Genomic DNA, 57,532 nt, shown 5'->3' with positions numbered 1-57,532 from the left:
GACCGTTCCTTTGTCCGTCTCGAAAACGAGTCCGGATACCAAAATCTTTTTTCCGAATCAAACCGTGGAGACGAAAGGCAGGACAAGAACGATCGAACGCATTACGTTCACGCCGGTCTCGACGCAGATCGCCATCCGTACCAGCGAATACAGGGAACACGAAATTTCTTACAGGCTGCGGGACGATCTTCAAACCGATTTTGCAACAAGCGGGGGCCTCGGAGGAGACTATGAAATAATCGGCAATTTCAGCCCGCCCTCCGCCATCAATCCGCATCCCAAATATGTGGAAGTGTTGTTCGACGATCCATCCGAGAAAGCTGAAAATTTCATTCGACGCGAGGAACAAGCGCCTTTGAATGACGCTTTTCCGATCGAGTTGAAGGGCAGAAACGACGGGAAGGTCACCGTTACCCGCGTGGATTATAAGGATGAAGGAACAATCCTTACTTACGAAGCAAGCGATGCCGAAAATCAAAGACCGACATTGATTCTTATCGATTCGAATGAAAAGGAACATCACAGCATTGGCCAGCCGGTAAGAATCTCCAAAGAGAGGTTCGATTTTCAAATGAAATTCCCCAAACTCGAAAGCGGCTCGCTGAAGCAGATCAACATGACTATGTACGACTACAAGCCAGGGTATGAACCGAAACCGCCGACAACGATCCGAGTGCCTCTCGACTGGTCCAAACCGTGATTGCTTTTCAGGCAAAAAAAGGACATGGCAGGCAGCAACAATGCTGGCAAAATGCCATGTCCTTCGTTTGTTATTCTTACGTCCTTTGCTCCTACCCGCTGGGTTATCTCAAGGAATGTTGTATTGCGCCAGCTCCGAGACCGTCACGAAACGGTAACCCCGTTTTTTCAGCTCAGGCAAAATTTCCTTTAACGCGTCCACCGTTTGCGACCTGCCTTCGACGTGGTCATGCATCAGCACGATGTCGCCGTTGCGGGCGTTGCCGAGCACTTTGTTGACGATTTTTTTGACGCCCGGGCGGTTCCAGTCCCACGTATCCTGATGCCAGGACCACATGACCACCAAATACCCGTTTTTTTTGCAGGTTTCGATCATCCGGTCGCTATAGTAACCGCCGGGAGGGCGGAACAGATACGATTTTTTTCCCGTCGCTTTGAAGATGGCCTCCTGCGTGCGGAGCAGTTGGCTTGCGATCGTTTCCGCGGAGCTGCCGCGGTTGAAATAAGCATGGTCGTACGTATGGTTTCCGAGCTCATGCCCTTCGGCCACTTCGCGCCGCACCAGCTCGGGATGTTTCTCCACCTGCTTGCCGACGACAAAAAAAGTGGCTTTGGCATCGTATTGCTTCAGCAAATCGAGAATCTGCCCGGTTTCCTCCGGATCCGGCCCATCGTCAAAGGTAAAGGCGATCACTTTCTCCCTGTTCGGTATTTCCCAGACGACATCCCCGCGTTGTTCGTAATATTCCCGCCCTTTATTTCCGGAAGGGGCCGCGGCCGCCGGAGCGAGAATTCCGGTCGCCAGGACGGCGGCACAAGCCGTCAGCAGCATCCTCCGCATGTAAATTTGCATGGTTTCAACCCCTATATGTAATGGTGTCCATGACCCGTTCCCAAAGTCCGTAGGTAGTATGCGACGGAGAGGAGGCGAACATACATGGCATGGCCCAGAGGGGTCAGGCATTTTTCCCGGCTTCATGCTACAATATGTTGAAAAAGCCTTTTCGGGAGGGCCTTATGTCTTATACGCAAATCAAATGGATGATTTTGATCGTTCCGACGCTGACGGTCGGGCTGTGGGAATATGTGCGCCATACGCTGTTGATGCCGTATTTGTCGATGGAGGCGGGGAATTTTTTGACTCCGGTCATCGTCTTTCTGATCAGCATGACGCTGCTCAGCCAGCTGTTTCACCGGCTGGAGCAGGTTCAGGAGGAGCTGAACAAGGAGCGTGCGGAAAATGCGGCGTTGGCCGCGAGGGATCTTTTGGCACGGGAACTGCATGACGGCATCGCCCAGTCGCTGTTTCTGTTGTCCGTCAAAATGGACCGGGCGGAAGCGCGGCAGCATGGGCTTGCGGCGCAAACCGAGTTCAAGGAAATGCGCAAGCTGGTGCATGAGGTGAACCGTTACGTGAGACAAGCGATCGCGAACTTGCGTTTTCAGGCGAATGCCGACGAACAGGAGATCGAGGATTCCATGAAATCGCGGATCGAGCATACGGCCAAGGAAACGTTCATCCATCCTTCGATCCAATGGGACATCCCCGACCCGGTTTTTACCGCCAAGGAAAAAGTGGAGCTGCTCGCCTGCATCCGCGAAGCGCTGCTCAATGTCCGCAAACATGCCCACGCGGATCTGGTGACGGTGACCGGCAGCGGGGATGCGGAGGCTTGGGTGGTGCGGATCGACGATAACGGCAGGGGAACGATCCTGGACCCTTTTCAAATGAAAGACCGGTACGGGCTGCGGATCATGAAGGAACGGGCGCAGGAGCTGAGATGGCAGGTCGATTTTATCCCGCTTTCCAAGGGGAGCCGGGTCGAGATCAGAAAGGGGGCTGAAACATCATGAGCACGTATCGCGTTTTGATCGCCGACGACTCCGCGCATGCCCGCGAGGCGGTAAACGAGATTTTGTCCGGGGATGCTTCGTTCGAGGTGGTGGGACTGGCCACAAGCGGGGAGGAGGCCGTTGCGATGACCGAATCCCTGATGCCGGATCTCATTCTGATGGACATCCAGATGCAGGGAATCGGAGGGCTTGAAGCGACAAGGCAGATCAAGCTGCGGTATCCGTACGTCAAAATCGTGATCATTACCGTTTCGGACGATGCGTCGCATTTGTTCGAAGCGTTGAAGCAAGGGGCGCAGGGGTATTTGCTTAAAAACTTGTCCCCTTCGACCTGGATCGAATATTTGCACGCGATCATGAGCGACGAGGCGCCGCTTAGCCGGGAATTAGCCACGCAAATTTTGCGCGAATTTCCGTTGGCGGCGAAAAGCCCGGAGCATCATGAGACGCTGACCAACCGGGAGCGCGAAATTTTGAACTGGGTGGCGTCGGGTTTGACCAACAAAGAGATCGCGGCGGAGCTGCATATTTCGGACCAGACGGTAAAAAACCATTTGAAAAACATTTTGCAGAAGCTTCATTTGGAAAACCGGGTTCAACTGACGCGTTATGCGATCGAAAAAGGGCTGGTCGGAAGAAAGCCGGGTTTGTTCACGAAACTGTGGAAGGAATGACGGTTCTGGATGAACCTGGGTCTGCGGCAGCATGAAGCTCAGGAACCGAAATCCGGCACGAACCAGGAAGGCGAAGGACGCGGGCGGCAGGCGCCCAATCGATAGATCCGAAGTTTTAGCGGGAATGCAAAAAGTCCGGCGACCGAATGACGGTTTGCCGGACTTTTTTGCGGTTCGGACGGGGCACAGCCGGTTATCCGATGATGATCTGGCCCTCCGGGTAGTTGTACAAATCCTTTTTGCGCTCGCGGGACAACGCGTAAATCAGCGTCAGCGGACCGAGACGCCCGAAAAACATCAGGCAGATGATCCATACCTTGCCAAGCGGTGACAGGTGGGTCGTCAAACCCATGGACAATCCGGTCGTCCCGAAGGCGGAGGTGGATTCGAACAGGATCGTCAGGAAATCCTGATGTTCCGTCACGGACAGGAGCATGGAGAACAAAATGATGATCAGCAGCGACAGCAGCGTCAGCGTGATCGCTTTATAGACGACGTCCTTGGCGATTCTTTTGCGGAACAAAATCACGTCCGGGCGGCCGCGCATCATGGCATGCACCGCTCCGAGCAAAAGCACGAAGGTCGTGATCTTGATGCCTCCGCCCGTAGAGCCCGGCGCAGCGCCCGCAAACATGAGCAGAATGATCATGAATTGGGTGGACTGGCGCAGCGAACCGATATCGAGCGTGGCAACGCCGCCGGAACGGGTCGTCACCGATTGAAACAGCGATGCCAAAAATTTGCCCCCGGCATGCAGCGGTTTCAGGGTGTTCGGATTGCTGAATTCCATCACGAAAATGACCAGCGTGCCGATGACGACCAGGCAAAGCGTCGCGGTAAGGACCACCTTGCTGTGCAGCGACAGCTTGCGCGCCGTCGGAAATTCGATCAGATCCGAAAGAACGATGAAGCCGATGCCTCCAAGGAAAATCAACGCCATCATCACGATGTTGATAAAGGGATCGGTCACGAACGGCACCATGCCGCTAAACGGCCCGTTGACCGTTCCCATCAGGTCGAACCCGGCATTGTTGAACATGGAGACGCTGTGGAAAATGCCGAAGTAAGCGGCTTGTCCCACAGGCAGACGGAGCGAAAAGAAAAAATGAAGCCCCAGCAGCAGCGCCCCCGCCAGTTCGACAAGCACCGAATACAACGTGACCTTTTTGACCAGGCGGACGACGCCGTTGATGGTGCCGTGGTTCAAAGCCTCCTGCAAAATGAGCCTTTCGCGCAGGGAAATGCGCTTGTTGAGCGCAAGGGCGATGATCGTCGCCATCGTCATGAACCCGATGCCGCCGATTTGCACCAAAACGATCATGACGATTTGGCCGAAGACCGATAGGGCGGTTCCGGAGTCCAGGACGGTGAGACCCGTCACGCACGTGGCCGAAGTCGCCGTAAACAACGCGTTCAGGAACGGGATCCGCACGCCGGTTGCCGACGATATGGGCAAAGACAGCAGGAAGGTTCCGAGCGTGATGATCAGCAGGAAGCCGACGACGAGAATTTTCGGCGGCGTCAGCATGTTTTTCGTTATCTTTTTGGTTCGAATGGATGGAATGGTACGTCACCTACTTTAAAGCATTGCGTTCTTCCTATTGTACCCTATTCCGTCGCGAAAATCTTGGCCGAAGAACGTATCACAAGCTCCGAAGGCAAAATAAGCTTCCTCGGTTCCGGCACCGCGCTGCCTTGAATGCGTTCGACGAGCAGCTGGATGCCCATCGCCCCGAACTGGTACGCCGGCTGGGCGGCGACGGTCAGGAACGGGTCAAGCGCCGAAGACAGGTCGAGGTCGTCGAAGCAGACGACGGACATATCCTCCGGTACGCGGATTCCCCGCTTCCGCAAGGCGTTGATGACGCCGACGGCCAGAAAATTGTTCGCCGCGAATATCGCGGTCGGCGGGGCTGGATGCTTCAGCAAACGCTCCAGCTGATCTTCGCCTTTGTATTCGCGATAGCTTTTGTGGACGACCAGTTCGTCGTCGAGCGAAATGCCGTGAAGCTGAAGCGCTTCGGCATATCCTTCGTACCGGAGCCGCGCGGTGGAAACGTCCAGCGAGCCGTTGACGAGCGCGATCCGGCGATGGCCGAGGCCGATGAGGTATTCCACGAGGTTGCGCGCGCCCTGTTTGCTGTCCCCCAGGACGATGTCGGATTCGATGCCGGGCACGGCCCGGTCCAGGATGACGAACGGAATATTATGGGCGCGCAGCTTCTCCAGATGCTTGAGCGAATGGTCTCCGGCGGGGGCGAACAGGACGCCGTCCACGCGGGTGGACAAAATCATGTCCACGTAATCCTGCTCTTTGTCGTAGTCTTCGTCGCTGTTGCCGAAAAGAAGCCGGTATCCAAGCTTTTTGGCGCTGTCTTCCGCCCCGCGCGCAAGGCTGGTATAAAACGGATTCGTGATGTCCGTGATCAGGAGCGACAGGATCTGCGTCTGCTGGAGAACAAGGCTCCTCGCATTGGAGTTCGGCACGTAGTTGAGTTCTTCCATGACCTTTTTGACCCTTTTGCGCGTCTGCTCGCTGATCCTCCCCGTATTGTTGATCACCTTCGACACCGTCATCGCGGAGACGTTGGCTTTTTGCGCGATATCATAAATCGTAACCATGAGTGACCCCTTCTTATGTTTGTTTTGAAGCGTTCCGGAAATCGAAAATATGGATTGACAGCAACCGTTTTCATTGCTATTTTAAAGTTATCGATAACCTTATTATACACGCGGAATGACAAAATAGGCTATAACTTATCTGCAGCTATCATTTGTTAAGATCCATCTAGTTTTTATTTTTAGTGGTCATGGTAAAAAGCAAAGCGAAAGCTGCCTTATTTTTAAGTTTAGGGTTATCGATAACCCTATGTTGTGCAAAGGCATTTCCCATCATATTTTTCATGAGGAGGAAGTAATGGTTATGACGAAGGACGCAAGATGGAAGCAGGAATTTCCCAAGATCGGCATCCGTCCCACCATCGACGGCAGAAGAAAGGGCGTGCGCGAATCCCTCGAAGATATGACGATGAATCTGGCCAAGTCGGTATCCGCTTTGTTGAGCGAAAATCTCCGTTATCCCGACGGTTCGCCGGTGGAATGCGTCATTGCCGACACCTGCATCGGCGGGGTCGCAGAAGCGGCTGCTTGCGCCGATAAATTCGCCAAGGCGGGCGTGGGCGTTTCGATCACCGTGACGCCGTGCTGGTGTTACGGCACCGAAACGATGGACATGGATCCGGCCATCCCGAAGGCGGTGTGGGGCTTTAACGGGACGGAAAGACCGGGTGCGGTTTATTTGGCCGCGGTATTGTCGGCCCACGCGCAGAAAGGGCTTCCGGCTTTCGGGATTTACGGCAGGGACGTGCAGGATTTGAACGATCCTTCCATTCCGGCGGACGTTCAGGAGAAGCTGCTCCGTTTCGCCAGAGCGGGGATGGCCGCGGCGCTCATGAAAGGGAAATCGTATCTTGCGATCGGTTCCGTATCGATGGGGATTGCGGGTTCGATGATCGATCCGGACTTCTTCCAGGAATATCTGGGCATGCGCAACGAATACGTCGACATGTCCGAAATCACCCGGCGGATCGAAGAGGAAATTTACGATCCGGAAGAGTACAAGATGGCGCTGGCTTGGGTGAAGGAAAACTGCAAGGAAGGACCGGACAACAATCCGGAGCATATCCAAACTTCCCGCGAGAAAAAGGACAAGGATTGGGAAATGGTCGTCAAAATGACGCAAATCGTGCGCGACTTGATGGTCGGCAACAAACGCCTGGAAGAACTGGGCTTCGCCGAAGAAGCCATGGGCCATAACGCGATCGTGTCCGGTTTCCAGGGGCAGCGGCAATGGACGGACCATTTCCCGAACGGGGACTTCCATGAAGCGATTTTGAACTCTTCCTTCGACTGGAACGGCATCCGCGCCCCTTACCTGGTCGCCACGGAAAACGACAGCTTGAACGGCGTATCGATGCTGTTCGGTTATTTGCTCACGAACACCGCCCAAATTTTTGCCGACGTCCGTACATATTGGAGCCCGGATGCGGTCAAACGCGTGACCGGCCACGAACTGACCGGGCTGGGGCAAAACGGGCTGCTGCACCTGATCAACTCCGGTCCGGCCGCGCTGGACGGCACGGGCGAACAGATGCGGGACGGCAAACCGGTCATGAAGCCGTTCTGGGAAATCACCGAAGAGGATGTCGACAACTGCCTGAAAGCAACCTCCTGGCGTCCGGCGGCGGTGGAATATTTCCGCGGCGGCGGCTTCTCCTCCGATTTCCTGACGCGCGGCGGCATGCCGGTCACGATGTCCCGCCTGAACCTGGTCAAGGGACTTGGACCGGTGCTGCAGATCGCGGAAGGATATACGGTCGACCTGCCGGAAGAAGTGCATGACAAGCTGGACCGGCGTACGGATCCGACCTGGCCGACGACGTGGTTTGCTCCGAACCTGACGGGGAAAGGCGCCTTCACGGACGTGTACACCGTCATGGACAACTGGGGCGCAAACCATGGAGCGATCAGCTACGGGCATATCGGCGCGGACTTGATCACGCTTGCGTCGATCCTTCGCATTCCCGTCAGCATGCACAACGTCAGCGAAGAGCAAATTTTCCGTCCAAGAGCTTGGGGACTGTTCGGAACCAACGATCCGGAGGGGGCAGACTACCGCGCATGCCAAAATTTCGGCCCGCTTTATAAGTGATTTACGCCTGAAACGATGCCCGCCAACATTCACCACAACACGGATTTGGCGGGTTTTTCGCGGAGAATCGATGAGGTGATTGATATGAGCACGAAATCATTGAAGATGATGGCGGTCGATTTTGGCGCAAGCAGCGGCAGGGCGGTCATCGGACATTTTGACGGCGAAAGGATCTCCGTTCAGGAGGTCCACCGCTTCGACAACGAGCCCGTGCAGCTCGGCGACAGGCTTCATTGGGATTTTCTGCGATTGTTCCATGAGCTGAAGCGGGGGATGACCAAAGCAAAACTGCAGCTTGGACGCACGCCCGCTTCCATCGCCGTGGATACGTGGGGCGTCGATTACGGTCTGGTCGATCCCAAGGGACGTTTGGTAAGCAACCCGTATCATTACCGCGACCTTCGTACCGAGAAGCCTATGAGGGAAGCCTTGAAGCGCATCCCCGAAAAAGAGCTGTACGCCCGAACCGGGATCCAATCCTCCAGCATCAATACCGTGTATCAGCTGTTTGCGGACGAAGAGCTGCGGCTTGCGCAAAACGACCGCGGCTTGCGGATGCTGTTTATGCCCGACTTGTTCCATTACTACCTGTCCGGCACGATGGCAAGCGAATACACCATCGCCAGCACAAGCGGCATGCTTGACGCCGCCCGACGGGACTGGAGCGCGGACGTACTGGACGGCCTTTCGATCCCGTCGTCGCTGCTGAATCCGATCATCATGCCGGGAACGCCCGTCGGAACGGTCCGACAGGACATTGGCGCCGAGCTGTCGCTCGAGGCGATGCCGGTCATTGCGGCCGCGGGCCATGACACGGCCGCAGCCGTTACTTCCGTTCCGGCCGGGGATGCCCCGTATGCTTTTATCAGCAGCGGCACCTGGTCGCTTATGGGAATCGAGCTGGCGGAGCCGATATTGACCGAACGCAGCAGGCAGCTGCTGTTCAGCAATGAAGGCGGTACGGAAGGCAACATCCGCATGCTCAAAAACATCATGGGGTTATGGCTGCTGCAGGAATGCCGCCGGACGTGGGCGCTCGAAGGGACGGAGCTTAGCTTTGCCGAGCTGACGGAAATGGCGCAGCACGCCCCGCGCAACGGCAGTTACGTCGATGCGGGGGACGCCGTTTTCCTGCCGCCGGGGAACATGCCGCAGCGGATTCGGGAATACTGCCGCTCCACGGGGCAGGCCGTGCCGGAGTCACGACCCGAAATCGTGAGATGCATCCTGGAGAGCCTTGCCTTTAAATACAGGCAGACGCTGGACGAAATCGAAGAATTGACCGGCAAACGCATCGAGCAAATCCACATGGTCGGGGGCGGCATCCAGAACAGGCTTCTCTGCCGGCTGACTGCTAACGTTACCGGCAGAACCGTCGTCGCGGGACCGGTGGAAGCCACCTCCATCGGAAACCTCATGATGCAGGCCAAAGCTCACGGAGAAGTCGGCGGCTTGGCGGACATCCGCGAGGTGGTACGCCGGTCCTTCCCGCCGGAAATTTATATGCCTGAAGACGCCGCGGAATGGGAAGAGCGTTACCGTGGATACGAGCAGCGGCTGATGCTTCAAAAAACGGAAGACTCATGAACCGGTCCGCCCCGCGGATCGGTTGAATCATCGGATAGGAGAGTGCATGGAGAGATGACGTTATCACTGGAACAACAAGTACGCGAAGAGCTGTCGCTTTACGCCCGCAAGATCGTCGCCAAAGGGCTGGTCGTAGGGCCCGGAGGCAACATCAGCGCCAAGGCCGGCGATCTGATGCTGCTGTCCCCCAGCGGTTTTGCATTGGAAGATATCGAACCGCATCAATGGATCCGCGTAGAGATCGGGTCCGGCAAGGTGCTCGACACGGAATTCCGGCCCTCGTCGGAAGTGCTGATGCACCTGTATGCTTACCGCGAAAATCCGGATATTCAGGCCATCGTGCATACGCATCCCGCCTACTGCATCGCGCTGACGCTGGTAGCTAAGGAACTGCCGATGCTGTTCCCGGACCAGGCCGCGCTCGTCGGCGAAGTTGCGTTCGTGCCGTACGTGCTGCCGACGACGGATTTATTGGCGGATGCGGTTGCCGCGAAAGTCGGGCAATACAACTCGATTTTGCTGGAAAACCACGGTTTGGTCACGACAGGGAAAAACCTGCGCGAGGCTTACTACCGCACCGAAGTGGTGGAGGAAAGCGCGAAAATCTATCTTGCCGCCAAAGCCGCCGGCACGCCGAAAGTGCTCACGGACGAGGAATACAAGGAAATTCAGTCGCTCGAGAGCGAGGCTTACCGCGTACAGCTGCTGCAGAAGCTGAAATAACGTTTAAAACGGGCTTGACATCATCCGGGCGATCTTGTAATGTATGGAAAAACAAACGCGCGTTTGTTCACATTGCCAAAAGCCGTGACCAAGACCAGCGGTTCATGGAATCCCGCATCGCCCCAGAGAAGAAACCCCAGGCTGAAAGGTTTCGCATGCGTCGTGAACCCCCCATCTTGCGAGCTGCCGGAAGAACGGAATCTGCAGGTTCGGTTCATTCCAGGCCGGGTTAACCCGTTATGTCGACCATAAAGGATAGTCCGCATGCGTCCATCGCATGACTGCTGACGGGCTATTGAATATAGGGTGGTACCACGAGCACATTCGTCCCTTGTCCGGACGGATGTGTTTTTTTTGCATTCCATGATAGGCATCCACACTTGTGAAGGAGATGAAAAAATGAGACAACAGCTCATGCTGCTGCGGACGCTCCGGGAAGCCCCGGCCGAAGCGGAGGCCGCGAGCCATCGACTGCTTCTTCGGGGAGGTTACATCCGGCAAACGGCTGCAGGCATATACAGCTTTTTGCCGCTTGGGCATCGCGTCATTCGGAATATGGAAAGGATCATCCGTGAGGAGATGAACGAAGCCGGTTTCGACGAACTGTTGATGCCGGCGATGCAGCCGTCGGAGTTATGGGAGCAATCGGGGAGGTATTCGGAATACGGACCGGAGTTGATCCGGCTGCAGGACCGGCACGAGCGCGGCTTCGTGTTGGGTCCGACGCACGAGGAAGTCATCGCTTCGTTGGTCGCCGCCGAAGCCGGCAGTTACCGGCAACTGCCGCTCCGGCTGTACCAGATCCAAACGAAGTTCCGGGATGAACGCCGTCCGCGTTACGGCCTCCTCCGGGGACGCGAATTTCTGATGAAGGACGCCTATTCGTTTGATGCGGATTGGGAAGGGCTTGATGAAAATTATCAAGCGATGGTTCGCGCCTATCATCGCATTTTCGATAGATGCGGTTTGCGTTTTCGGGCGGTCGAAGCCGAAGCGGGTTCGATCGGCGGGGAAGGCGAAACGCTTGAGTTTATGGCCCTTGCGGATATCGGGGAAGACACGATCGTGACCTGTTCTTCCTGCGACTATGCCGCCAATCTCGAAAAGGCGGTTTTCCTCGAAGCGGAAACCGGAGTCCGCCTTCGGGATTCCGTTCCCGAACCCGAAGAGGTATATACGCCGGAGACGAGAACGATCGAAGAGGTATGCGCTTTTTTGGGAGCAAGGCCGCAAGCGATTTTGAAAACGATGCTGTATTTGGTTGACGGCAGGCCGGTGGCGGTGGTGGTCAGGGGAGATCATGAGGTCAACGAATTCAAGCTGAAAAATGAGCTTGGCGCATCCCGCGCAGAGTTGGCCGATGCGGAGACCGTAGAGCGGCTGACGGGTGCGCCCCATGGCTTTGCAGGACCGGTTGGCCTCGGTATCCCGATCATGATGGATCGCGCCGCCGCAGCCGTTCACGAAGGGATAGCCGGCGCAAACCGGAAAGATTACCATGTCCGTCATCTCGTTTTGGGGCGGGATTACAAGGCCGACCGGATCGGCGATTTCCGGAACGCGTCAGCCGGCGATCGCTGCTGCCGCTGCGGGCAAGGGCTGATGTTCAGCCGCGGCATCGAAGTCGGACACGTGTTTAAGCTGGGGACCAAATACAGCCGGTCCCTGGGTGCGACTTATACGAATAAAGACGGGAAGGAAGAATGGATGATCATGGGGTGCTACGGCATCGGCGTTTCCCGCCTGATGTCGGCGGTAGCGGAACAGCATGGCGACGACAGCGGCGTCGTCTGGCCGTTGTCGCTCGCTCCGTTCCAGGTTCACGTCATTCCGGTATCGGCCAAAGACGAACAGCAGTATGGGGTGGCGGCCAAACTTTACGATAAGCTCCGCAGCAAAGGAATCGCCGTGTTGTTGGATGACCGCGACGAGCGCCCGGGCGTCAAATTCAAGGATGCGGACCTGATCGGGGCCCCGCTGCGGATCATCGCCGGAAAATCGGCGGCAGAGGGCAATGTGGAATGGCAGAACCGGTTGGAAGGGAATCCAAAGGAACAGATCGGTATCGATGAAGCGGTCCGGCGGATCGGCGCGATTTGTTCCTCCGCCGAAGGGCGGCTATAATGGAAGAGACAAAGGTTTTAATGGAGGAAGTACAAACATGACGATTCGACTTGCGGTACGCGAAGACGCGAAAGAGGCGGCAAGATTGCTGTACGACGCCCTGCATGATGTGGCGCATCAACTGACGGGGGAAGAAAAAGAAGAAGACGCGGTTGCGGTGCTGGAGCAATATTTCGCTTCGGACGAGGGGAGGCTCTCCCATAAACAGGCGATCGTAAAAGAAGCGGAAGGGAAGGTCGCCGGCGTCGTCGTCGCTTACGGCGGGGATGAAATCAAGGAATTGGACCGTCCGATTCTGGAACGGCTGCGCAAGCTGAAAAACGATCCGACGCTCAAGCTCGACAAAGAGTCGGACGAAGACGAATATTACATCGACACGTTGTCCGTATCCCCGCAATTCGGCGGTCAAGGGATCGGCACCAAGCTCATCCAGGCCGCGGAAGAAAAAGCGAGGGAGCGAGGGTACGACAAAATCGCCATGGCCGTGGTGACGGACAATACGCGCGCCTACTCCTTGTACCTTCATCTTGGTTATGAAGTGGACAAAGAAATTACGATCAACGGCCATATCTATTATCACATGGTCAAATCGCTGTAAACCAAGCCGTTAAATAACCCGGGCTCCTTGGAGACGGGTTATTTTGTCGCTTTCCGCTGTAACCGTTTTCCGCCGAATGCCGGATAGATTGCGCAAAACAAGGAACCCTAATCGGGAAAAAGGACTATTAAGAGAGGTCGCCCGATGAAGAAAAAACTTTGCATGCGCATCATGTTGGCCATCTGTTTCACTTTCCTCGTTGCGGGCTGCGGGTCGCACATCCACCCGAAAACGGCGGAATCCAATCCATCTAAGCTTCATACGGCTTCGGCCGGGAAAACGAAACCCGTCATTTTGGTCATCGTCGATTCATTGATGGAAAAGCCGCTGCGGGAAGCGATCCGGCAAAAATCCGCACCTGCGATGGAATTCCTGCTGCAAAAAGGAGAGCTGATTCCGCAGGTGGTCAGTTCGTTTCCCACCATGTCGGTGACGATCGACAGCACCTTGCTGACGGGAACATATGCCGATGGGCATCATGTGCCCGGGCTTGTATGGTATGACGGCAAAGAGCAACGAATGGTTTTTTACGGCAACGGCATCAAAGAAGCGATGAAAATAGATCAGGTTCAAGTGTTCATGGATGCGGTGTACCATTTAAACCAGGAGCATTTGAGCAAGGAAACGAAAACCATCCATGAGGAACTGGCCGACCAAGGCAAAGATACCGCCTCCATTAACGGGGTCATTTACCGGGGCCGAACGGAGCATGTCCTGAAGGTACCCCCATTTTTAAAACTGGCCAAAGACGTGCCGGATCAACTCCGGATCACGGGACCCAAGCTTTTTTCCTATGCGGCATTGGCCCGATTGGACCCGGATAACGCACGCAACACCTATCTTTGGAAGAAATTCGGGATGAACGATCGATTTACCGCGCAGGATCTGGCTTATCTCGTCCGGCAGCACCGTCTCCCGGCGGTTACGGTCGCGTATTTTCCGGAAAACGACAATAGGGTGCATCGAAAAGGCCCTGACGAACGGCAAGGAATCATACGGGCCGATGAAGCGCTTCAGGAAGCGCTAAGCTCTTTCGGTTCGTGGGAGCGGGCCGTCAAGGAAGCGATCTGGATCGTGATGGGGGACAGCGGGCAAAGCCGGGTTTACGGTGACCGTGGGCAGGCAACGATTGAATTGATCCCATTATTAAAAGATTTCCGCATCGCAAGATTGAACCGGCCGGTATCTTCCGGGGACCAAATTTTGATTTCCACGAACGAACGCATGGCTTATGTATACGCGCTTGATCCCCGAGTGAAGGTATCGGAGGTCGCAGCGCGCTTGAGCAGGGAACCAAAGCTCGATATGATCGCCTTTAAAGAGGGGTCCGCCATACGGATCATCTCCGGAAAAAGCGGGGGGACGCTGCGATTCCGGCCGGGCGGATCCTACAAGGACGAATACGGGCAGACATGGACGTTATCCAGCGATCCGCGCATCGCCGATATGAAGATCACAGGCAACCGGATCGTTTACGGGAAATATCCCGATGCGTTGGCAAGGCTGCAAGGGGCGATGTTTTCCCATGAAGGGAGGTACGTTGTCGCAAACGCGGAACCCGGATACGAACTCGTAGGCGAAAGCTCGCTTACGCATGTTGGCGGCGGTTCGCATGGCTCCCTGCACGAAAAGGATTCGCTCGTCCCGGTGATCGTCTCTGGAACCGATATCCGGCCCAAAACGCTGCGCATCGTGGACTTCAAGGACTGGATTATGCAGTTGGCCAATGAACGGCGGTGATCTCGCCCCGGGTGTGTGTTCGAACTCCCCGTTGATGAATGAAGATGCATGTAGAAAGGCTTTAACGCCGGACAAGGCGTTAGGGCCTTTTTTTGTTTGCCAATATTTAGAATCTTACGCCGGAGCTATTTTTTGATAGGATAGAAGAGATGCATATGCTAGGAAACGATGCTATGAAATTATTCTATGAAAACATAAAAAAGCGAGGCAGTCCTGTTGAAAAAACGTAAACCTATTTTAGCCGCCTGGACGGCAGCGGCCATCGTGTTGGGTTCCTGCGCCAACGCTTCGGCAGCAGCCGCTGCTGCTTCTTTGCCGTTTGACGATATTGCCGGCAGTTTTGCCAAAAACGACATTCTGGAGCTGGTCAAGGAGGGGGTCGTCAACGGCACGGGCAACCGGAAATTCGAACCGAAAAAAAACGTTACGCGCGCCGAATTTGCCGCCATGGCCGACCGTTTGCTCAAGCTTGCGCCCGTGGATGCCGCCATGCCGACGTTTGCCGACGTTGCCGCGAAAAGCTGGTATTACGGCTGGGTTGAAGCGGCGGTCCAGCTTGGGATCGTAGAGGGGAAAAGCGCCGGCAAGTTCGAGCCGTCGGCACGCATTACGCGGCAGGAAGCCGCCGTGCTTATCGTCCGGGCCCTCAAGGTCGATCCCGGAAGCGACTCCGGCAGCAGCCTGAATTACGCGGACGCGGATCGGATCGCTCCTTGGGCCGCCCCATACGTGCAAGCCGCCAAAACGCTCGGACTGATGGGCGGAGCAAACGGCAAATTCCGTCCTTCCGACGCCATGACCCGCGAAGAAACGGCCGCCGTGCTGGACAGGGTGCTCAAGGACAAGGTTTGGTCCCGGGCTATCCATGCGACGCCGAACATGGGACTCCAGCTTGGCTGGCAAAACGGATTAACGACCTCCGAATTTAAAGAGCAGGTCAACAACAGCACCGTGAACACGCTGGTGCCCCGGTGGTTTTTTCTCGAATACGGATCGGTCCCGGTTTCCAGCCATGCGGACGGCAGCCTGTCCAGCTGGGCCAAGCAGAACGGCAAAAAGGTGTGGGCCATGCTCGGAAACCATTCGGATTCGGCCCTGACGCATCAGATCCTGTCGGATGAAAACAAACGGGCCGCCGTCATCAAGAAGCTTACGGGCTATGTAAAAACGTACGGATTGTCCGGCATTAACGTCGATTTTGAAAACGTAAGCCCGGAGGACCGTTTGTCGCTTACGGCTTTCGTTTCCAAGCTCGGAACGAGTTTGCGGGCGGCCGGAGCCGTGCTGTCGATCGACGTTTCCCCGGACCTCGGCACCGACTGGACCGAAGCCTTCGATTATGAAGCGCTCGGCAGATATGCGGATTACGTGGTTCTGATGGGGTACGACGAACATTGGTCCTCGGATCCCGTGGCAGGTTCCGTTTCCTCGTTTCCATGGGTGCAAAAAGCTTTGAACCGGATGCTTTCCGTCGTTCCGGCGAAAAAAACCATTCTGGCGCTCCCTTTTTATACGAGGGATTGGACGCTGTTGCCGACCGGGGTTACGTCCGAGGATTTGACGCTGATCCAGCAGGGCTACCGGATTCGTTCCGTGGCCTATAACCGCTTATGGGATGAAGAGATCGGCCAATATGTGGTCAGATATTCAGGGCAGGGAATCGAGCACCGGATTTGGGTGGAAGACGGACGTTCCCTCGGCCTGAAAACGATGATGGCCGCCAAGCGGGGCATAGCGGGTTATGCGTACTGGTACATGGGCGCCGAAACCGACGATATTTGGCCGAGTTTGAGAAATGCCGTCCGTTACGCCTCGTATTAAAAAGAACCATTTTAAACCTATATAAGCTTTGGGCTTCGACCGTTTTCGGTCGGGGCTTTTTTTGTCCTTGCCTGCAGGCAAACGGAAAAGACGTTCCCATGCCGGCGGTTAAAAAAGCGGCCTTATCCGTTAACAAGCAGCAAAGTAAACAAGTGTATACGGGAAGTCAATGATTGTCTCTTTGAATCGCTCCTGAATTTCCCTACAGTAAAGTCATTGAAAGTGCTTTCAAAACGCTTGGCGACGAATGGCGCGAAGGGAGGGGATAGGCTGAGCGTCACCCGAAACAGAAGAGGTTTGTACGATTGCAGCATTTCTGTACTCCAACATAAATAAAGGAGCTGAACATGATGAATTCGAAAAAAAATTGGGGTTCCGCGCTGATCGCCGCCGCATTGCTGACGGCCACGCTTTCCGCGGCGCAGGCAGAGCCGGCTGTTCCGTCCGCAACCATCGCGCAGGCGGGAGACGCAGGCCCAGCGGAAGGCAATGAGGCAGTGAATCCGTCATCCATGCCGGACCAGCCGGCGGATGCCGGGCAGCCGGGAGCGAATCCGGCAACGGTCTCCGATCCACAGGCCACCGACCCGGCGGCTCCGGCCTCGGAGGATCAAACGAAACTCCGCAATCTCGCTGCGGGTCTTACATATGAATGGTCCGAGGCGCCGGACGTTTCCCGTCCCGATGGCGGGAACAAGCTGACGGACGGCAAATACGGCAAGCTGGATATGAACGATCCTGCATGGGTCGGACATGTGCGCGGGAAAACGCGCGAGGTTGTGTTCGATTTGGGCGAAGAAAAGTCGATCGGAAAAATCAAAGCCCACTTTTTACAGGATTATCCGGCAAACTCGATTCTCGTGCCGTTGACCGTATCAATGTACGTATCCGACGATAAGGAGAATTGGGGGCTGCTTTCCCATAACGCGACCCAGCTGCTCTGGGGAGAAGGCCCGCCCAGACAGGAGACCTTTGAATGGGACGGCAGCCGGGACGGGATCAAAGGCGGGGATACGGACGGCAAGCTGGCCTATGCCCGTTACGTAAAGGTTACCTTTACGATGCATCCTACGCATTGGGAATACATTGACGAAATCGAAATTTTGGGAACGGACGGCCAGGTCGACGGGGCGGTAAAGGTTCCTGCCGATCAGCCTCGTTTTTTGGAGCCGGGCGAAGCGACGGCAGGGATCCGGAACCTGAATCTGCTGTATAACGGACAGTATGACGGCGGTTTAGGCGATTGGAACAAGGAACGGATTATCCCGAACATCAGTTACGTGAATACGGACGGCGAACCTGTCGACTGGCTTTTTGACGGAGTTTTGTATCTGGGGCTCGCTTCGCCTGCCGGCCGGGATTTCGGCTTGGGGCAAACGATCCTGGAGGACTGGAAATGGTATTTGGATAAGACGTTTGCGTCCGCGGGGGATATGCAGCAGTTGAATGAAGCTACCAAGGAAGTCGGAGGCAAGCTGAACCAGCCGGACCGCAAAATGAAAGTCGTGCTGATGATTCCGAATCCCGGCGAATACTTGAGCCATTTCGGCGACATTGACGGCGACGGCGTACCGGAGAGCTTCAACGCCTCCGACGTCGGCGAAGCGAAAGCGTTCGAAAACCGGGAAAAAGCGGTGCAATGGTGGCTGGATCAAGTCCGGCAACGATGGCAGGAGGCGAATTATTCCCATCTGGAGCTTGTCGGCATGTACTGGCTTGAAGAGCAAATCAGCACAAGCGCTACGGGGCCGGAATTGGTGAAATCGGTGAGCGGCAAGGTTCACGGCATGAACCTGAAATTTTTCTGGATTCCGCACTCCCTGGCATACAAAAGCTTCATGTGGAAAGACGTAGGATTTGATGCCGCGGCGCTTCAGCCCAACTATTTCTTCGGCGGGATGGACATCGACCGTTTGGAGGATGCAGCGAATATGGCCAAACAGTATGGAATGTCGAACGAGGTCGAATTTGATGACCGGATGCTGACGGACGGCGTCTTCCGCGAACGTTTTATCGATTATTTGAACAGCGGCGCCGAAACCGGCTTGATGCAGAATGGCTTTAGGGCTTATTACCAAGGCAATAATGCCGTTTACAACTTGGCGGTGAGCAAGGATTCAAGCTTGCGTTTGATGTATGATTGGCTGTACCAATACGTGAACGGAACGTACGTCATCAACAATAGCCCGCCGCCGGAGGCAAACGTATTCGTCAACGGGCAGAGGTTAAACGGGGAGACGGTCGTACCGGATACGGAAACGATCCAATTGACCTGGGAAGTCAAGGACGATGACGGCAGCGGATTGACGAAAGTAACGGCCCTGTTCGACGGCAAGCCATACGCTTCGGGAACGCCGATCGACCTGACGGGCAAACCGGGCAAACATCGGCTGGACGTTACCGTAGCCGCGGCCAAATCCAAGACGACGACTTACATCATCAACGCGGCGGCGAATGCCGATACGATGAAAACGCATGTGAACCGGTTCGCGGAGCAGAAACAGTTTACGACCGAAGAAGGTCCGCGGTCGCTGCTCAATTACGCGGATCTGATGAAACGGTATGAAGGGACGGATACGGCCCGGTTCGAAATATACGTCAGAGGCTTTAACGCACGGCTGGATCAATTGGCTGCCGAACGGGCGGTTTCCGATACGGCGTCTTCCGCGCTGAAGGAAGAGGTGTACAACCTTGTCGGGAATTTGGCCGCCGGCAAACCGGCATCGGCTTCTTCCGTCGAAGGCTCAAGTGCGAAGCTTGCCCCGGAAAATGCGGTGGACGGCTTCCCATCTACACGCTGGGCCAGCAATTACGTCAATGACAGCTGGCTCCAGATCGATCTTGGCGAAGCCAAAGCGTTCGATACCGTCCGAATCGACTGGGAATTCGCCCGCGCCAAAACCTACAAGATCTTAGTCAGTGACGACAAACAGAACTGGACCAGCGCAGTCAAGGACAACGGCGGCGTCATCACGGCGCATGACGGCAAGGAGACCGTCCGCTTCGATCCCGTCAAAGCAAGATACGTCAAGTTCCAAGGCGTTGAAAGAAATACCGATTACGGGTACTCCTTCTACGAGTTCGGCGTATACAACCTTGCGGGAGGCAGCGAGGCCCCTCCAATCGACGGCGCCAGAGCCGTGGTGGATCCGGACGCAAAGAAATTGACGATCGACGGCCTCGTCATGAACGGCAGCCGGTCCAAAGTCCAATTGAAAGTGGTCGACTCCAAAGGGAAGGTTCGCTATGAGGGAGAAACCACCAGCACGGCATCGGGAAGTTTTGAGTTTGCGATCAAACTTACCGGCAATTTAAAGGGAACGTGCGATGCTTATCTTTTGATGGAAGGGATGCAGGAACCCGTGAAGATTACGTTCGAGTATAACAAAAAGGGTTAAGCGTACATTTCCCGGGCGAGCGCAGGATTCGATGAGAGGCGGCCCGATTCCGATTTTTTCGACGCCGGTCGCCGGCGCTTCCGCGACAACATCCGTCGCGGCACGTCAAGAGACGAAACTCGCTTCATCGCCTAAAACCATGGACGCATGCGGTTATTTCCGCGGGCGCTCCATGGTTTTAGGCGTTGCCGACAGGTGGACGAACAATTTTTTTGGACTACATGTTAAAAATATATTGAATAATATATTCTATAAATATAGAATAGTGGTAATTCAAGTCAGGTGGAAACCCAGATCAGAGGAGAGCTGCTGCATGCATATCTTTGATGCGTCATTTAAACGGAATACCTACGGGGTGGAGCTGGCCGCTTCGCTGCTCTTTGAGTATGCGCTGGGCATCGCGGCGATCACATACCCCAAGCTTCATGGGACGATGGAGAAACCTGCGGCGTTTTGGCAGCGGTTGCGGGCAGAGGCATCGGCCGAACTTCGGCGGGAGCTTGATTTTTGCCAAGAACATCAAACCTGGAAAATGCTGCTTCAGCTGCTTCATGCGGTTGCGTTCGATTCGGCCGAGCGCTTTGGCGACGAAGTACGGTCCCTGAAGGATGAAGATTTTAACTTTATCGTGCTTCCCTATCTGGAGTCCGAGTGGAACGAGGTTCGGCGGCAAGCGGCCCGCGGAAGCGAGGAAGCTGCAAAAGCGTTGGTCGGGGCGTGCAAGGACCATGCGTTTTTTCCGGACATGATTCATGCGGTCGGCCGGTACGGAGCGGGCGGACTAAAGCGCCATCTCACGAACTTGCTCCGGTTGTGGGAGAAAGAAATCGGAGGCAGGGACGCCGCTGAAAGCAAGGCGATATTGGAACGGGACTTGGCCGAGAAAAAAGCATGGCTCGCAAGCTGTTCGCCGGAAGAAGTCGTGCTGCGGGCCGCCGGGGTCGAATACAAGCCGGAAGCGGGCGTAACGAAGGTACTGCTGATTCCGCACGTCATCTATCGGCCATGGACGATCGAAGCAAACATGGAAGGTACGCAAATTTATTATTACCCCGTCAGCGAATCGAGCATGGCGGACCAGGCCGATCCTTACGAGCCTCCGGGCCGGCTGGTCCAGTTATATAAGGCGCTGGGAGACGAAAAACGGCTGCGGGCCTTGAAGCTGATTTCGGAGCAGGACCGGTCCCTAAAGGAGCTTACCGATCTGCTTGGAATCGGCAAAACAAACGCCCATCATCATTTGGCGATACTTCGCAGCGCGGGATTGGTGCGCGTTAACGGAGGCAGCTATGCCTGGAACCGGGACTCGCTGAACCATCATGCAGGCGAGCTGCGCGATTTTTTGGGGTTGAAGGAGTGAAATTTCCGTTCGAAGGGGAAATGATCCGGTGGGCGATACATGGAACCGCAGCCTCGTCTGGCTGTGCGTGGATCAGATGCGCTCGGCTTTTGCGGCAACGGCGGGCACGTTTGTTTTATCCTGGATGCTTTACGAATGGACCGGCTCGAAAGCGGCGATGGGCGGGTTATGGCTGCTCAGCTTGTCCGGACAATGGCTGGTGCAGTGGCTTGCAGGCCCTTTGATCGACCGGTGGAGGCGCGTGAGCGTCATGAGGATATCCGAAACGATCCGCGGAGCTGCTTACGTATGGGTGTGGGTGATGTGGACGGCTGGCCAAAAGGAAGCGTGGATTATCATGGCCGGATCGTTCATCGGCTCCCTGCAGGTTTACGACGCCGCCGCGGGAGCGATCGTGCCGAAGCTGGCCAAGGCGGACAAGCTGGTTCGCGTCAATGCGGCCTCGTCCGGCTTGGGACAGCTGGCAAGATTGCGGCACTGCCGGCAGCCGGTTTTTTGACGGGCGTCGTTTCAACTGAAACGTTGCTGCCTCTGCTTGCGTTTTTGTTTTTGGCGTCATGGGTTTCCACGGCACGGATCGTGGAGGAAGCTCATTCAGCCGAAGAGCGCCGTTCCTGGAAAAACAGCTTCGTGCAGGGAATCCGGGTATACCGGTCGAATACCGTGCTGTATTCCCTTGCGTTCCTCGTTTCGGTGACGAGTTTCGGCGTATTTGCGACGCAAGTGATGTATTTGCCGTACGTCACGGAAACGCTGCGCGGCGGACCGCTGGAATACGGATGGTTCTCCGCCGCTTTCCCGCTTGGATACGTGTGCGGAACCGTTCTGGCAGGCCGGCTGAGCGAGCCGGGAGCCTATATGTTTGCCGTCATGAGCGCTGCGCTGTTTGCCGGCGGCATGACCTATATCCTGCTTGGCATGACGACGAATATCGCAGCGGCGATCTGCATCGAAACGGCGGCCGGTGCGGCCATGCCCTTTTGGAACGTGTACAGCAGCACGCTATATTACCGAACGGTCCCGCCGTCGCTTTTAGGACAGGTCCTCTCCATGAAGTCGCTGCTTCAGCGGGCGGCCACGCCCGTTGGCGTGATGTACGGAGCTTACTGCGCGTCCGCCTTCGGCTTGCCGGCGCTTTTCCTTTCCGTAGGCCTGCTGATCTGTGCCGTTTCCGGGGCCGCGGCGCTCTTTCATTGGAGATCCGCGGCGCAAAAAAGAAGGGCGGCCGCCGCCAAAGAATAAACTTTTCCGTTTTTCACAAGCTATCCATAAGACAGGCATAATGATGAAAAGAGGTCTGAACGATGGATACCACCAACAATGAGCACATTCATGGCGGCGAAGATTACCATTACATACCAGCATTTTCGGTTGCCAGCGGTAAAGGCGTTGAAATCAGGGAAGACGTTTATGCTTATACGAGCCAAATCGTAAATCTCGTGGCGGTCGGCACGCCGGGGAAGGACTCGTTCGTCTTGATCGACGCGGGAATGCCGGAATCGGCGGGCGACATTTTGGAAATGACCCGGCAGCGCTTTGGCCCGCATTCCCGGCCGGAGGCGATCCTGTTGACCCATGCGCATTTTGACCATGTCGGCGGCCTCGTGGATTTGGTCCGCGAATGGCAGGTTCCGGTCTATGCCCATTCGGAGGAGCTGCCTTTCCTTACGGGAGAACGAAGTTACCCCGAACCGGATTGGTCGGTGGAAGGCGGGCTGCTGGCGAAAATGTCTTTCGCTTTTCCGAACGAGCCGCTGAACCTGGGCTCCTGGGTTCGCCCCCTTCCGGACGACGGCACGGTTCCCGGGCTGAACGAATTCCGCTGGCTGCATACGCCGGGGCATGCCCCGGGACATGTGTCGTTTTTCCGCGAACGGGACCGGCTCTTGATCGCGGGCGACGCGTTCGTAACGGTACGCCAGGATCGGCTGTATAGCGTATTAACGCAGAAGATGGAGATCAGCGGGCCGCCGCGTTATTTTACGACCGATTGGGCTGCGGCCAAAACATCGGTACAAACCTTGGAAGCCCTGAAGCCAAGCTGCGCGGTCACGGGGCATGGCAGGGCCGTTTCCGGAGACGAGCTGGCGGACGGGCTCCAAGCGCTTGTTGCCCATTTCGACGAGGTCGCCGTGCCCGACTACGGGAAATACGTTCCCGGGAAAGACGGCAAGAAGCATTAAATTAAAGAATCGACATCGGAGCCTAAGGGAGCGGCAGCGGCAGATCATCCCGAAAGGCTTCTTTTTTTGCGGAAACAAGGGAGGTTCAATTCATAAATATGGTAGAACCGGCGAAAATCTGGTGGTAATATCGATTCATAACCATAGAAACATGAAAGATAGCGAAGGAGCACTTCATGAACAATCCGATACATATTCTTGTTGCCGAGGACGACAACGATATCAGCCGATTGCTTTGCAGCATTATTAAGAAAAGCGGTTATATCCCCCAGCCGGCTTACTCCGGAACAGAAACGCTTCTTTACCTAGAGCAGCGCCGATGGAGCATGTTGCTTCTCGATTTGATGCTGCCACAACCGATTTCGAAGTGATGCAGGATGGGGCCATCAAATTATACAACGGTATTGAGCATCCAAGTAAAATTTCGTCTGCGCTTTTACGGCGGGCCTGGAAATTGAGAGGTTTACGCCCATGGGGGATGACTTGGAAAGTTATTTTACAAAGCGGATTGGAGGTCATCCGCATGTTTAATCTGATCCGGGCCGAGTTTTTTAAGCTTCACAAAAACAGATCGTTCTGGACGCTGCTGGTTGCACTTGCAGTGGTCTCGCTTGCTTACCCCTTGTTATATTATTTTGATCATCGCTCCAGCGGAGAGCCGCAATTCACGGGAGCGCAGTTTCTGAGCACCTTTATTGCAAGCAATGTCTACGCTATTAAATTCGGCGTCGCTGTGTTGGCCGGGTTTTTCATTTGCAATGAGTACGCGGCAGGTATCATGAAGACGATCGCTTCGTCGGGCAACACAAGAGGGCGGCTGTTCGCGGCCAAACTCATCGGATTCGCAGTCGGTTCCATGGTGGTATCTCTTGTTTTTCCAATCGTGAGTACAGTGGAAGTGACGTTGCTGTCGGGTTTTGGCCATTTACCGGCGGAAAGCAGTGAGTTTTTCATACCTAGAGTGCTTGGTTTAACGCTGCTGTATACGGCGGCCTACGCGGCCATTGGGGCGATGTTCGCGGTCATCCTGACGGACAGCGGCAAAACGATCGGGGTTTCCATCATTTTCTTTCTGATGATCGATATCGTTTTGGCCGGCATCGGTTCGAAGGTTGAATTTTTTCGCAAGTTGTACGATGATTCCATTTTCAAGCTGGTTGGGGACATCAGCAAACCGAGCATCGATAGCGGAGATTGGCCCGAGCTCCTGCTTGTGCCGTTGTTGACAATTGCGTTATGCGCGATGCTGGGCATTTTCGTATTCCGGCGAAAAGATATCAAATAATGATGGGAGTGAGGAGAGTGCTGCTTGTCCTGACGATCCTATCCATGGCGGCAGCAGCTTTCCTGCTTGTCCATTTATGGATGCTGAGGAGGGAAATAGGGCGGATGACGGAGCAATTGCGAAGCTACAACGAAGGGGTCACCGGCAAAAAAATCGACATCGCCCTATTCGACCCGAAGCTCGAAGCGCTTGCCGGGCAAATCAATCGTCAGTCTCATTTCATCGTAGAAGCGGAAGTCCATCGAAGACGGATCGAAAACGAATTTCGGCAGGCGGCAGCGAATATATCCCATGATGTACTCCGTTAACCTCGATCTTCGGTTATATCCAGTTGTTGGAGGCGGAAAACATAACGCTTGAAGAGAAACTCGAATACATCGCGGTCGTGAAAAATCGAACCAAACGCCTGCAGTCGTTATTAAACGATTTTTTCGAGCTGTCCGTGATCGAATCGCCGGATTACCCGCTGACAACCGAAAAGCTTGGGTTGACCGCCCTGATCTCCGACATTGTGGTCGAATTTTACGATGCGTTTAACGAACGCGGCATCACACCTGACATACGGCTGCCCGAGGGAAATGCGTCCGTATACGCCGATGAATCGGCCGTGCGGAGAGTCGTTGAGAACTTGCTTGCCAACACGGCCAAGTATGCTTCCGGTCAGGTGGACATCCGGTTGGAACTGCAGCAGGAGACCGTAGACTTGACCATTATTAACGATGCGAAGGAACTGGCCGGGAGCGACGTTAACCTTTTGTTTGACCGGTTCTATACGGCTGACCGTGCCCGATCGGCCCAAACATCCGGGCTTGGCCTTCCGATCGCCAAAAGCCTGATGAACAACATGGGCGGCACGCTGACGGCCGAACTGGACGGTGACAAGTTGATGCTCGTCTGCCGCTGGAAAAAAGCAAAAGGGCAGTGAAACCGGCGACGGCTGTAGGGCGAGTCGTAGGAGTAAGGAGGCAGCTAGAGGGCGATCCCTTGGCCCTATAACTTAAAAGCCTTTAAACACAAGGATTTCCAAGTGTTTAAAGGCTTTTCTATGTCTGTATATATTATGATTCGAGATAGACCAGCAAGTTCTGGTGGCCTCATAATGCAATCATTCATTCATGCGAGCAGTGACAATTCGGGAACAGGTCCTCATGTTTTACCCGTTCCTACGAGTTGCCAACAAGCGTTTTAAGTTATCATCAATAAACTGATTGTCGCTACGATTGATTCCGCGGCCGGCAAAATGGCCCCAAACCGACTCGATCGGTTTAAATTCGGCATTCGGTATACGCTTTGCCTCGTATTCGTTATCGTCCGCCGGGCAGAAGAGATCCGTGCTTCCCGGCATAACGCAGGCTTGCGCTTTAATGCTTCCCAGCGCCTTATCGAAATCTCCGTTATAAGTGGGGTTTGCACTAATATCTGCATGTTGGCCCGTCCATAACATGGCCAGCACATTGTGCGGATCCATCTGCATAAAGCTGTCCTCCCAGACGCCGACCATAAAATCAGCCAAGGAGTCAAATCCCATCTTACGATAAAGTTCCTCTCTGTAAAATGCTGACGATACGCCCCACCCCGCATAAACACGGCCAACAGCACGCATGTCTGCTGAGGTCAACCGGTTGAGCTTGCTGGAATCGAAGCCGACTGCAGCCATGAGCGGAGCTTTCATTCCTTCCAGGACCACGTAGGTTTGGGGCCAGGTCTTGGCAACGCCGGCGAAAGGCGCAATTCGTTCCACCATGTCGGGATAACTGGCTCCCCATTGGAATGCTTGAATGCCTCCCATGGACCATCCGACGACGAGAGCGATCTTTTGAATGCCGAATTTTTCGGTCACCAGCCGATGCTGGAATCGAACGTTGTCATAGATCGTTACCTGCGGAAAATTCGCCCGGTCGAATGGCGAAGGCATGTTGCTGGGAGACGAAGACAATCCGTTGCCCAGCAGATTTGGAACGATGATGAAATACTTTTGCGGATCCAGAGCCAGGCCGTTTCCGATCAACCATTCATTCTGAACATGCGTGTCGCCAAAAGCGGTTGGATAGACGATGACATTATCCTTTTTTTCATTCAATGTTCCATAAGTCTTATAAGCCAGAAAAGCGCCCGGCAATGTCACTCCCGATTGCAAGGTTACGTCGCCCAAATCAAAAATCTCATAATCCATCGTACAGCCTCTCCCTTCAAAATGAACCATGCCTTAAGAATGTATTTCTTGTTGTTAGTATAGATCTGTGATACTCTCAGTAAAAGTGAATGATTTTCATATTAGTATTCAATAAAATTGAAAGTTGAAGGGGGATCGTATGATGGAATTGCGCCAACTGGTTACGTTCCGTACGGTTGCATCCACTTTAAATTTCAGTCGGGCTGCGGAAGCGCTGAACTACGTCCCCTCCAACGTCACGATGCAAATCAAAGCATTGGAGGATGAGCTTGGTGTGCGTCTTTTTGACCGTTTGGGGAAACAGCTTGTTCTCACGCATGCGGGGAAACGCTTTTTAACCCAGATTCAAAGCGTTCTGGAAAAATTGGACGAAGCCCGCAGCGCCGTTCACGACAACGAAGTGCTAAGCGGCACCCTAACGATCAGCGCGAACGAGGTGATTTGCGTCTATCGTTTGCCGGCTGTTTTTCAACGATTTCGAGCGCAGCATCCGGGAGTTCGCCTGATCTTCCGCTCCGTTCCCAATCTGGAGCTCAAGCAATCGCTTTTTGAGGGAAGCGCGGATGTCGTCTTTATGCTGGATGAGCCCATTCGCTCGAACGGACTTGCAGTGGAGCCTTTACTGGAAGAAACTTTCCGCCTTTTCGCCGCTCCGGACCACCCGCTTGCCCAACGAACGGTGCTGCAGCTGGATGATTTTCACGGGGAAGTGTTCCTGACGAATGAAAAGGGTTGTCCCTATCGAACCATGTTTGACCGGTCATTTGAGAAAGAGGGCATGGATAGTATTACGTATTTGGAGTTTCAAAGTGCGGAAGCCATTAAACAATGCGCGATTTCGGGAATCGGCATTGCCTTTCTTCCTGAAATCGTAGTGAAAACCGAAGTTGAACGGGGCGATCTGGTTGCCCTTCCATGGCAAATTCCGGACCTTCACGTATATACACAGATGTCATGGCATAAAGACAAATGGCTTTCGCCCGTCATGTTATCGTTCATAGAAGCAGCGAGGGAAGTTCTTGCTTGAAAGGACGTTCCACTTGAAGCGATGAGGCCGGGGGTTCGATCCGCCTAGGCTTTATATCGTACAAAAACGTCACCACGTTCTGTGGTGGCGGTTTTTTTGTAATGAATGCTTCATTGCCTCTTTTTTGCAGTGTTTGTAAATCCTCATGTTGGACAAAAAAGAACAAATTGACTCCGGATTGCAACGAAACCTTAACATCTTGTCTCCCGGACGACTTTATAATGGAGGAGGCATTTTTATCCAACGGGGCGTTAAGGAGGTTTATCATGAGAAAAATGACGCGGCTTGCCCAAACGGGCTCCGCCTTGCTTATTTCAGCGATGTTGATGTCAGGCTGTATACGCACCGGTTCCGGCATCATGGCCGCATCCGGCAACGAGGGAACGGTTTTGCCGGCAAAAGCGGCGGCAGCGGACAGCCATGCCGTGCCTGAGACAAAAGCTTCAAAAATAGGTTCAGATGGCACAGCCGTCCTGCAAAAGGGAGATCCCGTGAAAATGATCAACCGTTCAAGCACGTTTGAGCTTCCGGTGGTCGATTTCGTCAACGGCGATACCGGTTTTGCCGTCAAGCAGGCATATGCGGAATCGCTGTCGCTCATTTCCACCACCGACGGCGGCGCGCATTGGAAGGAGAAACCTTTGCCGGGCGAGCTTGTTTTGGGGCTTGATTTCTCGGATGGGCAAAACGGCTGGAGCCTTATTCAGGAAGGATGCAGCGCCAAGGGCACAACCGTGTGCAAAACCATCCGGCTGATCCGGACGAAAAACGGAGGGGACACCTGGACGACATTATGGAAGGCCGCCTCGCAGGAAGACAACAGCCATGTGTTTACGAATATGCGCAGATTGTCCTTCGACAACCCGAAAAACGGGATGATGCTTGCCAACGGCCGTCTGTACGTTACCCGCGACGGCGGCGTTCGTTTCGATCAGGTTTCGTTCGGCATCAACCATTTCATTCCGCTTTATATGAGCTTTCCAAGCGAGCGGACCGGTTACGTGGCGGGGACGGTCGGATCGGATACGGGAAAGCTTGCCGTTTTGAAAACGACGGACGGCGCCCGAACCTGGCGGAAGCAGCTGGAGCTTACAGGGGAACATTCGCCGCTGTCGAGCTTGGGCATCGATTTTAAGGACGAACGCACCGGCTGGCTGCTGACGAACGAAGAAGGCATATTGAGCGGAGAGCTGTACCGGACGACGGACGGAGGCAAACATTGGGCGAAAATGAGCACGCAGCGCACGGGACGCCCGACGCCAACCGATATTCGGCTTGCGGATGCCCATACGGGAGTGATGTCCCTTCACCCGGGCGCCGGCCCGATCGAAGGCGGGATATGGATCACCCATGACGGGGGCAAAAGCTTTGCGAGCGTGGCGCCGAATCGTGCCGTTGCCGTCAACCAGGTGCAGATGGTAAGCGCGAAGGACATTTGGGCTGCCGCGGACGGCATCAATGAGTCGGGCTTCCTGCTTCATTCCGCGGACGGCGGGATGACATGGAAGCAAGTTTATCCGGCGGTGCGGCCGACCGGCGACGTCTCCATGGTCGACGCTTCCCATGGCTATGCCGTAGGCACGCTGCTGGACAACAACGCGGTGCTGCAAACCGTGGACGGCGGAACAAGCTGGAACGTGCAGGGCCGGATCGACGGATACGTGCGGCTTGAAAAAGCAAGCTTCATCAATCGGATGGACGGGTACGTCATTGCATACGGCGAGCATGAGCCCCATCGCACGCTGCTGAAAACGATGGACGGCGGAGCCAGCTGGCAACCATCGAGCGTCGGCGTCGGCGGCGGTTTGGGAACGCAAATGTATTTTTCTTCAACCTCGGAGGGATGGGCCGTTCAGGAAGGAGACCGGCAACGCGGCCCCGCATTGTTGCGTTTGACGGGAGAACAGGCGGGGCAAAAAGTGCTTGCTTTGCCGGCGGGCTGGTATCCGGAAGCGATCGGCTTTTCCGATTACCTTCACGGTGTGGTGGTTTTTGAGGATTTCCGCTCCGATGGAGATGCGGTGCATTTGTTAACGACGTCGGATGGCGGAAAGGTATGGACGGACCGTCCTATTCCTGCGGCGTCCGGGATCAGCGGGGCGAAAAGCGTTTGGTTTGCGGACCCGAAACACGGTTGGCTTCGCTATGACGGCGGGATTGCGGAAACGAAGGACGGAGGACTAACCTGGGAAATTTTGCTATAATATCTTGGGAATGAACGCTACGGTTGCCCGATTCAACCAAAGCGATAGGAGATGAAGGCATGGTTATGATTTTGATCGGCATCATCATGATTCTGCTGGGGCTGTATGACGCCAAAAAACCGGACTCCGGGCTCTTTCGTTTCTTGAGGCGTACGCCCAAAACCGAAATTAAGCCGCACGAGATCCGTTATCAAGGGGAAGCCGGGATATTCGGCGGCGCGTTATTTATCGTGGTCGGCCTGATCTCCGTAATGGTTAAACAATTTGGCTAAGTGGAAGGGAAAAATGTCGGGATAGCCGCTTTCGCACGGCCGTGATACAATGGATTGTTGTGATCACCGTTACGGGAAAGGAAACATCATGAAAAAAAACGCACCCATTCCAACCGGAATCCCTTTGGTTATCGGCATCATCGCCGTTTCGTTTTCTTCCATTTTCGTCAAATGGTCTTCGGCGCCCGCATCGATCCAGGGCATGTACCGGCTGCTGATGACCGCGCTGCTGATGCTCCCGTTTATCCGCCCCCATCTGGCGGAGCTGAAGTCATTGACCCGAAAAAAGCTCTTCATGCTGTTTGCTTCGGGTTTTTTTCTGGCGCTGCATTTTTTGCTGTGGATGGGTTCGCTCAAGCTGACGACGGTATCCAGCTCGACCATTATTTTGGCCTTGGAGCCGGTTTTTATCGTCATCGGCGCTTTTTTTATCTACAAGGAACGGACGTCGCGGGTCGCCATGGCCGGCATGGGCGTGGCGATCGTCGGGGCGGTGCTGATCGGCTGGGGAGACATCGGCGTCTCCCGCGACAACCTGCTCGGCGATTTGCTGTCGATGTTCGGCACGCTTGCGGTGTCGGTGCATATGCTGATCGGCCAAAAAGTGGTGCAGCAAGTTTCCTCTTATGTGTACAGCTTTGTCGTGTTTTTGTCCGCAACGGTCGTGTTCGCCGTGTATAACGCCGTTTGCGGCATTTCTTTTACGGACTATCCCGGACAGGACTGGGCGATGTTCGCGCTGCTGGCCGTCGTGCCGACCGTATTCGGCCATTTGCTGTTCAACTGGCTGCTTCAGTACGTTTCGGCCACGACCATTTCCATGAGCATCCTGGGCGAGCCGGTCGGGTCCAGCCTGCTTGCGTTTCTGCTGCTCGGCGAACAAATGACCTGGTTCCAGATCGTCGGCGGCATGCTGGCCATTTTCGGATTGATCGTGTTTCTGAACGCCGACCGTTTCAAATGGAAGCCGAAAGACAAACGGGCCGCCGAACCGTTAAAATCGGCATAGGCAAGCATCGGCCTTGAGCTTTTTTAACCTGCGCAAAAAGCCTGCATGCGGGCACTTCTACTCGGACCATCGGGGAAGCTCGATGAAAAAAGTGAAGTGCCCGTTGCGATGTTTAAGGCCGATGCGCCCGCCGTGCAGTTCGGCGATGTTTTTGGCGATGGACAGCCCGAGGCCGGCCCCGGGGGAGGAGCGATATTCGCTGCGGGACGGGTCTGCCTTGTAAAACCGTTCGAACAACAGCTTTTCCTGCTCTTTCGCGATCGGCTTGCCGACGTTTTCGACGGCGAAATAAATGTGGCCGGAGTTTTCCAAAAGCCGCACCGTGATATCGCCGGGCTTAAACGAAAACTTGAGCGCGTTCATTAACAGGTTATCGATGGCGCGGACCATTTTTTCCGTATCGATGGACGCGTACATCGGCCCCGGGTCCCGGACCAAACGCACCGAAAGCGCATTTTCCTGCGCGATGGGTTCGAATTCGTTCATGATTTGCTCGAGCAATGCGGCCATGTCCATCTTGGTTAAGCTCAGGTTTGCCGCGCCGCTCGTTAACCGCGTGTATTCGAACAAATCGTCGATCAGCTGTTTCAGCTGCTGGGATTTGTTGTACGCATTGTCGATATAGCGTTTATGTTCCTCAAGATTCGTATAATCGTCATTTTTCAGCAGGTTCAAATAACCGATGATGCTGGTCAGCGGCGTGCGCAAATCATGGGAGACGCCCGTGATCAGCTCCATTTTGGACTGCTCACTCCGCCGCTCCAGATCCATTTTTTCCTGCAGCTGTTCCGCCATGAAATTGATGCTTTTGGCGACCTCCCCCAGCTCGTCTTCGCTGGACGCGGGGAGCCGGTAGTCGAGATTTCCGCCCGCAATCGTCATGAGGCCGTCGGCCAACGTCCGCAAATACCGCACGATCGGCCGCGTCAGCATAAAAAAGAAAAACAAAAACGTCACGACCAAAAACGCAAAACTCCCGACCGGCCCCAGATCCCCCAAATTGATCGTAAAATAAGCCAGGATCCATGAGAAGGCAATCATCAGGATAAAGCTCAGGACAGCGGCCCAAAACATGCGGACCCGGATGTTCTTTTTTCCGGTCAGAAAGGAGGCCAGGAACGAAAGAAACTCTTTACTCAACTTTATATCCCACTCCCCAGACCGTTTTAATATACCGGGGTTCCCGCGGATTGTCCTCGATTTTTTCGCGGATGTTCCGGATATGAACCATGATCGTGTTGTCGGATAAAAACTTGTCTTCTTTCCAGACGCCGCGGTAGATTTTTTCCACGTTGAATACATGCCCGCGGTGGCTGGCCATCAGTTCCAGGATCGAAAATTCGATCGGGGTCAGCGAGACCTGCTTGCCGCGGACCGTCACGACATGGCGGCTTTTATCGATGATCAGGTCGTTGATTTCGATGATCGCACCGCCGGATTGGGACTGGCTGCCGCCGTCGCTTGCCAGCTTGATTCTGCGCAGCTGCGCCTTCACCCGGGCCACCAGCTCAAGCGGGTTAAACGGTTTGGAGACATAATCGTCGGCTCCCGTCGTCAGCCCCGTAATTTTATCGATGTCTTCGCCTTTGGCGGAAAGCATGATGATCGGAATATTCATCGTTTCGCGGATTTTGAGGCATGCCTTGATCCCGTCCATATGGGGCATCATCACGTCCAAAACAATCAATTCCACAGCCTCGTTTTTGAGCAGCTCCAAAGCCTTGAGGCCGTCTTCGGCTTCGAACACGCGAAGCCCTTCGTTGCGCAGAAAAATATGCACCACGTCGCGAATTTCCGGGTCGTCGTCAACGACCAGCACGGTATGGTTCAAAGCGAACGATCTCCTTTCGAATGGTTTGGTTTGAATAGATGACGAACGACCACCGCAATGGCAACTGCGGCAACCGAGACGCCGGCCAGCAGCAAACCGTAACGGTAAACCAGCTCGCCGACCGCCTGCGCGTGATCTCCTACGAAACGTCCTGCGGCGAAAAATATCGCCGTCCATATCCCTCCCGTCGCAAAAGAGAACAGCGCGTATCTCCGGAACGGCATACGGTGCAGCCCGACGACGTACGGCATGACGTGGCGCACGACCGGGAAAAAATAGCTTATGCATAACGCGAAGCTGCCATACTTGCGTACCAGCGCCTCTGAAAAGTCGGCGTATTTTTTTTTGTTTTTCTTCCGGCCAAGCCGCTCGAGCACCGTATTCCCGAATAACCGGCCGAGCACATAACCTAACGATAACCCGGAGACGACTCCCAGATAGGTGAGCATGAAGGCGGGGAGCACATGAAGAAAACCGTTTGCGGTCAAAGCCCCTCCGGTCATGACGATCACTTCGTCGGGAACCGGCATGCCGACGATGCCAAGCCACAGGGCAAAAAACAGCGCGGCATAACCAAAATGCCCGATGAAGGAAAGCAGCGTATCAGCATTCATAGGCTGCACGCTCCTTTTTTTCATCCTTGAATAGGTTCCTGCCGATCCCGTAATAAAGCAATTCGGACAACAGGATGCCCCCCGCCACATCCGCCAAGACATGCTGTTTGACGAGCAACGTAGAGGCGATGATCATCCAGGAGACGACGAATGCGGCTATTTTTAAGCGCTTGCCCGGATTGCACTGGAAGGCCGCTTTCAGGACGATATGGCTGGTCAGGACGTGAATGCTCGGAAAGCAATTGTAAGGCGCGTCCGTCGCGTAAACGAAGCCGACAAGCGCATTCAGCACGCCGCCTTCGCCGATTTCCGGCCGCTGCAGCGTCGTTTGGAACAGATAAAAGCAGCCATAACAGACGGCGAGGCCGATGCAGGTCAACGTTAAGCTGCGGTAGTAAACCCGCCGGTCCTTCTTGAAAAACACGACGAACATCAAAAAGACGTAAGGGTACCAGATCAGGTACGGGATAATGAAGACGGGCATGAAAGGAATCCGCCGGTCCCATTCGGTGATCAATTGGGCCGTATCGGCCCCGCCATGATTGAGCAAGCCGTAAAACACGTTCAAGACGGGAATGGCCAGGAGCCATCCAAGCGGCAGATAGGCTGCAAGCTTCTTATTCATACGTATCATATCGCTTGCGGCAAACGTACACAAATGCCGGGGGAATATTCAACGGGACGTAATGGACATGCTCGATGTCGAACAACGTGCCGAGCTGCTTTTTCATTTGCTGCGAATATTGGAAGGCGATGAACAAACCTCCGGGTTTTAGCGAACCCATGATTTCGTCCATCAGCTGATCGCGAAGCCGTTGCGGAAAATTAAAAAACGGCAGGCCGCTCAATATGCAATCCAGCCGATCGACACCCTCGGCCCGCAGCGCTTCCCGAAGCCGGCAGGCATCGGGGTAACACGCAAAACGGGGGAAATCCCTGGTTAATCCGCCGCGGAGCACCGCATCTTTTTCGAATAACATCACGTTCGTCCGGTTGACGTTATAAGCGTCAATGTACTTGGTAATCGCGCCGGTTCCCGCGCCGAGCTCGGCCATATGCCGGGTTTGCCGCCAGTCGACCGCCTCAAGCATTTTCCGGGCCAAAAAAGCCGAACTCGGCGTCACGCTGCCGATTTGTTTCGGCGCCTGCGAAAATTTGTACAGAAACAGCATTTTTTCTTGGATATGCTTCATCATCGGATTTCTCTCCCTTGCTTTTGCATATTCCCATGTTAAAAAAATTTTCTTGGGAACAAGCAAAGGAAAATCTGAAGAATTTCTGAAGGCAAACCGAAAAAAACGCCGCACCGGATCTCCCCGGCAACGGCGTTTTCGTTATGCAGTCGTTTCGTTTTCTCCCCATTGCTTTTCTTTCCACATGACGGTAATGGCAAGGCCGATGACCATGACGACGGCGGCGAACAGGTAAGGATAATTGACGTTGACGTCGAACAATATGCCGCCCACCGCCGGACCGGCGATATTGCCGAGGCTCGTATACGTCGAGTTCATTCCCGCGACAAACCCTTGGTCTTTCCCGGCCGCTTTGGACAAAAACGTCGTCAAGGCCGGGCGAAGCAGGTCAAACGCAAGGAAAATAAAGCTCGTGACCACCAGGACCGCCATAAAGCCGGAGATCACGGTGGATACGACCGCCAACACCGCGCCGACGATCAGACACCACTGAATGAGCCTTTTTTCGCCGAGAACGTCCACCATTTTACCGAACAAGAATATTTGGACGACGACCCCGAAGATGGAGCTGATCGTAATAATGGCCGCAATATCTTTGGGCGTGAACCCGAATTTATGGTCGGAAACCAAGCTGAACACCGTCTCGTAGGCCGACAGGCCGAACGCAAGCACAAATACGATGATAAACGCGATAAAGTAGAGCGGTTGAAGCGATTTTTTCAAATCGCCCAAAAAATGGGTTTGCTTTGCGTTCGCGGCGATTTCCGCGAGTTCTTCCTTGGTCAGCGGCTCCTTCAAAATAAAGATGGAAATTACGCATGCCAGGAAGGCGATGACCGCTGCAAAAAAGAAAGGAACGCGAATCCCGTATTCCGCGATGAAGCCGCCGATGCCGGGGCCGATAATAAAGCCGGTACTGATCGCGGCGGAGATATACCCCATGGCCTTTGGACGTTCCTCGACGGTCGTGATGTCGGCCACGTATGCGGTCGCGCTGGGCATGATAAAGGCGGCGCTGAAACCTCCCAACACCCTTGCGAAATAAAGCACCCATACGTTCGTGCCCACCCCGAAGATCAGCTCGGACACGCCAAACAGGAACAGGCCGATGACGATGATTTTTTTCCGGCCGTAGCGGTCGACCCAGCGGCCCGCAAACGGCGACATCACCAGCTGGGACACCGCGAATACCGCGACGAGCGCCCCCATCGTTTTGCCCGATAAATGCATCATATCCATAAAGGACGGCATGACGGGGATGATCAGGCCGACCCCCAGAAACGCAATGAACACGTTGCTCAGCAGAATGAGCAGCACCGCTTTTTGCTCTTTAATTGGTTTTTTCATGTCTCAACACTCTTTCCGTAAAAATCATGGATGCGATATGCCTCGCCAAAATACGGTCCAGCAGGCTTCCAATTTTTCTTCCAGCCGCTGTTCGTCATTGTCGTACACCAGGCTCAGCATGATGGAATCGACGATTCCGAGGAATGCAAGCGTCGGCGTTTTGGCCGACTCGCCGTATATGGCCTTCGTATCGATCCAATCCTTGAATTTTCGTTCGAGTATGCCCTGAATTTCGGTTTCGATGTCGACGACTTCCTGTCCGATCGCATCGGCCAGATGTGCCGGCGGGAAAAAGGACGTCCGCAGCCAAAACTTCAACTGCTCGTTTTTCTGGAACAAATCGATGACCAGCCGCAAAAATCCGTAAAGATCCCGCTCCGGATGATGCTCATCGAATCCGCTCATATATTCGAGCTTCGAAGCGCGCTCGGCCTCTTTCGCATCCCGCAGCACCTGCAGGAACAAATCGTCTTTTCCTTTAAAGTGTGCGTAAAGGGACTGTTTTTTCATACCGACTTCTTCGGCGATTTGGGAAAGGGAGGCTCCTTCATAGCCGTGTATCGTGAAAAATTTCAGGGCGGCATCCTTAATTTCATCGACTTTCAATCATGTGCACCTCCAACTAACGAACGTTCGTCAGTCATCTTAACAGATGATTGCTTGATAAGCAAGTGCCTAAATTTTTTAATAGTAATTGTTACGAATAACTTGCCAGAGCAAAAAATGTATGTTTTAATGTTAAACGTAATAATTACGAATAAGGGGAGATGAGCTGGTTCACTCGTACTAAATATGTGCGTACACAGCAGAGGATATTTTTTTGCCTATTTTTAAATCGTAATTATTACTATTAATACCGTCAAGGAGGATACATATGATCTTTTGCTCATTACGCGATATCGTGTTTGGATACGAAAACGAACCTGTGATCCGGAATGTATCCGCGGATATTCATGCCGGAGAATTCATTGCCGTCAGCGGCCCGAACGGGGCGGCCAAAACGACGCTGTTAAAGCTGATGCTCGGTCTCCTGAAGCCATGGAGCGGCACGGTCAGGTTTTCGGCGGAACTCGGCCGGAGCCGGGTGGCGTACGTTCCTCAGCAGGCCTCTTCCTTTAATGCCGGGTTTCCCAGCAAAGTCATCGAATTGGTCCGGTCGGGATGTTACCCGGAGCTCGGTTTGTTCCGGCGCTTTCGCCGGGAGCAGCATGAACTCGTGGAGGAGGCGCTCAAAGCGGTCGGCTTGTGGGAGCTGCGAAACCGGAAAATCGGGGAGTTGTCCGGAGGGCAAAAGCAAAAGGCATGCATCGCCAGGGCGATCGTGCAGCAGCCGGATCTGCTCGTTTTGGATGAGCCCGTTACCGGCATGGACGCCGCGAGCCGCACTCGTTTCTACGAGTGGATGCGGCAGCAGGTCAAAGAGGAAGGCAGGACGGTGATCATGGTGACCCACGGGCTGGACGAAGCCCAAGATTACCTGGACCGCGTGATTTATCTGGAAGGGAAGGAAGAAAGCGATGTTTCAATATGAATTTATGCAGCGGGCGTTTTTGGCGGCCGGTTTGATTTCGCTCATTGCGCCGGTGCTCGGCGTGTATCTTGTGCTCAGAAGGCAGTCCCTGATGTCGGATACGCTCTCGCATGTCTCGATGGCCGGGGTCGCGCTCGGCTCCGTGCTCCATCTCAGCCCGGTGTTATGCGGATTTCTGTTCGCCATATTGGGAGGAATCGTCATCGAGCAGCTGCGGCGGACGTACCGTTCCTACAGCGAAGTGCCCGTGGCGATCATTATGACCTCGGGGCTGGCGCTTGCGATGGTGCTGATGAGCCTGAAGACGAGCCTGAACAAAAGCTTTAATTCTTATCTGTTCGGTTCCATCGTGGCGGTCAGCGAAACCCAATTGATCGTCATCGCGGCCGTAACGGTGATCGGGCTCCTGTTTTTCGTGTTACTGCGCAGACCGCTTTATAGTTTGACGTTCGAGGAAGATACGGCTGCGGTCAGCGGCGTTCGCGTCAAGCTGCTTTCATTCGCTTTTGCGGTCGTGACGGGGATGATTGTGGCCGCTGCGATGCCGATCGTCGGCGTGCTGCTCGTTTCTTCCATGATCGTTTTGCCTTCGGCTTTTGCGCTTCGATTTGCCGGAGGATTCGCGTCGGCTTCGGTTCTGGCGGTCGCCACCGGCATGATCGGCGTGTTCAGCGGCCTGACCGCTTCCTATTACACGAATACCCCGCCCGGGGGGATCATTGCCCTGATTCTGCTTGCCATTCTGCTGGTCGGCATCGGCGTCAAACGAGTGGTCAAACGGACCGCCAAACGGCGTATCGCCAAGGCCGGCATGCCTGTACGGCAGCAAACCCATCAAACATTGAAGGAAGGAGCTTCAAAATAATGAAAAAATGGATTCCTTATGTATCCGCGCTTACGATTGCCGCACTGGCCGTTTCCTTGGCCGGCTGCGGCCAAAAAGAGGAGGTTTCGGCACCGGCCGGGGCGCAGCCCGCCGCGCAAAAGCAGAAGCTGAAGATCGAAGCGAGCTTTTATCCGATGTATGAATTCGCCCGCCAGGTTGCGGGGGATTTGGCGGAGGTGAACCTGCTCATTCCGCCGGACGTGGAGCCCCATGATTGGGATCCGACGCCGCAGGACATGGGGAAAATCGAGCAGGCGGACGTACTTGTGTACAACGGCGCCGGCCTGGAAGGATGGATCGATCAAATCCTGAACAGTTCGGGCAACAAAAAATTGAGCGTCGTCGAAGCAAGCAAAGGACTTGAGCTGATCGAAGGCGCCGAGGGAGAGCACGAGCACGGGGAAGCTGCGCATTCGGCGCATGCAGCCGATGACAAGCATGATGCTGCGGAAGACCATGATGCGGAAGCGGGGCATTCCCATGAGCATGCACACGAACATGAGCATGAACACGATCACGGGGGATTGGATCCGCACGTATGGCTATCCCCGCAGCTGGCCGTCAAGGAAGTCCGGAACATCGAAGCGGCCCTGATCGAAAAAGCTCCGGAACATAAGGAACAATTCTCGAAAAACGCGGACGCTTACGTCGCGAAGCTGGAGCAGCTGGATGCGGATTACAAAAAGGAGCTGCAAAACGCAAAACGGAAAGATTTCATTACCCAGCATGCCGCTTTCGGATATTTGGCCAAGACTTACGGTTTAACGCAGGTGCCGATTGCCGGGCTGTCGCCGGAACAGGAACCGTCGGCATCCGCCATGGCGGATGTGGTGAAGTTCGCGAAGGAGCATCAGGTCAAAACGATATTTTTCGAGACGCTAGTCTCCTCCCAGGTTGCCGATACGATCGCCAAGGAGCTCGGGGCGAAAACCGCCGTCCTGAACCCTCTTGAAGGATTGACAGCGGAGGAACAGGCGAAAAACATGGACTATATCTCCGTCATGCGCGCTAACCTTGCGGCGCTGAAAAAAGCGTTAAACGAATAGGATCTTAAGGGGAGAAGAGAAGATGGCTGACAAAATCATACCGGTAACCGTGCTGAGCGGATACCTGGGGGCAGGCAAAACGACCGTGCTGAACCATGTCCTGAACAACCGCGAAGGCGTGAAGGTAGCCGTCATCGTCAACGACATGAGCGAAATCAACGTCGACGCGGCCCTGGTGCAGTCGGGCGGGAGCCTGTCGCGCACCGAAGAAAAACTCGTCGAGATGTCCAACGGCTGCATCTGCTGCACCCTGCGCGACGATTTGCTGCAGGAGATCAAAAAGCTGGCGGAGGAAGGGCGGTTCGACTATATTTTGATCGAATCGACAGGCATTTCGGAACCGATCCCCGTCGCGCAAACCTTCAGCTACGCGGATGAAGCGTCCGGCATTAACCTGGCGGAGCACGCCCGGCTGGACTGCATGGTGACCGTGGTGGACGCCTACCGGTTCTGGAAGGACTTTTCCTCGGGCGAATCGCTGCTTGACCGGGCGGAGGCTTCGGGAGACAACGATGATCGGGATGTCGTCGACCTGCTGATCGACCAAATCGAAACCTGCGACGTGCTGCTGCTTAACAAATGCGATTTGGTGGAGGAAGAGGAGCTGAACCGCCTCGAGGGACTGCTGCGCAAGCTGCAGCCTACGGCCAAAATCATTCGCACCGTGGGCGGCCGGGTGAATCCCGCCGAAATCATGAACACGGGGTTGTTCGACTTCGAAAAAGCGAGCCTCTCCGCCGGCTGGATACAGGAGCTGGAAAAAGATCACCATACGCCGGAAACGGAGGAATACGGCATCGGCTCGTTCGTTTATCGCAAGCGCCTCCCTTTCCACCCGGAACGTCTCGCCGCGGCATTGTCGGACTGGCCAGCGGAAGTGGTTCGTGCCAAAGGGTTGGTATGGCTGGCGGTTAAGGACGATGTGGCCGCCACCTTCAGCCAAGCGGGACCGTCGATCCAGTTCGGCCCTGCGGGGTATTGGCTGGCGGCGATGCCTGAAGCCGAGCAGCGCGACATTTTGGCGGCCGAGCCGGACCTCAAAAGCAAATGGGATCCGACCTGGGGCGACCGGATGAACGAAATCGTTCTGATCGGGATCGATCTGGATCGCGAAGCGATCGAACGGCAACTGGATGCCTGCCTGCTGACGCCGGAGGAAATGAAGCTGGATTGGTCCCGTTTCCGCAATCCGCTGCCATGGGCGGCCATTTAAGTCATGCTGAAACCATATGCGTTTTTGAGCTTTGTGTGGTATTTGGGATTACGGCAGGTCCGACTGCTTCCCCTCGTGACATTTCAGAACATCAAACAGCCCGTTCTTTCTGAACGGGCTGTTTGGATTAAGGAATTGTCACACCCTATTTATTGAGAGGAGAATCCTCGTATCCTTCATCGTTATAATCCGCGTGCCGCATTTTGCCCAAAAAGTTCATGCCTTTGATCGTGCGTCTCGTCTTATCATCCCCTATTCAATAAATATTTCTATTGCTCTAACATGCATATTAAATTTATTGATTGTAAGGTAGAGCCTTTTAGCATATCTAGAAAAATATTCCAAAGTGGGTGATTCAAGCAAATTTTCATTAAACAGCCAATTTTGTGGAGCTAAAATAATATTTCCGCCGTTGAGCAACATAATATTATTCAAATATTCCCAAATAGAAGTTTCAAGTTCCCTATTTTCTACGTTGTTCATAGCTTGAAAGTTATCAATAATTATTTCAATATCCTCGCAATCAAGTACTTGATTTCTAATATCTAATTCTGAACGTAGATAAAAGTCTTTTACTACCGGACTTAAGATATCATTCTCCGTGACAACTTGTTGAAATGCCATTCTCGATTCATTTTTCATCTCACTTAATCTAATAGATGTTAGCTCATTATTCTCATGTATGCCTTCTATCGAATTAAAATGTGGTGCAACCAGATCAATAATAAAACGATAGATTTCAAGTGAATACAAAGGTACCTCAAAAGAAGTACCGCGCTTTTCCTGTAAGAATGGCGCAACAATCCATTGGAGCAAACTATTTTCTTCTAAGTGATATGGCGCTGAGGTATTTACAGATAATTGATTGATAGCAAAGTCAGCATTATATATTTCGTGTGACAAGTTTTTTCTTTCAATGTGTTCAACTCTCTTATACCACATCAGCATCTCTCCCAACAGGAAACTGCCCAAGTATATAACTGGGCAGTTTCTATTAAATCATTAATATTAGTATACTCTAATAGTACTAGGAGTTACAGCAATAATATCATAAACTGCATATCGCCCTTCAATTGACCCATACTTTTCTACGGAGAACGTACCCTTACCCGGTGTGAATTCTATCTGACCTTTCTCAGTTGGTTTATTCCCACCTTTTGGATTAATATAATGATCTTTTTGACCCACGATTTTGCCACTATCATTTTTTACATCAAAAATTAAAACTCCTTGTTGAATTGCTTCACCTGATCTTGTTAATGTTACTGTCCAATTACACAACATTTTGCCGCTGCCAATTGCTTCACAATTTATTGTTCCAAACCCTCCCACACCTGCTGCATGAGTATTTATTTCGTCAGTTGTTAAATTTTTTAAGTCAGCAGCGTTATTCTCTATTCCTTCCTCCACTAGAAAAAATCGAGAACTGAAACTTGTTTGCTGGGATTCTTCTGGATTTGCAGAATCAGCAAACGACGCGACAGGTAATGAAAGTAGCATAAATACAGTAAAAAGAGAGAATAACAGTTTTTTCATTTTTTCAACCACCTTTGATAAATTTTTATTCTACAGGAATATTTTATATATAAACAAGCTAAATTGTAAATATTTCCATGGGAAAATGATCAACAAGTACTGCCTTATATGAAAATCAATATTACTATTGTTTGATTTTGTTGGATAAAACGAAAATAAATCGACATAATACCCTAAACTATGTATTTATAGAGTAAATTTTTAAAAGGATTTCCATTCAACCAGTAACTCCAATAGATTCAGCAACAACATGTGTATTAACATAAAGATAATTTTCTGTTTCATCTAAAAAAGGATCTTGGATTAGGCTCTGCTCGTTTAATAATCGCTTTTAATATTCCAATTGTCATTCTTATTACAAGATCATTCTTTGAAGTTGTGACTGTTTTAGAGTTTTTTTTGATCCCAAGAACCGACAAACCAAAAGCTTAAAAAAAATTACTGAACGGTATAAACTGTATTTCCAATTGCTTATCATAGCTTTGTCATCTAATTGCTTTACCATATTCAATATCACTTTTCCCGAACGCGATATCATGGGATGGACTTTCCACAAACAGGGCAAACTAGGGAAAAACAGCCATGGAGGATGCGCATGAAAGCCGTAACGTACCAAGGTCGAAAAAAGGTGGAAGTGAAAGAGGTCCGCGATCCCGGACTTGAAAAAAAGGACGACATTCTTGTCCGGGTCACGACGACCGCGATATGCGGCTCGGATCTTCACGTGTATCACGGTTTAATTCCCGGCATGTACGACAACTATGTGATCGGCCATGAACCGATGGGCATCGTGGAAGAAGTGGGGCCGGAAGTGACACGCGTCAAAAAAGGGGACCGGGTCATCATTCCGTTTAACGTATCCTGCGGGCAATGTTTTTACTGCCAAAACCAGATGGAAAGCCAATGCGACAATGCAAACGATGCCAGGGATACGGGCGGATATTTCGGTTATTCGAAGACTTACGGCGATTACGCGGGGGGACAAGCCGAACTGATGCGGGTGCCTTACGGAAACTTCGTTCCGTTTGTCGTACCCAAAGACGCGGAGCTGGAGGATGAACAGATTCTCTTTTTGTCCGATATTTTGCCGACGGCCTACTGGGGCGTCGATCACGCCGGCGTAAAACCCGGGGACACGGTCGTGGTGCTCGGATGCGGGCCGGTCGGACTGCTCGCGCAGAGATTTGCCTGGAAAAAAGGGGCCAAACGCGTCATCGCCGTCGATCAAGTGGATTACAGGCTGGAGCATGCCAAAACATACAGCCATGTTGAAGCCTACAACTTCGGGGCGGTCAACGACCTGGACAAGCAGCTGATCGAATTGACCAAAGGCGGAGCCGACGTCGTCATCGACTGCGTGGGCCTGGATGCGAAGCGCACCCCGCTCGAAAAGGTCGAAACGGCGCTGAAGCTGCAGGGCGGCTCGCTTGGAGCTTTTGACATGGCGGCCAACATCGTGCGCAAATGCGGAACGATTTCGGTCGTCGGCGTCTACGGGCTGAAATACAACCTGTTCCCGTTCGGCCACTTGTTTGAACGGAACATTACGGTCAAAATGGGGCAGGCACCCGTCATCCACTATATGCCGGAACTATTCCAATGGATCAAGTCCGGGGAGCTGGACGCCACCGACATCATTACGCACCGGCTTCCGATGTCCGAAGCGGGGCATGCCTACAACATCTTCGACAACAAAGAGGACAACTGCATCAAAGTAGTGCTCAAACCATAAACTGCAGCCGTGACTTGCGAAAGAGCCCGTTCCATAAGAACGGGCTCTCTTTCGAACGGTCATTTAGCTTCATTCCGTATGATTTATTCTCTCACTCTCATCAGTCACCCAGCACATAAGCATCCAAAAAATCGTTTCGGAACTTGCCTTCAGGGTCGCAGCGAAGAAGAAGGTTGCGGAAATCCGGCAGCCGTTCGTAAAGCGTCCGCAAGCGGACGGGCGGCATCGTAAACAGCTTGGCCCAATGCGGACGCGCGCCGTATGGAGCAAGCCGCTCTTCGATCAACGGGAGCACTCGCTGCACGGCTTGCCAGTCAGGCTTCCAGGTGAAATGGATCGCGACCGAATCCTGCAGGTAACAAGGGCTCATCCACAATTCGTCTTTTGCAATCGTTCGAACCTCGGAAACATAAAGAAGAGGGGCAACCTGTTCCCGAAGTCCGTCCAACGCGCATAAAGCCTGGTAGGCGAATGCTCGGGGCACAAAATATTCGCTTTGCAGCTCCTCCCCGGCGCTTGGGGTGAATTCCATCCGGAAATGGGGGAGCCGCTCGAACCAAGGTCCGGGGACGCCCAGCTGTTCGCTGCAGTTTTCCGCTGAAAATCCTGCCACGGGGTGAACATTTCCCGCAGCCCTGACCGAGCCGAAAAACGTCGGCCCCATGGCGGAGGCGGTGCCGTCCATCGTCCGATGCTTCAGCCAGACCTGATTAAAGGAGGACGACTTCCAGTCCGTGAACAGGCTGACGCTGTAAGCGGCAGAGGCGATTTCGTCAAAGTGATGCTCCAAATTCTCCAAGGGGAGATTTTCGTATACGTACTGGCACATCTCGAACGCCGGGATGACGTCGAGCGTCATTTTCGTGACGATTCCGAGTCCGCCAAGACCAACGGCGGCTCCATTGATCTCGTCCCCTGCGTCCCGGGAGAAGCGCATGACGGTTCCGTCCGCCCCGACGATTTCCATCGCATGGATCGCAGCGGCCAGATTGCGGCTGTTCACCCCGGAGCCATGCGTTGCGGTTGCGCAGGCCCCTGCGACCGTAATATGCGGAAGCGATGCCAAATTATGAAGCGCATAACCTTCTTCGTTCAGATAACGGCATAGATCCCCATAGCGGATGCCGCCTTCGATCGTTACCCGGTGGTTTTGGCGGTCCAGCGCCAAGACCCGGTTCAGCTTTTCGAGCGACAGTTGGGTTTCCGGGCTGTCCGCGATTCCGTTGAATGAATGCCGCGTTCCGACGACCTTGATCCGGCGGCTTGCGGCCGCGAGTTCAACCACCTGTTCCATCGTTTCAGGGATATGAAGCTTTGAAGCGCTGTACGTGTAATTGCCTGCCCAATTCCGTTTTTGGTCCATTTGCTCGCTCCCATTCGGTATAAAAGTCTATAAACCTATGATAGCAGGGGGCGTACAGGGCCTCAACCTATTTGTTGAGAGGGGAATCCTCGTATCCTTCGTGGTCGTAGTCGGTGTGCCGCATTTTGCCTAGGATTTTCATGCCTTCGATCGTGCGCTTCGTCTTTTCGTCCCCGATGTCGTACAGGAAAGCGTACACGTCGATCAGTTTATCGTTAAATTCCTGCGGCGCGTCGTCATGGTCGGCCGATTTATAAGGAATAAACGCGCGCTTGAACGTATATTCGTCTTCCCGGTTCAGATCCTCCAGCTTGTCCATCAGCTTGGTCTTCTCCGCTTCGGTCATCAACACCTCGAATTCGGCGGATTCGTAAGGGGCATCCTGAATCAAATGATGGCTGACGGAAATATAATAACGTTTTTTATCGGTATCCATAAGTCAGATTCCTCCTTCGTCCTTGGCGCTTTGCGCATCTTGCGTGTTCCCGGAGCTTTCGGCGAATGTGCCCGGGCGGCAAGAACGTTTTTACTGAATTTTAAACGAAAAGAGGCCTACTTGAATCAGAGACGCCGGTCAATCCGTTCTTACGGAGGGTCTTCTGAGAAAATAGTGGACACCGGGTCGAAGGTCATTACGAAATACAATATGTATATGAGCGAAAATCAAAAGCTGTTGTTTCCGTCGAAGACGAGCTGCCCGAACCCGGGCAGCCGCCGATGACGCCTTAGCGCTTCGCGAACCAGATCGTCCAAGGATCCTTTTCGGCAATCGGGCCGGATCCTTGGAGCTTGCTTTGCATATAGGCAATGAGCTCATCCAGTTCCCCGTCCGAAAGCTCATGCAAAATCGAACGCCCGGTTCGCCGCCGCACATCCTCGAACAACGCCTCGGGGTCAGGATGCACTTTCCTTGGCTCCCACCATTTCAGCTCGCGAATGTCGCAAAAACCGCTCTCGCGGAGCGCTTCGGTCACCGTTTCCGAATCATGCCTCCGGGATTTCTCCGTTTCCATAAGCCCAGGGAATTTTTCGAAAATGTAACCGCGGATGTGGGTATCCGATCCGGGCAATACGCTGTCTTCCGGCGTCCGGTCCTGCACGATCAGCATGCCGCCTGCCTTTAAAATTCGATGCGCTTCGCGAAAACAGCCCTGCAGATCGGTCAAGTGATGGATCAGCGCCCGTTCCAGCACGACATCGACATGCTTCGAAGGCAGCGTCGTCCGGTCCGCAGCACCTTGAATCCATTCCACTTCTTGCGTTTCGCCTACGTTTTGTTTCGCCCCCTGCAGCATTTCCGCCGAATAATCGACGCCGATGACATGCTCGGCTCCAAGGGCAAGCAGTGCTTTCGTGTAGATTCCTCCACCGCAGCCAATATCCGCCGCCCGTTTTCCCTTCAGTTCCACCTGCTTGGCAATGAGCTCCAGCCAAGAGGCATCCGCAACGCGGGTCGTATAAGAAGATTGGTTTCTTGGATCATGAAAATCCATCGGCATAACAGAAACTCCTCCTTTTTAAGTTTCATGGAATGAAACTGTGTTTTATAAAATGGGATGATTTATATGTATTATAAAACATTCGAAGCCGATTGGCTACGTTTTCGAAGAAAATCGGCGGACGTTATAAATTCTTTAGAATTGCCCTCTAGTATCAATCCCAGGAGGGGAAATGATTATGAAAGTACTGGCAATCGAACATGTAACCAAAAAAGCAGGACGGCGGACGCTTGTAAGCGACATGACCTTTGAAATCATGCAGGGGGATGTTTGCGGCTTCGTCGGCCCGAACGGCGCCGGCAAAACGACGCTGATCCGCATGATTACGGGGCTGGTCAGACCGGGCGAAGGCACCATCCGCATCGAAGGTTTCGACGTGCAGCGGGACCGGATGAAGGCGCTTGGCCAGGTCGGAGCCATCGTGGAATCGCCGATCTTTTTCCCATATATGTCCGGAAGGGACAACTTGCTGAACCTCGCGAAACTGCATGCGGGCATCCCGAAAGAAAAACGCGCGGCCCGCGTCGACGAGGTCCTGGCTACCGTCGGGCTGGACGGACGCGGACGCGATAAAGTCAAAACCTATTCCCTGGGCATGAAGCAGCGCCTCGGCATTGCCCAAGCGCTGCTTGGAAACCCGAAGCTCATCATCTTGGACGAACCGGCCAACGGGCTGGACCCGATGGGGATTCGCGAGCTGCGCAACCTGATTCTGAAGCTGAACCAGGCGTACGGGATCACCTTTTTCGTATCGAGCCATCTGCTTGACGAACTGCAGCGGATCTGCAACCGCTTCGTCATCATCAAGGAAGGACGGCTCGTATGGCAGGGCACGCAGGAAGCGTGGCTGGAGATGGCCGGAACGAGCAGCCTGGAAGACCATTTCGTGGAGATGATGACCACATGATGGCTTTATTTCACAGCGAGTGGGAACGGTTATGGAAACGCAAAATCGCCTGGCTGTTCCTGATCTCCATACCGCTGATCATTGCCCTGACGGCTAAATATTACATCGGCCATAACGCGTCCTTTCCGCTTGGAAGCCCCGAGCATACGACGGCGGAAAATTTTCCGGTCATGGCCATGATCGAGCAGCTGATCGTCGTGTTTAACGTCGTGGCGCTTGTGCTTTTGACTTTTTCCTTTACGGAGGAATACCGTTCGGGCCAGCTGCGGCTCGTCATGCTGCGGGCATACGGCAGCTCGCAAATTTTTTGGGCCAAATGGCTGGCGTTTGCATCCATGATGGCTTTGTTTTTCGTCGTCTATTTGGTTGCGGCGGTCGTCGCCGGGTACGTATTTTTCGAATCTTCGCCGCAGCAGACGTTGTTTTATTACGATCATGCCGTTTCAAGCCGATACATGATCGGTTATACGCTCAGCTATTACGGAATGGCTTATGCCTCGATCGTCGGGACGGCATCCGTATTTATCGCGATCGGCGTCATCTCCCGTTCGTCGACCGCGGCCATTGGCCTCGGCATGGGATTTTTGCTTTGTTCCCTCGGGTTTCCGCTCATCTATGACCTGTTCAACCGCGTCACGGGGTTCGGCTGGCCCGCGATGCTGAAATACGTTTCGCTGACGGAAATCCAATTTAGCGGGATCGCGGTCATGCTGTCGGGCAGCGCAGCGGCAAGAGAATGGCATGCCGGACTGTGGATGGTGCTTATACTTGCGGGATATGTCGCGTTGTTTACGGCCGCCGCCCGCCTCATCTTTACCAAATCGGATCGTTTTATATAAGGAGGAAATGGATCATGATGCAGCTTTTGCAAAGCGACTGGCAGCGGATATGGAAACGGAAAAAAACCTTCGTCAGTCTGCTGATCTTCGTTGCGATCGTGCTGCTCGACTGCCTGTTCTTGGGCGTGCAGTCGTTCGGCGCGTTCGATAACGTATCGTCGGTGCCTTTGACCGCACAAAATTTTTCGCTTTTTTTGCTGAAGGAAGTCTCGTTTTTTCTGGTGCTGATTATCGGCCCGATCCTGATGATCGACAGCTTTAACGGGGAATATCACGGGGGCCAGCTGCGTCTGGTGCTGATCCGCCCGATTTCGATCCTGCGGCTGTTTGCGGCAAAATGGATCAATCTGGCCGTCATCCTGCTGCTGTTTGTGGTGGTAACCTTTGTCATAGGGGAAGGTGCCGGGCATCTGCTCAAGCCAAGCGTGGACTCCGTCGTGTACCTGAACCCGGACCGCGCTTACGGCCCGGCCGGCGCATTCCTGTACAACCTGGAATCCTACGGGTTGTTCATGATGATTTTGCTCGCGCAGTTAAGCGTGACCGCGGCCCTGTGCACCTTGCTTCCAAGCCCGATCATCTGTTATCTCGGCTGGATCGGGGTGGCAGTGGGCGGCCTGTATGTTTCGGATGCGCTCCGATTTTTGCTGATGGGGATGAGCACCGTTTTTCAATGGATGGCCGGCCGGTACGCTCATGCCTTTCTTTTGCCGGTAATGGTTTGTATATTTCTAGGTTTTGCCGTTACAATGTTGTGGTGGAACCGAAGAAACTGGGTGAAATAGCCCGGAAGCAGGGAGTTTGTTTTACATGCAGGACAAAATACTGATCGTAGACGACGAGGCTCAAATCGTGTCGCTGATGGAGCAGGCCATGACGGCGGAGGGGTACCGGGTGCTGACCGCTTCCAACGGAATCGAAGCGATGAATCAACTCGGACAGGCGCCGGATCTGATCATTCTTGACGTCATGATGCCGGGCATGAACGGATTTGAGCTGTGCCAGATGATCCGCGACGAGGTGGATTGCCCGATCCTGTTCGTCAGCGCGAAGCAAACGGAGGCGGACCGGATCCAAGGGCTGTCCATCGGAGGGGACGATTATATAACGAAACCGTTCAGCCTTCGGGAGCTAAAAGCGCGAGTGGCTGCCCATCTGCGCGGAAGCCGGAGAATGCGGGAAAGCTCCGCGGAGCGGTCCCTGCTCCGGTACGGACGGCTGCGCATCGATTTGAAAGGCCGGGAGGTGCATGTCAACGACGCGGTCGTACCGATGACGGCCAAAGAGTTCGATATCGTCGAGCTATTGGCACTGCATCCCGGGCAAGTTTTTTCCAAGGAACAAATTTATGACCGGATTTGGGGGCTTGAAGCGAGCGGAGACGCAAGCACCGTGACGGAGCATATCAAGAAGATCCGCGCCAAGCTGGGCTCGAGGGATCCTTTGAACAGCTATATTTCCACGCTTTGGGGGGTCGGCTACAAATGGGAAAGATCGGATTCGTAGAACGCCTGCCCATCAAGCGGCAGCTGATTCTCACCTTCGTGTGGATCATGGTTTTCAGCGTGGCGTGCACGGCCATTACGCTTGTCTTCGGCGTGGGCTGGATCGTTTCGAACAAATGGATACGCCCGGCGAACAGCTATGAAAACAAAATCCCTTCCCTCGTGGCATACGTCAAATCGCAAGGGGACGCGATCCTCGACCCGGCAAGCCGAGCGGAGCTGGAAAAACGGATTCCGGGCGACGGAATCCAGTACCAGGCGGTCGATCTTTCCGGGAATCCGCTCTATGGAACGATGCGGGAACGCAAGTTTCAAACGAGTCAAGCGTTGATCGAGAACCTGAATACGACCAAAAGCGCGGGGACGACGCCGGCTTTTGGCGGGATGTTTGTCCGGAGCGTGCCCGTCATGTCGGCGGCAGGGGACCTAAAAGGGGCCATGGTGTTCCGCTATAAGCTGGAAGCGACCACGGCCGCGTCGGGTTCCAACTGGATCAACCTCGCCATCGTCATGTACTTCGTCGTCTCGCCGTTTTTATACGTCGCGTTGTTTACGTATCTGTTTGCGGCGAGGCTCGGAAAACGGATTGCCAAGCCCGTACATAATCTCATTGAAGCCTCCAAACGCATCCGCGACCAGGATCTCGACTTTACGATCAGCTATCAGGCGGACAATGAGCTGGGCATGCTGACCGAATCGTTTGAAAACATGCGCAGCGCCCTTAAGGACGCCTTGCTGAGGGAGTGGAAGCTGGAGCAGGAACGCAGGGACATGATGGACGCGATCGCCCACGATTTCCGCACGCCGATGACGGTCATCCAAGGCAACGTGGAGCTGCTGGCGGATACGCCCGATATGCCCCGGAGCCAAGCCGAAGGCCATCTGAAAGTCATCGAGGATAACATTCAAAGGGTCAACCGCCTGATCCAAGACATACAGATCGCTTCCGAAAAGGATTTGGAATACTTTCCGCTTCGCGGGGCGCAGGTTGCTTTGCGGCAGTTCATCCAGGACAAGGAGCGGGAGATCGGCTTCATGTGCCGTTCCCGGCAGGTCCGGTTCAGCTTCGAATACGAGGACTCTGCTCCCGGCGGCGGGGAGACGGTATTCATGGACGTGCAGCGCATCAGCCAAGTCATGGACAACCTAGTGGCCAACAGCTTCCGGTATTTGCCCGCGGAGGGCGGCTGGCTCGGCGTTCGGATCGAAAGGAACGCGTCCGGCCTGCGATTCGAGATATGCGACAATGGCTCGGGTTTTGCCGAAAAAGATCTTCCGCATTTGTTCGAAAAGTTTTATCGGGGGGACAACGGGCAAACGGGTCTTGGCCTGCATACCGCAAAAGTGATCGTCGAGAAACACGGAGGCAGCATCCGCGCGTCGAACCGCCGGGAGGGCGGGGCTTGCATGGTTTTTACGATCCGGACGGACGAACTTGCCTGCAAAAGATGAAAAAGAAACGGCGGTTCGAGACCACGTTTATCGTTCGCCGGATGGACCGGCGGAAAAACAGGCCCCTGAAAAGGGGGAACGGTAGCCCCCGACCCAGGCATCTTCATGATTCGATCATGAGGATGCCTTTTTTGCCATAAGCCTAATAAAACGGAGTCGGGACCCGGGTTTCGCTCAGGTTCGGTATGTTTGGCGCCGATGCGATTTGCGGAACAACCTTAGCGGCATGACATACCATTTGTCATGGGCCTTCCTGGTTCGGGTTGCCTCGTAGATCATTTGTTTTTCTTGTTCCCTCCGGATGTTTACGGGATTGTTGCGTTCCGCCTGTTCGTATTCAAGCAGCTTTTGAAACGTATAATGTTCGAGCATGTCTTCTCCTCCGCTTCTATTGGGTTGCTCTCATTATGCGCTGTTCAAAAGGGGCAAAAAAGAGTATACTTTCGGAAATGGTTTTCCCCTTTTATGCCGGAGATTGCTTTCAGGAGGGTCGTTCGATGCAAATTAAAGAACAATACTTAATGCTTCACAGCCGGTTTTCGGACGGAAAACAAAGCGGCGTGCCGATTGAAGTGACGCTTGAAGATTTGGCGAAAGCCTTGTATTGCACCGTACGGAACGCCAAGTTCATTTTGCGCAAGCTGGTGGACGAGGGATGGGTCGACTGGCTTCCCGGCCGGGGAAGGGGCAATTATTCGCAAATTACGTTTCAAGCAGGCAAAGAACAATTTCTTCTGAACCTGGTCATCGGGCTGGCCAAAAGCGGCGATTATCGGCAGGCATTCGACATGCTTGGCGCCTACGGGGACGGAACGCAAGCGAAAGAAAGGTTTCTGGATTGGCTGAACGGCCATTTCGGCTACAAAAAAGAAGAGGAAGCCGAGGGCTCCCATGCAACCGACAATTTGATATTTCCCGTCCTGTATCCGCCTCGGACGCTGGACCCGGCAGCCGCAAGCTTCGCGTTTGATTCCCATCTTCAGCGGCAAATTTTCGACCGGCTGTTGGCTTTTGACGAGCGGCTGGGCCGGATCGTGCCCGGGGTGGCCCATCATTGGGAAGCCAATCGGGATGCGACGGAATGGACCCTTTATTTGCGCAAGGGCATCCGTTTTCATCACGGCCAGGAGCTGACATCCGCCGACGTGCTGTTTTCCTTTGAGCGGCTGCGCAGCCATGCGGAAAACAAGTGGCTTCTCCGGGAGGCGGAAACGATCGAGGCGCTGGGGCCGCGCGTCGTCCGGATCCGGCTGCGCAAACCGAACCGCATTTTCGACAGGTTCATGTGTTCGGTCGGGGCATCCATTTTGCCTGCCCATTTTGCGGGTCAGGACGAGGGAGGCTTTTGGCGTTTGCCGATCGGCACAGGCCCGTTCCGCGTCGTATCGTATTCCAAGCATCGCATCGAGCTTGCCGCGTATCCCCATTAATTATCAAGGCCGCCCGTATTTGGACGGCGTCGATATCGTCATTATGCCTGCGGATTGCGACCCGGAATCGATCGGCTTTACATCGGTTTTGCATACCTGGGACCGGTACAGGCAGGACGAAGGGGATGGACGGGGTACAGGTTTAAGGCTGGGCTGTACGATGTTGTCCTGGAATGTGAACAGGGAGGGTCCGCAGCAGTCCGAAGCCTTTCGGCGGGCCGTACGGATGATTTTGCATCCCGGCGAGATGATTGCGGAGCTGGGAGGCCCGCGTGCCATCCCTGCTTTCGGATACCGGCCGGACGAAAGCCGAGGCAGGGTCATCGATCCGGTTCGGCCGGAACGCGTGAAGTCCGCGTTAAAAGAATCCGGATACGATGGGGCGGCCATCCGGCTGGCGGTGTATGACAAATACAAGGATGACGCGGCATGGATTCAAAAACGGTTGTCGGAATGGGGAATCCGCGCCGACATCCAGAGCCACCGCGACTGGGAGGACGCAGACTGCACCGTCTCCAGCATCGTCCTCGCCGAAGACGAAGTGTGCGAAATCGAATCTTATGAGAACGGGGCCAGCGTATTGCGGCTGTACTTGGACGAAGAGCGACTGCTTTGGATCAAAGCTCGGATCGACGACGCCTTGGGGGCGGAGAGCAGGGAAGACAGACGCATGACGTTCCGGGAAATCGAACAGTATTTGCGTGACGAAGCCTCGGTGATTTTTCTTTATCATCGGCACCTGAATGCCTTTTTGCATCCGTTTGTGCACGGCATGAGCCTGAATCCGCTGGGTTGGGTCGATTTTAAGGACGTTTGGCTCGAAAAACATGATTAAAAGTGGGGGAACTCCTTTTCATAGGGGTTCTTTTTTTGGTTGCAGCAACGCGTTCCGAATCGTTCAAATTAAATGACATAATGTAAAATACTTCACAAAATGGACGAACGGGTGTATAATCGGATCGTAATCGATTACATTGATGACGATGTACCACATAGAGAGGAAGATGGACATGGGAAGATTGGCAGGCAAAGTCGCCGTCATTACGGGCGCAGGCAACGGCATGGGGGCCGCGGAAGCGAAATTGTTCGCCCGGGAAGGCGCCAAAGTGGTCGCAACCGATATCAACGAAACGGCATTGCATGAAGTCGTGAACGAAATCAAGCAAAGCGGCGGGGAAGTCCTGAGCTTAAAGCATAACGTAGCTTCGGAAGAAGAGTGGAAATCCATCATCGAAGAAACCGTCCAACAATTCGGGAAAGTCGACGTTCTTGTGAACAATGCCGGCGTTTCCTCGACGATGACCATCGCCAACCTGGAGATGGACAAATGGAACCAAGTGATGGACATCAACCTGAACGGTTGCATGCTGGGCATGAAATATGCCATTCCTGAGATGAAAAAGAACGGCTCCGGCTCCGTCATCAATATTTCCTCGATCGGCGGCCTTGTCGGCATGGCCGGTTCCAGCGCTTATACCGCTGCGAAAGGCGCGCTGCGTTCGATTTCGAAAGCGGCGGCCGTCGAATATGCGAAAGACTGCGTCCGGGTAAACTCCGTGCACCCCGGCATCATCGTCACGCCGATGACGGCCGGCACGTTCGGGGAAGCGGAGCCGTATTACAAAACGTTTACGCAGCTTCCTTACTTCGGCAATCCAGAAGACGTAGCTTACGGCGTGCTGTTCCTGGCTTCCGACGAATCCCGTTTCATGACCGGCGCGGAGCTTGTCATCGACGGCGGCTGGACGGCCCTGTAATCCGTCTGACGGAACAAATAAAAATAACCCTGAAGGACTATCCTTCAGGGTTGTTTTTATTTTCCATTTGCTTTATTTTATCGAACGGACGGACGCGATAAGGGCCAAGGATGGACAAGTTCATCAACATTTCGGCCATTTCCTCTTCCTTGTAAGGCATTTGGTTTTCGACCCACCAAATAATAAGCTCCAGGAACGCCGATTCCACGTATTTGATGACGACTTCCCTGCGAGCGGATAAATTGGAATCGTCCGGCTCGGTCATATTGATGCCCTCGGATATGAAGTTGTGGAGCACATCCAGCAGACCGGCGGTGAAGGCCGCAATCCGGTTTTTGACCAGCAAGGCCTGGTATTGGCGGAAACGCTCGCTGACATGCTTGAACATCCGGATGAAAATAGGATGGGCTTGTCCGCTGGAAAAATCGAATTGGATCGGATCGTCGTTCGAATTCCGGATCGATTCGCTCAATTCGGCCAGCAGCTCGTCGATGCATTGATTCACGAGGTCTTGTTTATCGTTGTAATGCAGATAAAACGTCGCGCGTTTGACGGTGGCCCTGTCGGCGATATCCTGTACGGTAACCTGTTCGTAGTTTTGTTCCTCCAGCAGATCAAAGAGCGCGTTTTTGAGCAGCCTTTGCGTCCGTATGACCCTCGGATCGATTCGTTGCTGTTGCTCTGAAGCCATACTTTTCATTCCTCCACAATCCTGCTATATCATTGTATTCTATCCATCATATAACAGACCGGAGAAGGATTCAATCAGGCGAAGGAATGAAGAATCGGAGATTCGGTGCTAGAACTTGAAGATTTGAATCGTTTTTTGCAGCTGGAATACGGCTTGTCTCATCGCTTCGGTTTCTTCCACGACGGCTTCGATCGATTTCATCTGTTCATTCATCGAAGCGGATACCTGCTCGGTTCCGGCGGAGGATTGCTCGGTAATGGCCGAAATGTTCTGGATTGCGGCAGAAATTTTCTGCGCGCTTTCGAGCATCTGGTCGCTTTCGCTGGAGAAGGCGTTGATCTGCTCGGTTATGTATTGTACGCTTTCCACGATGTTCGTAAAAATCTGCTCCGCCTCGCGGATCATTTCGTTTTGCATCCGCACGACTTCTTCGTTTACTTGAATGTTTTCGATCGCTTCGCGGATGCCTTGCTCAATGCTTTTGACGAGTCCGAACACCTCCTGGGTCGATGCCGTCGACTCTTCCGCCAGCTTGCGCACTTCATGGGCAACGACGGCGAATCCGCGCCCGTGCTCACCGGCTCTGGCGGCTTCGATCGATGCGTTCAGGGAAAGGAGGTTCGTTTGCTCGGCCAATTCGGAAATGGTTTTGGTGATTTTATGGATGCCGTATGCGTTTTTGGAAAGGGCGTCGATCGTTTGGGCGACGTGCTCCGTCGCTTCGACGTTTTTGCGCATGCCCTCGGCCTGTTTTTCGACCGACTGACGGCCTTTTTCCACGAAGCTGAGCGTCAGGTCGGATTGTTTTTTCATTTCCTTCGTGGATTTGGCGTAGTTCCCTACCTTCAATTCGATATCCTGGATCGATTCGGTCATGCCGGCGACGTCCTGCGATATTTCGCTTGCGCCTACGGCCAGCTCGTTGGATGCCGAGGCGACGGACGCCATGACGGTTTTCAGCTCCTGGTTTTTGTCCGCGATCCCGCGGCTGGCGTCGATCACCCGGCGGGTAATGCCGGAGGCTTCGTTTAATATTTTCTTCAACTTGTCGATCATGCTGTTAAACGAACGGCTGACGTCTCCCATGGAGCCGGTTTCATCGACGCGGTTCGTAAAGTCGCCTTTGGCGATCGCGGCCGTCACGTTGGCGATGTTTTCGAACGAGAAGGTGAGCGTCTGCTCCACGTATCGGGCAAGCGGGTAGGTCAATGCGGCCAGGACGGCGACAAACACGATTCCGATCACAAGCTTGCCGATCACGATAAAAATAACGAGCGCCGGAAGGGCGAACAGGGCGGCGACCAAATAACACCCGGCGATGACCCGTTGGGAAAGCGGAAGATTCTTCAACCACGACATAGGAAAATAGGCCTCCTTAATATATACTAGTTCTACCATATTATAGCACCGACACGGTTCAAAGGTCTATAAAACGTTTACAAAATGAGCCAAAATTAATGATTCTTTTGACATAATTCGATAACGTTCCCGTTAAAAAAACGAAGCCGATGCATTTTGCGCCAGCTTCGTTTTTCCAGGGTCAAACCATCCAATACCGCCGGCGGCCGATCCGCGAGACGATCCCCGGCTCCTGCGCGAAGGTTTGGTAGAATGATTCGGGGTTCGCCCCCGGCCCGCCGCCTTCAAACTGGGATAAATACAGAAAATCCGGGGATATCACCTGATCGGTCAAATACGCGGATACGGTGCTTCCCGGC

The 57,532-nt window shown here is 53.9% G+C and carries 56 protein-coding genes (2 of these 56 running past the window's edge); 35 read left to right on the top strand and 21 right to left on the bottom strand.

Translation table 11 applies throughout. From position 1 onward, the window contains the following. On the top strand, positions 1–700 hold the 3' portion of the coding sequence (locus KI367_RS04635) for a DUF4179 domain-containing protein (RefSeq protein ID WP_212947922.1). The gene continues 689 nt to the left of window position 1, outside the view; the window shows 700 of its 1,389 coding nt (coding positions 690–1,389); its start codon lies beyond the left edge, outside the window; its stop codon occupies positions 698–700. Between the two features lie 108 nt (positions 701–808). Here the strand turns inward: KI367_RS04635 and KI367_RS04630 are convergent, their stop codons facing one another. Next, on the bottom strand, positions 809–1,552 hold the full coding sequence (locus KI367_RS04630) for a polysaccharide deacetylase family protein (protein ID WP_156124578.1): 744 nt from the start codon (positions 1,550–1,552) through the stop codon (positions 809–811). A 164-nt stretch (positions 1,553–1,716) separates the two neighbouring features. On the opposite strand from KI367_RS04630, the gene KI367_RS04625 reads away from it, so the two are divergent. After that, complete coding sequence (locus tag KI367_RS04625; protein WP_036710392.1) at positions 1,717–2,553, top strand: sensor histidine kinase; 837 nt, start codon at positions 1,717–1,719, stop codon at positions 2,551–2,553. After that, positions 2,550–3,227: a response regulator gene (locus KI367_RS04620; RefSeq protein WP_212947921.1), complete on the top strand. Its 678-nt coding sequence runs from the start codon at positions 2,550–2,552 to the stop codon at positions 3,225–3,227. Before KI367_RS04625 ends, KI367_RS04620 begins: the two co-directional genes overlap by 4 nt. Positions 3,228–3,420: 193 nt before the next feature. On the opposite strand, the gene KI367_RS04615 is transcribed toward KI367_RS04620, so the two are convergent. Together KI367_RS04615 and KI367_RS04610 are read right to left on the bottom strand one after the other, a co-directional pair. Beyond that, entirely contained in the window at positions 3,421–4,755 is a 1,335-nt protein-coding gene (locus KI367_RS04615) for a TrkH family potassium uptake protein (protein WP_212947920.1), read from the bottom strand. 80 nt (positions 4,756–4,835) lie between these two features. Further along, positions 4,836–5,849: a LacI family DNA-binding transcriptional regulator gene (locus KI367_RS04610; RefSeq protein ID WP_212947919.1), complete on the bottom strand. Its 1,014-nt coding sequence runs from the start codon at positions 5,847–5,849 to the stop codon at positions 4,836–4,838. 301 nt (positions 5,850–6,150) lie between these two features. Between KI367_RS04610 and KI367_RS04605 the strand changes: the two genes are divergently transcribed. From KI367_RS04605 to KI367_RS04530, 15 genes are all read left to right on the top strand, one after another. After that, positions 6,151–7,938, top strand: coding sequence for an L-fucose isomerase (locus KI367_RS04605; RefSeq protein ID WP_373316203.1), 1,788 nt, complete (start codon positions 6,151–6,153; stop codon positions 7,936–7,938). Positions 7,939–8,022: 84 nt separating this feature from the next. Then, the gene (locus tag KI367_RS04600; RefSeq protein WP_212947917.1) at positions 8,023–9,525 is read left to right on the top strand and encodes a rhamnulokinase; all 1,503 of its coding nucleotides are present in this window, start codon (positions 8,023–8,025) and stop codon (positions 9,523–9,525) included. Positions 9,526–9,579: 54 nt separating this feature from the next. Further along, positions 9,580–10,248: a class II aldolase/adducin family protein gene (locus tag KI367_RS04595; RefSeq protein ID WP_212947915.1), complete on the top strand. Its 669-nt coding sequence runs from the start codon at positions 9,580–9,582 to the stop codon at positions 10,246–10,248. Positions 10,249–10,647: 399 nt separating this feature from the next. Then, complete coding sequence (locus tag KI367_RS04590) at positions 10,648–12,372, top strand: proline--tRNA ligase (RefSeq protein WP_212947913.1); 1,725 nt, start codon at positions 10,648–10,650, stop codon at positions 12,370–12,372. A 37-nt stretch (positions 12,373–12,409) separates the two neighbouring features. Continuing rightward, positions 12,410–12,970, top strand: coding sequence for a GNAT family N-acetyltransferase (locus KI367_RS04585; protein WP_212947911.1), 561 nt, complete (start codon positions 12,410–12,412; stop codon positions 12,968–12,970). 144 nt (positions 12,971–13,114) lie between these two features. Then, the gene (locus KI367_RS04580; RefSeq protein ID WP_212947909.1) at positions 13,115–14,710 is read left to right on the top strand and encodes an alkaline phosphatase family protein; all 1,596 of its coding nucleotides are present in this window, start codon (positions 13,115–13,117) and stop codon (positions 14,708–14,710) included. 216 nt (positions 14,711–14,926) lie between these two features. Next, the gene (locus KI367_RS04575) at positions 14,927–16,531 is read left to right on the top strand and encodes an S-layer homology domain-containing protein (protein WP_246536599.1); all 1,605 of its coding nucleotides are present in this window, start codon (positions 14,927–14,929) and stop codon (positions 16,529–16,531) included. A 350-nt stretch (positions 16,532–16,881) separates the two neighbouring features. Continuing rightward, complete coding sequence (locus KI367_RS27090) at positions 16,882–19,929, top strand: DUF4855 domain-containing protein (RefSeq protein ID WP_246536598.1); 3,048 nt, start codon at positions 16,882–16,884, stop codon at positions 19,927–19,929. 313 nt (positions 19,930–20,242) lie between these two features. Next, positions 20,243–21,289 (top strand): ArsR/SmtB family transcription factor, encoded by a 1,047-nt coding sequence (locus tag KI367_RS04555; protein WP_212947907.1) that lies wholly within the window; start codon positions 20,243–20,245, stop codon positions 21,287–21,289. A gap of 28 nt (positions 21,290–21,317) precedes the next feature. Beyond that, positions 21,318–21,788: an MFS transporter gene (locus KI367_RS04550; RefSeq protein ID WP_212947905.1), complete on the top strand. Its 471-nt coding sequence runs from the start codon at positions 21,318–21,320 to the stop codon at positions 21,786–21,788. Beyond that, a complete protein-coding gene (locus KI367_RS04545; RefSeq protein ID WP_212947902.1) occupies positions 21,785–22,531 on the top strand; it encodes an MFS transporter in 747 nt (248 codons plus the stop codon). Before KI367_RS04550 ends, KI367_RS04545 begins: the two co-directional genes overlap by 4 nt. A 62-nt stretch (positions 22,532–22,593) precedes the next feature. Then, positions 22,594–23,472 (top strand): MBL fold metallo-hydrolase, encoded by an 879-nt coding sequence (locus tag KI367_RS04540; RefSeq protein ID WP_212947900.1) that lies wholly within the window; start codon positions 22,594–22,596, stop codon positions 23,470–23,472. Positions 23,473–23,791: 319 nt separating this feature from the next. After that, complete coding sequence (locus KI367_RS04535; protein WP_212947892.1) at positions 23,792–24,757, top strand: ABC transporter permease; 966 nt, start codon at positions 23,792–23,794, stop codon at positions 24,755–24,757. Positions 24,758–24,861: 104 nt separating this feature from the next. Then, positions 24,862–25,065, top strand: coding sequence for a hypothetical protein (locus tag KI367_RS27080; protein ID WP_246536597.1), 204 nt, complete (start codon positions 24,862–24,864; stop codon positions 25,063–25,065). 23 nt (positions 25,066–25,088) lie between these two features. Then, positions 25,089–25,682, top strand: a complete 594-nt coding sequence (locus tag KI367_RS04530) for a sensor histidine kinase (RefSeq protein WP_246536596.1) — start codon at positions 25,089–25,091, stop codon at positions 25,680–25,682. Between the two features lie 228 nt (positions 25,683–25,910). Here the strand turns inward: KI367_RS04530 and KI367_RS04525 are convergent, their stop codons facing one another. After that, on the bottom strand, positions 25,911–26,930 hold the full coding sequence (locus KI367_RS04525; protein WP_212947890.1) for an alpha/beta fold hydrolase: 1,020 nt from the start codon (positions 26,928–26,930) through the stop codon (positions 25,911–25,913). Positions 26,931–27,072: 142 nt separating this feature from the next. Here KI367_RS04525 and KI367_RS04520 point away from each other — a divergent pair, with 142 nt between their 5' ends. Then, positions 27,073–27,957, top strand: coding sequence for a LysR family transcriptional regulator (locus KI367_RS04520; protein WP_212947888.1), 885 nt, complete (start codon positions 27,073–27,075; stop codon positions 27,955–27,957). On the opposite strand, the gene KI367_RS04515 is transcribed toward KI367_RS04520, so the two are convergent. Further along, positions 27,926–28,474, bottom strand: coding sequence for a hypothetical protein (locus KI367_RS04515; RefSeq protein ID WP_212947886.1), 549 nt, complete (start codon positions 28,472–28,474; stop codon positions 27,926–27,928). The genes KI367_RS04520 and KI367_RS04515 overlap by 32 nt on opposite strands. Here KI367_RS04515 and KI367_RS04510 point away from each other — a divergent pair. The 3 genes from KI367_RS04510 to KI367_RS04500 all read left to right on the top strand — a co-directional run bounded on the left by KI367_RS04510 (position 28,455) and on the right by KI367_RS04500 (position 31,442). Next, positions 28,455–30,161, top strand: a complete 1,707-nt coding sequence (locus KI367_RS04510) for a WD40/YVTN/BNR-like repeat-containing protein (protein ID WP_212947884.1) — start codon at positions 28,455–28,457, stop codon at positions 30,159–30,161. The two genes, KI367_RS04515 and KI367_RS04510, sit on opposite strands and share 20 nt — an antisense overlap. Before the next feature lie 59 nt (positions 30,162–30,220). Continuing rightward, positions 30,221–30,433: a hypothetical protein gene (locus KI367_RS04505; RefSeq protein WP_212947882.1), complete on the top strand. Its 213-nt coding sequence runs from the start codon at positions 30,221–30,223 to the stop codon at positions 30,431–30,433. Between the two features lie 88 nt (positions 30,434–30,521). Next, positions 30,522–31,442, top strand: coding sequence for a DMT family transporter (locus KI367_RS04500; protein WP_212947881.1), 921 nt, complete (start codon positions 30,522–30,524; stop codon positions 31,440–31,442). Between the two features lie 57 nt (positions 31,443–31,499). On the opposite strand, the gene KI367_RS04495 is transcribed toward KI367_RS04500, so the two are convergent. The 7 genes from KI367_RS04495 to KI367_RS04465 form a co-directional block, all read right to left on the bottom strand. After that, positions 31,500–32,582, bottom strand: a complete 1,083-nt coding sequence (locus tag KI367_RS04495; protein ID WP_246536595.1) for a sensor histidine kinase — start codon at positions 32,580–32,582, stop codon at positions 31,500–31,502. Continuing rightward, a complete protein-coding gene (locus tag KI367_RS04490) occupies positions 32,575–33,273 on the bottom strand; it encodes a response regulator transcription factor (protein ID WP_212947879.1) in 699 nt (232 codons plus the stop codon). The genes KI367_RS04495 and KI367_RS04490 overlap by 8 nt, the downstream gene beginning before the upstream one ends. Then, a complete protein-coding gene (locus KI367_RS04485) occupies positions 33,270–33,887 on the bottom strand; it encodes a DedA family protein (protein WP_212947877.1) in 618 nt (205 codons plus the stop codon). The genes KI367_RS04490 and KI367_RS04485 overlap by 4 nt, the downstream gene beginning before the upstream one ends. Beyond that, positions 33,877–34,512 (bottom strand): phosphatase PAP2 family protein, encoded by a 636-nt coding sequence (locus KI367_RS04480; RefSeq protein WP_052147008.1) that lies wholly within the window; start codon positions 34,510–34,512, stop codon positions 33,877–33,879. Before KI367_RS04480 ends, KI367_RS04485 begins: the two co-directional genes overlap by 11 nt. After that, a complete protein-coding gene (locus tag KI367_RS04475) occupies positions 34,505–35,080 on the bottom strand; it encodes a class I SAM-dependent methyltransferase (RefSeq protein WP_373316202.1) in 576 nt (191 codons plus the stop codon). Before KI367_RS04475 ends, KI367_RS04480 begins: the two co-directional genes overlap by 8 nt. 141 nt (positions 35,081–35,221) lie before the next feature. Next, entirely contained in the window at positions 35,222–36,427 is a 1,206-nt protein-coding gene (locus KI367_RS04470) for an MFS transporter (protein ID WP_212947875.1), read from the bottom strand. A 24-nt stretch (positions 36,428–36,451) separates the two neighbouring features. Beyond that, positions 36,452–37,033 carry a TetR/AcrR family transcriptional regulator gene (locus tag KI367_RS04465; protein ID WP_212947873.1) on the bottom strand — a complete coding sequence of 194 codons (582 nt, stop codon included), beginning with the start codon at positions 37,031–37,033 and terminating at the stop codon, positions 36,452–36,454. A 268-nt stretch (positions 37,034–37,301) separates the two neighbouring features. Between KI367_RS04465 and KI367_RS04460 the strand changes: the two genes are divergently transcribed. From KI367_RS04460 to KI367_RS04445, 4 genes are read left to right on the top strand one after another with little or no spacing between them, the layout of a single operon-like run. Next, positions 37,302–37,958 (top strand): metal ABC transporter ATP-binding protein, encoded by a 657-nt coding sequence (locus KI367_RS04460; protein ID WP_212947872.1) that lies wholly within the window; start codon positions 37,302–37,304, stop codon positions 37,956–37,958. Next, positions 37,945–38,823: a metal ABC transporter permease gene (locus KI367_RS04455; RefSeq protein WP_212947870.1), complete on the top strand. Its 879-nt coding sequence runs from the start codon at positions 37,945–37,947 to the stop codon at positions 38,821–38,823. The genes KI367_RS04460 and KI367_RS04455 overlap by 14 nt, the downstream gene beginning before the upstream one ends. Then, the gene (locus KI367_RS04450; protein ID WP_212947868.1) at positions 38,823–39,890 is read left to right on the top strand and encodes a metal ABC transporter substrate-binding protein; all 1,068 of its coding nucleotides are present in this window, start codon (positions 38,823–38,825) and stop codon (positions 39,888–39,890) included. Before KI367_RS04455 ends, KI367_RS04450 begins: the two co-directional genes overlap by 1 nt. A gap of 22 nt (positions 39,891–39,912) precedes the next feature. Further along, positions 39,913–41,103, top strand: coding sequence for a GTP-binding protein (locus tag KI367_RS04445; RefSeq protein ID WP_212947866.1), 1,191 nt, complete (start codon positions 39,913–39,915; stop codon positions 41,101–41,103). A 252-nt stretch (positions 41,104–41,355) separates the two neighbouring features. Here the strand turns inward: KI367_RS04445 and KI367_RS04440 are convergent, their stop codons facing one another. After that, positions 41,356–42,045: a hypothetical protein gene (locus KI367_RS04440; RefSeq protein WP_036710340.1), complete on the bottom strand. Its 690-nt coding sequence runs from the start codon at positions 42,043–42,045 to the stop codon at positions 41,356–41,358. Between the two features lie 66 nt (positions 42,046–42,111). Beyond that, complete coding sequence (locus tag KI367_RS04435; RefSeq protein WP_036710343.1) at positions 42,112–42,639, bottom strand: hypothetical protein; 528 nt, start codon at positions 42,637–42,639, stop codon at positions 42,112–42,114. A 595-nt stretch (positions 42,640–43,234) separates the two neighbouring features. On the opposite strand from KI367_RS04435, the gene KI367_RS04430 reads away from it, so the two are divergent. Then, complete coding sequence (locus KI367_RS04430; RefSeq protein ID WP_036710346.1) at positions 43,235–44,371, top strand: zinc-dependent alcohol dehydrogenase; 1,137 nt, start codon at positions 43,235–43,237, stop codon at positions 44,369–44,371. 100 nt (positions 44,372–44,471) lie between these two features. Here KI367_RS04430 and KI367_RS04425 read toward each other — a convergent pair whose 3' ends face one another. The 3 genes from KI367_RS04425 to KI367_RS04415 all read right to left on the bottom strand — a co-directional run bounded on the left by KI367_RS04425 (position 44,472) and on the right by KI367_RS04415 (position 47,233). Next, positions 44,472–45,734: an FAD-binding protein gene (locus KI367_RS04425; RefSeq protein ID WP_212947864.1), complete on the bottom strand. Its 1,263-nt coding sequence runs from the start codon at positions 45,732–45,734 to the stop codon at positions 44,472–44,474. Positions 45,735–45,801: 67 nt separating this feature from the next. Next, positions 45,802–46,170, bottom strand: coding sequence for a hypothetical protein (locus KI367_RS04420; RefSeq protein WP_036710347.1), 369 nt, complete (start codon positions 46,168–46,170; stop codon positions 45,802–45,804). Between the two features lie 289 nt (positions 46,171–46,459). After that, complete coding sequence (locus tag KI367_RS04415) at positions 46,460–47,233, bottom strand: class I SAM-dependent methyltransferase (protein WP_212947862.1); 774 nt, start codon at positions 47,231–47,233, stop codon at positions 46,460–46,462. Between the two features lie 178 nt (positions 47,234–47,411). Here KI367_RS04415 and KI367_RS04410 point away from each other — a divergent pair, with 178 nt between their 5' ends. Genes KI367_RS04410 through KI367_RS04390 form a run of 5 tightly spaced genes read left to right on the top strand, consistent with a single transcriptional unit; the run spans position 47,412 to position 51,936 of the window. Continuing rightward, on the top strand, positions 47,412–48,140 hold the full coding sequence (locus KI367_RS04410) for an ABC transporter ATP-binding protein (RefSeq protein ID WP_212947860.1): 729 nt from the start codon (positions 47,412–47,414) through the stop codon (positions 48,138–48,140). Then, a complete protein-coding gene (locus tag KI367_RS04405) occupies positions 48,137–48,979 on the top strand; it encodes an ABC transporter permease (protein ID WP_212947858.1) in 843 nt (280 codons plus the stop codon). Before KI367_RS04410 ends, KI367_RS04405 begins: the two co-directional genes overlap by 4 nt. A gap of 14 nt (positions 48,980–48,993) precedes the next feature. After that, positions 48,994–49,764: an ABC transporter permease gene (locus KI367_RS04400; RefSeq protein WP_212947856.1), complete on the top strand. Its 771-nt coding sequence runs from the start codon at positions 48,994–48,996 to the stop codon at positions 49,762–49,764. A gap of 25 nt (positions 49,765–49,789) precedes the next feature. Continuing rightward, positions 49,790–50,485, top strand: a complete 696-nt coding sequence (locus tag KI367_RS04395; protein WP_212947849.1) for a response regulator transcription factor — start codon at positions 49,790–49,792, stop codon at positions 50,483–50,485. Continuing rightward, complete coding sequence (locus KI367_RS04390; protein ID WP_212947847.1) at positions 50,464–51,936, top strand: HAMP domain-containing sensor histidine kinase; 1,473 nt, start codon at positions 50,464–50,466, stop codon at positions 51,934–51,936. Before KI367_RS04395 ends, KI367_RS04390 begins: the two co-directional genes overlap by 22 nt. Before the next feature lie 174 nt (positions 51,937–52,110). On the opposite strand, the gene KI367_RS04385 is transcribed toward KI367_RS04390, so the two are convergent. Beyond that, positions 52,111–52,308 carry a hypothetical protein gene (locus tag KI367_RS04385; RefSeq protein ID WP_212947840.1) on the bottom strand — a complete coding sequence of 66 codons (198 nt, stop codon included), beginning with the start codon at positions 52,306–52,308 and terminating at the stop codon, positions 52,111–52,113. Positions 52,309–52,433: 125 nt separating this feature from the next. Here KI367_RS04385 and KI367_RS04380 point away from each other — a divergent pair, with 125 nt between their 5' ends. The 3 genes from KI367_RS04380 to KI367_RS04370 all read left to right on the top strand — a co-directional run bounded on the left by KI367_RS04380 (position 52,434) and on the right by KI367_RS04370 (position 55,123). Beyond that, positions 52,434–53,366: an ABC transporter substrate-binding protein gene (locus KI367_RS04380; protein ID WP_212947839.1), complete on the top strand. Its 933-nt coding sequence runs from the start codon at positions 52,434–52,436 to the stop codon at positions 53,364–53,366. Between the two features lie 19 nt (positions 53,367–53,385). Beyond that, positions 53,386–54,201, top strand: coding sequence for a periplasmic substrate-binding domain-containing protein (locus KI367_RS04375; protein WP_212947837.1), 816 nt, complete (start codon positions 53,386–53,388; stop codon positions 54,199–54,201). A 175-nt stretch (positions 54,202–54,376) separates the two neighbouring features. Beyond that, complete coding sequence (locus KI367_RS04370; protein ID WP_212947836.1) at positions 54,377–55,123, top strand: SDR family NAD(P)-dependent oxidoreductase; 747 nt, start codon at positions 54,377–54,379, stop codon at positions 55,121–55,123. A 37-nt stretch (positions 55,124–55,160) separates the two neighbouring features. Here the strand turns inward: KI367_RS04370 and KI367_RS04365 are convergent, their stop codons facing one another. The 3 genes from KI367_RS04365 to KI367_RS04355 form a co-directional block, all read right to left on the bottom strand. Further along, positions 55,161–55,814, bottom strand: a complete 654-nt coding sequence (locus KI367_RS04365) for a TetR/AcrR family transcriptional regulator (RefSeq protein ID WP_036710364.1) — start codon at positions 55,812–55,814, stop codon at positions 55,161–55,163. Between the two features lie 108 nt (positions 55,815–55,922). Beyond that, positions 55,923–57,173, bottom strand: coding sequence for a methyl-accepting chemotaxis protein (locus KI367_RS04360; RefSeq protein WP_036710366.1), 1,251 nt, complete (start codon positions 57,171–57,173; stop codon positions 55,923–55,925). Between the two features lie 181 nt (positions 57,174–57,354). Then, positions 57,355–57,532, bottom strand: the 3' portion of a protein-coding gene (locus tag KI367_RS04355; RefSeq protein ID WP_246536594.1) for a protein-glutamine gamma-glutamyltransferase. It continues 653 nt past the right edge of the window; 178 of the gene's 831 nt are visible here — the last part of the coding sequence; its start codon lies beyond the right edge, outside the window; it ends in the stop codon at positions 57,355–57,357.

The sequence above is a fragment of the Paenibacillus cookii genome (genome assembly GCF_018333375.1).
In the GTDB taxonomy this organism is placed as follows: domain Bacteria; phylum Bacillota; class Bacilli; order Paenibacillales; family Paenibacillaceae; genus Paenibacillus_AQ; species Paenibacillus_AQ cookii.
The sequence above is the reverse complement of the archived record's forward strand: the minus strand, read 5'-3'. Positions and strand labels throughout refer to the sequence as shown.

What these genes read in the sequence shown, in the direction of transcription:
- KI367_RS04630 (WP_156124578.1), bottom strand. Translation starts at nt 1,552, where the DNA reads ATGCAAATTTACATGCGGAGGATGCTGCTGACGGCTTGTGCCGCCGTC.
- KI367_RS04625 (WP_036710392.1), top strand. Translation starts at nt 1,717, where the DNA reads ATGTCTTATACGCAAATCAAATGGATGATTTTGATCGTTCCGACGCTG.
- KI367_RS04620 (WP_212947921.1), top strand. Translation starts at nt 2,550, where the DNA reads ATGAGCACGTATCGCGTTTTGATCGCCGACGACTCCGCGCATGCCCGC.
- KI367_RS04615 (WP_212947920.1), bottom strand. Translation starts at nt 4,755, where the DNA reads ATGCTGACGCCGCCGAAAATTCTCGTCGTCGGCTTCCTGCTGATCATC.
- KI367_RS04610 (WP_212947919.1), bottom strand. Translation starts at nt 5,849, where the DNA reads ATGGTTACGATTTATGATATCGCGCAAAAAGCCAACGTCTCCGCGATG.
- KI367_RS04605 (WP_373316203.1), top strand. Translation starts at nt 6,151, where the DNA reads ATGACGAAGGACGCAAGATGGAAGCAGGAATTTCCCAAGATCGGCATC.
- KI367_RS04600 (WP_212947917.1), top strand. Translation starts at nt 8,023, where the DNA reads ATGAGCACGAAATCATTGAAGATGATGGCGGTCGATTTTGGCGCAAGC.
- KI367_RS04595 (WP_212947915.1), top strand. Translation starts at nt 9,580, where the DNA reads ATGACGTTATCACTGGAACAACAAGTACGCGAAGAGCTGTCGCTTTAC.
- KI367_RS04590 (WP_212947913.1), top strand. Translation starts at nt 10,648, where the DNA reads ATGAGACAACAGCTCATGCTGCTGCGGACGCTCCGGGAAGCCCCGGCC.
- KI367_RS04585 (WP_212947911.1), top strand. Translation starts at nt 12,410, where the DNA reads ATGACGATTCGACTTGCGGTACGCGAAGACGCGAAAGAGGCGGCAAGA.
- KI367_RS04580 (WP_212947909.1), top strand. Translation starts at nt 13,115, where the DNA reads ATGAAGAAAAAACTTTGCATGCGCATCATGTTGGCCATCTGTTTCACT.
- KI367_RS27090 (WP_246536598.1), top strand. Translation starts at nt 16,882, where the DNA reads ATGAATTCGAAAAAAAATTGGGGTTCCGCGCTGATCGCCGCCGCATTG.
- KI367_RS04555 (WP_212947907.1), top strand. Translation starts at nt 20,243, where the DNA reads ATGCATATCTTTGATGCGTCATTTAAACGGAATACCTACGGGGTGGAG.
- KI367_RS04540 (WP_212947900.1), top strand. Translation starts at nt 22,594, where the DNA reads ATGGATACCACCAACAATGAGCACATTCATGGCGGCGAAGATTACCAT.
- KI367_RS04535 (WP_212947892.1), top strand. Translation starts at nt 23,792, where the DNA reads ATGGAGCATGTTGCTTCTCGATTTGATGCTGCCACAACCGATTTCGAA.
- KI367_RS27080 (WP_246536597.1), top strand. Translation starts at nt 24,862, where the DNA reads ATGACGGAGCAATTGCGAAGCTACAACGAAGGGGTCACCGGCAAAAAA.
- KI367_RS04525 (WP_212947890.1), bottom strand. Translation starts at nt 26,930, where the DNA reads ATGGATTATGAGATTTTTGATTTGGGCGACGTAACCTTGCAATCGGGA.
- KI367_RS04520 (WP_212947888.1), top strand. Translation starts at nt 27,073, where the DNA reads ATGGAATTGCGCCAACTGGTTACGTTCCGTACGGTTGCATCCACTTTA.
- KI367_RS04510 (WP_212947884.1), top strand. Translation starts at nt 28,455, where the DNA reads ATGATCAACCGTTCAAGCACGTTTGAGCTTCCGGTGGTCGATTTCGTC.
- KI367_RS04505 (WP_212947882.1), top strand. Translation starts at nt 30,221, where the DNA reads ATGGTTATGATTTTGATCGGCATCATCATGATTCTGCTGGGGCTGTAT.
- KI367_RS04500 (WP_212947881.1), top strand. Translation starts at nt 30,522, where the DNA reads ATGAAAAAAAACGCACCCATTCCAACCGGAATCCCTTTGGTTATCGGC.
- KI367_RS04485 (WP_212947877.1), bottom strand. Translation starts at nt 33,887, where the DNA reads ATGAATGCTGATACGCTGCTTTCCTTCATCGGGCATTTTGGTTATGCC.
- KI367_RS04480 (WP_052147008.1), bottom strand. Translation starts at nt 34,512, where the DNA reads ATGAATAAGAAGCTTGCAGCCTATCTGCCGCTTGGATGGCTCCTGGCC.
- KI367_RS04475 (WP_373316202.1), bottom strand. Translation starts at nt 35,080, where the DNA reads ATGAAGCATATCCAAGAAAAAATGCTGTTTCTGTACAAATTTTCGCAG.
- KI367_RS04470 (WP_212947875.1), bottom strand. Translation starts at nt 36,427, where the DNA reads ATGAAAAAACCAATTAAAGAGCAAAAAGCGGTGCTGCTCATTCTGCTG.
- KI367_RS04460 (WP_212947872.1), top strand. Translation starts at nt 37,302, where the DNA reads ATGATCTTTTGCTCATTACGCGATATCGTGTTTGGATACGAAAACGAA.
- KI367_RS04455 (WP_212947870.1), top strand. Translation starts at nt 37,945, where the DNA reads ATGTTTCAATATGAATTTATGCAGCGGGCGTTTTTGGCGGCCGGTTTG.
- KI367_RS04450 (WP_212947868.1), top strand. Translation starts at nt 38,823, where the DNA reads ATGAAAAAATGGATTCCTTATGTATCCGCGCTTACGATTGCCGCACTG.
- KI367_RS04445 (WP_212947866.1), top strand. Translation starts at nt 39,913, where the DNA reads ATGGCTGACAAAATCATACCGGTAACCGTGCTGAGCGGATACCTGGGG.
- KI367_RS04440 (WP_036710340.1), bottom strand. Translation starts at nt 42,045, where the DNA reads ATGTGGTATAAGAGAGTTGAACACATTGAAAGAAAAAACTTGTCACAC.
- KI367_RS04435 (WP_036710343.1), bottom strand. Translation starts at nt 42,639, where the DNA reads ATGAAAAAACTGTTATTCTCTCTTTTTACTGTATTTATGCTACTTTCA.
- KI367_RS04430 (WP_036710346.1), top strand. Translation starts at nt 43,235, where the DNA reads ATGAAAGCCGTAACGTACCAAGGTCGAAAAAAGGTGGAAGTGAAAGAG.
- KI367_RS04425 (WP_212947864.1), bottom strand. Translation starts at nt 45,734, where the DNA reads ATGGACCAAAAACGGAATTGGGCAGGCAATTACACGTACAGCGCTTCA.
- KI367_RS04420 (WP_036710347.1), bottom strand. Translation starts at nt 46,170, where the DNA reads ATGGATACCGATAAAAAACGTTATTATATTTCCGTCAGCCATCATTTG.
- KI367_RS04415 (WP_212947862.1), bottom strand. Translation starts at nt 47,233, where the DNA reads ATGCCGATGGATTTTCATGATCCAAGAAACCAATCTTCTTATACGACC.
- KI367_RS04410 (WP_212947860.1), top strand. Translation starts at nt 47,412, where the DNA reads ATGAAAGTACTGGCAATCGAACATGTAACCAAAAAAGCAGGACGGCGG.
- KI367_RS04405 (WP_212947858.1), top strand. Translation starts at nt 48,137, where the DNA reads ATGATGGCTTTATTTCACAGCGAGTGGGAACGGTTATGGAAACGCAAA.
- KI367_RS04400 (WP_212947856.1), top strand. Translation starts at nt 48,994, where the DNA reads ATGATGCAGCTTTTGCAAAGCGACTGGCAGCGGATATGGAAACGGAAA.
- KI367_RS04395 (WP_212947849.1), top strand. Translation starts at nt 49,790, where the DNA reads ATGCAGGACAAAATACTGATCGTAGACGACGAGGCTCAAATCGTGTCG.
- KI367_RS04390 (WP_212947847.1), top strand. Translation starts at nt 50,464, where the DNA reads ATGGGAAAGATCGGATTCGTAGAACGCCTGCCCATCAAGCGGCAGCTG.
- KI367_RS04385 (WP_212947840.1), bottom strand. Translation starts at nt 52,308, where the DNA reads ATGCTCGAACATTATACGTTTCAAAAGCTGCTTGAATACGAACAGGCG.
- KI367_RS04380 (WP_212947839.1), top strand. Translation starts at nt 52,434, where the DNA reads ATGCAAATTAAAGAACAATACTTAATGCTTCACAGCCGGTTTTCGGAC.
- KI367_RS04370 (WP_212947836.1), top strand. Translation starts at nt 54,377, where the DNA reads ATGGGAAGATTGGCAGGCAAAGTCGCCGTCATTACGGGCGCAGGCAAC.
- KI367_RS04365 (WP_036710364.1), bottom strand. Translation starts at nt 55,814, where the DNA reads ATGGCTTCAGAGCAACAGCAACGAATCGATCCGAGGGTCATACGGACG.
- KI367_RS04360 (WP_036710366.1), bottom strand. Translation starts at nt 57,173, where the DNA reads ATGTCGTGGTTGAAGAATCTTCCGCTTTCCCAACGGGTCATCGCCGGG.